Origin of the sequence: Escherichia sp. MOD1-EC6819, from assembly GCF_002965765.1 — a bacterium.
GTDB classification, from domain to species: domain Bacteria; phylum Pseudomonadota; class Gammaproteobacteria; order Enterobacterales; family Enterobacteriaceae; genus Escherichia; species Escherichia ruysiae.
Map to the genome: position 1 here is coordinate 57,672 of NZ_PTRG01000007.1, position 56,585 is coordinate 114,256.

Below are 56,585 nucleotides of genomic sequence, written 5' to 3' on the forward strand. Positions count from 1 at the left end.
GACTTAGCTGGCCTGCCGGGCAAACTGGCGGACTGTCAGGAGCGCGACCCGGCGCTTTCCGAACTGTACCTTGTGGAAGGGGACTCTGCGGGCGGCTCTGCGAAGCAGGGACGTAACCGCAAGAACCAGGCGATTCTGCCGCTGAAGGGTAAAATCCTCAACGTTGAGAAAGCCCGTTTCGATAAGATGCTTGCTTCCCAGGAAGTGGCGACGCTTATCACCGCACTTGGTTGTGGTATTGGTCGTGACGAATACAATCCGGACAAACTGCGTTATCACAGCATCATTATCATGACCGATGCGGACGTCGACGGCTCGCACATTCGTACATTGCTGTTGACCTTCTTCTATCGTCAGATGCCGGAAATCATCGAACGCGGTCATGTCTACATTGCTCAGCCGCCGCTGTACAAAGTGAAAAAAGGCAAGCAGGAGCAGTACATTAAAGACGATGAAGCGATGGATCAGTACCAAATTTCTATCGCTCTGGATGGTGCATCTTTGCATACCAACGCCAGTGCACCAGCTTTAGCTGGTGAAGCGTTAGAAAAACTGGTGTCGGAGTACAATGCGGCGCAGAAAATGATCGTTCGCATGGAACGTCGCTATCCGAAAGCAATGCTGAAAGAGCTTATCTATCAGCCGACGCTGACGGAAGCCGACCTCTCTGATGAGCAGACTGTTACCCGCTGGGTGAACGCGCTGGTCAGCGAACTGAACGACAAAGAACAGCACGGCAGCCAGTGGAAGTTTGATGTCCACACCAATGCCGAGAAAAACCTGTTCGAGCCGATTGTTCGCGTGCGTACCCACGGCGTGGATACTGACTATCCGCTGGATCACGAGTTTATCACCGGCGGCGAATATCGTCGTATCTGCACGCTGGGCGAGAAACTGCGCGGTCTGCTGGAAGATGATGCGTTTATCGAACGTGGCGAGCGTCGTCAGCCGGTAGCCAGCTTCGAGCAGGCGCTGGACTGGCTGGTGAAAGAGTCCCGTCGCGGCCTCTCCATCCAGCGTTATAAAGGTCTGGGCGAGATGAACCCGGAACAGTTGTGGGAAACTACAATGGATCCGGAAAGCCGCCGTATGCTGCGCGTTACCGTTAAAGATGCGATTGCCGCCGACCAATTGTTCACCACGCTGATGGGCGACGCCGTAGAACCGCGCCGTGCGTTTATCGAAGAAAACGCCCTGAAAGCGGCGAATATCGATATTTAAAATGCGAGCGTGCCTGATGCGCTACGCTTATCAAGCCTACGAAACTTCTGCAATATATTGAATTTGCAATGTTTTGTGGGCCGGGTAAGGCGTTCATGCCGCATCCGGCAAGAAGCTATAAGTAATAAAAGGGCGGAGATGATCTCCGCTCTTTTTATTTCTGCAATCCGCAATTATCATCCCGCAGAACTATACTTTTTGAGTCAACACGTAACGCTTTACAGGTGAATATCATGGGGCTTTTTGATGAAGTTGTCGGTGCCTTTCTGAAAGGCGATGCGGGAAAATATCAGGCGATTTTAAGTTGGGTTGAGGAGCAGGGGGGCATCCAGGTGCTGCTGGAAAAACTGCAAAGTGGCGGTTTAGGTGCCATTCTCTCAACCTGGTTGAGTAATCAACAGGGCAATCAGCCGGTGAGCGGCGAGCAACTGGAGTCGGCGCTCGGCACAAACGCGGTGTCCGATCTCGGGCAAAAACTCGGCGTAGATACCCGTGCTGCTTCCAGCTTACTGGCGGAACAATTGCCGAAGATTATTGATGCTCTTTCACCGCAGGGTGAAGTGTCACCACAAGCCAATAACGATCTGCTTTCCGCAGGCATGGAGTTGCTGAAAGGGAAACTCTTCCGCTAAGCAAAAGGGGAGCACGCAACACGCGTTGCATCCCCCTTTTCCCTCGGGTGTTGTACTGATTTTTGAGCGGAATCGCGTTAGCATGAGTCAGGAACCAATCTACCTGGGGAACTCATGGCTATCAAACTCATTGCTATCGATATGGATGGCACCCTTCTGCTGCCCGATCACACCATTTCACCCGCCGTTAAAAATGCGATTGCCGCAGCTCGCGCCCGTGGCGTGAATGTCGTACTGACGACGGGGCGCCCTTATGCAGGCGTTCACAACTACCTGAAAGAACTGCATATGGAACAGCCGGGCGACTACTGCATTACTTACAATGGCGCGCTGGTGCAGAAAGCCGCTGATGGTAGCACCGTGGCGCAAACAGCCCTGAGCTATGATGACTACCGTTTCCTGGAAAAACTCTCTCGTGAAGTCGGTTCCCATTTCCACGCGCTGGATCGCACCACGCTGTACACCGCCAACCGTGACATCAGCTATTACACGGTGCACGAATCATTTGTTGCCACCATTCCGCTGGTGTTCTGCGAGGCGGAGAAAATGAACCCTGACACCCAGTTCCTGAAAGTGATGATGATTGATGAACCCGCCATCCTCGACCAGGCCATCGCGCGCATTCCGCAGGAAGTAAAAGAGAAATACACCGTGCTGAAAAGTGCGCCGTACTTCCTCGAAATCCTCGATAAACGCGTCAATAAAGGCACTGGCGTGAAATCGCTGGCGGAAGTGCTTGGCATTAAACCGGAAGAAATTATGGCGATTGGCGATCAGGAAAACGACATCGCAATGATTGAATATGCAGGCGTCGGTGTGGCGATGGATAACGCTATACCTTCGGTGAAAGAAGTGGCGAACTTTGTCACCAAATCCAACCTTGAAGATGGCGTGGCGTTTGCAATCGAAAAGTATGTGCTGAATTAATCTGTGGGCGGGCAAACAGCATAAACGCGTTTGCCCGCTTACTGATTATTGGTTTACTGCATATACAACCAGAAATTGCAGCGGTGCAGTAATGATGTCCAGCGTAACAGTCACTGGCAGTAATGCTGCGGAAACACCATCCGGAATGCCTCTGGGTGAATAGTATTCATAAAATCGCACTTTAAATGGATGGTAGAACGCCATCACCTTTGAGTAATCCATGTTTTTATTTTTCTCATGGATTGTGCCTTTTAGGTTTTCCAGTGACCTGGTACAGTGTTGAACACCACAGGCAAAATCATAATGCGTTGCCAGTGCCTTTTCTTCTTCGTTATTCCAGTAGTAGTAAAGCGATATTGTGCCGGTAAATTTCTTTTTCCCCGCATTTAAAACAAATCTTGCGTCATCAGCAACCTGAATATTGTGCCGGTTAAGTGCTGGATCATTGAGCATCTTAACGATGTCATCGGCACCATCAGTGATAAGGTAATCCAGCGATTCCCCTACAAAAACATAGCCTTTTGTTCCATTACTATCCTTTGCCTGCGATAGCCCCGTGATGGTGTCTGACTGCGATTGATACTTTCCTGAAGTACCCTTTGCGGTATGGGAAACCAGGGCATACGAGATACAGCCCGAAAGCATCAGCGCCAGTGGGAATAAACCGGCAGCCTTAAAAAATCCCTTAAAATTCAAATTCATGATTAATCCTTTAAACAAGATCGCTAAGCCGTTGAAAGCATACTCTTCTTTCCCTCCTGTTTAGCGCCTGATCTCCCTTTTCAGATTTCTGCCCGATATAAGACCTTTTCTTATGAGGTGTTTTTTTGTGGACTAATATCTGTTGCAAGGCTATGGCTTCGCCCCGGCACTGGTTTATATCTCCGCCGTCGCGTTGATTGGCGCGCTCTCTTACATCCTGCTGGTGGGCGATGTGAAGCGCGTTGGATAATCTTTCAACTGTGGAATATGCGCCACACCACTGCGCATAATCCACTTTCTTAAGGCAGGTGCAGTCAAGCATCGGCTTTTTACTATCTTGCCGAAGAGTTTTAAACGCAGTTTGCGGGTGGCGCGCCAGTAAGCGGCATTGAGCTTCTCTGGCTGCTTCAGTAACACCGAACGCAGAATCTCTGCGCTATCCAGCGCATAGCTAATCCCTTCCAGAGAACTGGCGCTGATAAATCCCGCCGCTTCACCAATCAGAAAGGCGTTGTCCTTACCGCAGACAAAATCCTGCCAGCGTGAGGGAAACAGCACCGTGCATTTTTCACTTTTCACCGCCTTACCAAACTGGAACTGAAAGGCGCTCATTTTCTCTTTCAGCGTCGTGAAACGCGTCTGACCGTCTTTCATCGGATAGGCACCGCCAAAGATAAAATAACCGTCTTTGCTGATACTCCATGAATAACAGTCGGTTATCGCATTATCAAAGATGCAGGAGTAGAACGGCACCGGATGCTTCTCTGCGAACCACTGCTGGATAGCGACATATTTACGAATCTGATGATCCGGATAAAGATGTCGCCGCACCATCGAGTTTGCGCCATCGGCACCCACCAGATAACGGGCGGTAATATGCTGCTCCCAGCCGTCTGCACGAAAAATGACATGCCATTTATCATCCTCACGCCAGATTTTTCGACACAGGCTGTCGTGGTAAACCTCAACGCTGGCGGGGATCAGCGACTTCATCCACAAGTCGAAGGCATGGCGATTAATATTGATATAGCTCCGCTGGTAGTTACGCGTGAGCGATGCGGCGACGTCGACGGTTTTGACGCTGAAAATCTGCGGATTGGCGATTACATCGACAGGAAGCGTCAGTCCATCGCGAATAAAAGAACGCTGCGCGTCCGGTGCCAGCAGACCACCACAAGGCTTGCTGAAACCTTCAGTACCGCACTGGTGCTTTTTATCCAGCGCGATCACCTGCATTTTGCCTGCTAACTGCCGCGCCAACGCCGACCCCGCCGGGCCGAGGCCAATAATCGCCACGTCGAAATGTTCCATCTTTTTACTCACATTCATCACGATGGCAAAAGACTATTGTCTGAAAGTGAAGTCCTTGTGAAGTATGATGGCGGGAAACGTTTTGTATCAGGATCACGCCATGAAACAACTCACCAACGCTTCACGAAATCACCTGCTCACCAATACCAATACCTGGACACCCGACAGCCAGTGGCTGGTGTTTGATGTGCGTCCTTCTGGCGCGTCGTTTACCGGCGAGACCATTGAGCGCGTGAATATCCATACCGGCGAGGTCGAGGTTATCTACCGGGCGTCACAGGGCGCACACGTCGGCGTGGTGACCGTTCATCCGAAGTCAGAGAAATATGTCTTCATCCACGGACCTGAAAATCCTGATGAAACATGGCATTACGATTTCCATCACCGCCGTGGCGTGATTGTTGAAAGTGGAAAGGTGAGTAATCTCGATGCAATGGATATTACCGTTCCGTACACCCCAGGGGCGCTACGCGGCGGCAGCCATGTGCATGTTTTTAGCCCGAACGGTGAAATGGTGAGTTTTACCTATAACGACCATGTAATGCATGAACTCGATTCGGCGCTGGATTTGCGAAACGTCGGGGTTGCCGTACCGTTTGGCCCGGTCAACGTACAAAAGCAGCATCCGCGTGAATACAGCGGTAGCCACTGGTGCGTGCTGGTGAGTAAAACTACGCCCGCGCCGCAGCCTGGCAGTGATGAAATCAATCGCGCTTATGAAGAGGGATGGGTAGGAAATCACGCGCTGGCGTTTATTGGCGACACGCTTTCGCCAAAGGGCGAGAAAGTACCGGAGCTGTTTATCGTTGAGTTACCGCAAGATGAAGCTGGCTGGAAAGCAGCTGGTGGTGCGCCGTTAAGCGGAACGGAAACAACCCTGCCCGCGCCGCCGCGTGGCGTCGTGCAGCGACGTTTAACCTTTACACACCATCGGACTTATCCGGGGTTAGTCAACGTCCCGCGCCACTGGGTGCGCTGTAATCCACAGGGTACGCAAATCGCGTTTTTAATGCGTGATGATAACGGCATTGTGCAACTGTGGCTTATCTCGCCACAGGGAGGCGAGCCGCGCCAGTTAACCCATAACAAAACGGATATCCAGTCTGCATTTAACTGGCATCCATCAGGAGAGTGGCTGGGAGTTGTGCTGGATAACCGCATTGCCTGCGTACATGCGCAAAGCGGTGAAGTTGAGTATTTAACTGATAATCACGCCAACCCACCTTCGGCAGACGCCGTGGTCTTCTCGCCGGACGGTAAATGGCTGGCGTGGATGGAAGCAGGTCAGCTGTGGATCACCGAAACGGGTCGCTAGTCAGTTCGCTGGCATTCTGGCTGGTGGAATAACGGCATTGATGGCTTGCGCGTCGGCTTCGCTTTTTTCCACGCGCGAGCGCACCGAACTGTCTTTGCGGAACGCATCCCACGGCAGCAAAAGTGTGTCCATGACTGCGGTAAATGGCATATCGAGAATCGCCAGCGATTTGGTTCCCCAGTTTGTTGTGTCATCGCCAATCATGGTGACACTGGCGCGGGTGCCGGGATACGTTCCCTCCTTACCTCCGGTATGGGACATTACGCTGGAGCATCCTCCGAGTAATGTCATTCCGCTGCATATCATGGACGCTAACAACACATTTCTTATCATAATAAATTCATCTGTTAATCGTGGGTGTTGGCATGATGTGTTATAGCGATCCCTTGCCGAAAATAACATCATCATCATGTCGCACTGTGGCGGCTATCGCACTTTAACGTTTCGTGCTGTCCTCCAGTCTATGCAATAGACCACAAACTGCAAAAAAAAGTCCGTTGGAAAGGCTTGAAAAGTGCATATCCAGACCCATTTTTATACCGTAGCTGATGAGAACGCGCCTGATGGGTGTTCTGGCTACCCGACCTGTCCATTGTGGAAGGTCTTATATTCTCGCTGATTTCAGGAGCTATTGATTATGCGTAACTTTGATTTATCCCCGCTTTATCGTTCTGCTATTGGATTTGACCGTTTGTTTAACCACTTAGAAAACAACCAGAGCCAGAGTAATGGTGGCTACCCTCCGTATAACGTTGAGCTGGTAGACGAAAACCATTACCGCATTGCTATCGCTGTCGCGGGGTTTGCTGAGAGTGAACTGGAAATTACCGCCCAGGACAATCTGTTGGTGGTGAAAGGTGCCCATGCTGACGAACAAAAAGAGCGCACCTATCTGTACCAGGGCATCGCAGAACGCAACTTCGAACGCAAATTCCAGTTAGCTGAGAACATTCATGTTCGTGGCGCTAACCTGGTGAATGGTTTGCTGTATATCGATCTTGAACGCGTGATTCCGGAAGCGAAAAAACCGCGCCGTATCGAAATCAACTAATTCCCTAAGGCCGCCAGGCGCGGCCTGACATTTCCATGCTCGCCGTCAGGGAGCATATGCGAATCTTCGGATTTGCAGGTACTTACTCGCTTCTTAGAAGGAGAAATGACTATGCGTAACTTCGATTTATCCCCACTGATGCGTCAATGGATCGGTTTTGACAAACTGGCTAACGCATTGCAAAACGCCGGTGAAAGCCAGAGCTTCCCGCCGTACAACATTGAGAAAAGCGACGATAACCACTACCGCATTACCCTGGCGTTGGCTGGTTTCCGTCAGGAAGATTTAGAGATTCAACTGGAAGGTACGCGCCTGAGCGTAAAAGGCACGCCTGAGCAGCCAAAAGAAGAGAAAAAATGGTTGCATCAAGGGCTTATGAATCAGCCATTTAGTCTGAGCTTTACGCTGGCTGAAAATATGGAAGTCTCTGGCGCAACCTTCGTTAATGGTTTGCTGCATATTGATTTAATTCGTAATGAGCCTGAACCCATCGCTGCGCAGCGTATCGCTATCAGCGAACGTCCCGCGTTAAATAGCTAATTAGCTATTCTTTTTGCCCCGCCAGCCTGGTGGGGCTTTTTTTATCAACCATCTTCAACTCTGTATTAATTTTCGTCAGGTTAAGATGTTCCGGCACTCTCTTTCCCGTGATAATGTGCGCCATAAGGCAAATCTGCTTCACCGATTCAGCCATAATCCCTGGTAATTAAAATGTTATTTCAAGAGAAATGGACGATGAGTGATATAGCATTAACAGTCAGTATTCTGGCTTTGGTGGCGGTCGTCGGTTTGTTTATCGGCAACGTCAAGTTTCGCGGCATAGGATTAGGCATTGGCGGCGTGCTGTTTGGTGGGATCATCGTCGGCCATTTCGTTTCTCAGGCTGGGATGACATTAAGTAGCGATATGCTGCATGTTATCCAGGAATTTGGCCTGATCCTGTTTGTTTATACCATCGGGATTCAGGTGGGGCCGGGCTTCTTTGCCTCATTGCGCGTCTCCGGGTTACGCCTCAACTTGTTTGCTGTTCTGATAGTCATTATCGGCGGTCTGGTTACCGCAATCTTGCATAAACTTTTCGATATTCCACTGCCTGTGGTGCTGGGGATTTTCTCTGGCGCGGTCACCAATACGCCAGCATTGGGGGCAGGTCAGCAAATCTTACGCGACCTCGGCACACCGATGGAGATGGTCGATCAGATGGGGATGAGTTACGCGATGGCGTATCCATTCGGCATTTGTGGGATTTTGTTCACCATGTGGATGCTGCGGGTTATTTTCCGCGTCAATGTTGAGACTGAGGCCCAGCAGCACGAGTCCACGCGAACCAACGGCGGTGCGCTAATCAGGACGATTAACATCCGTGTTGAAAACCCTAATTTGCATAATTTAGCCATTAAAGATGTGCCAATTCTTAATGGCGATAAAGTTATCTGCTCACGATTGAAACGAGAAGAAACCCTAAAAGTACCTTCGCCAGATACCATTATCCAACTTGGCGATTTGCTGCATCTGGTGGGACAGCCTGCGGATTTGCATAATGCACAGTTGGTGATTGGTCAGGAGGTGGATACTTCGCTATCAACGAAAGGCACCGATTTGCGCGTCGAACGCGTGGTGGTCACCAATGAAAATGTGCTCGGTAAACGTATTCGCGACCTGCACTTTAAAGAACGCTATGACGTTGTTATCTCGCGCCTGAACCGTGCCGGGGTTGAACTGGTCGCCAGTGGCGATATTAGCCTGCAATTTGGCGATATCCTCAACCTGGTGGGGCGGCCTTCTGCTATTGATGCCGTTGCCAATGTATTAGGTAATGCGCAGCAAAAACTGCAACAGGTTCAGATGTTACCGGTGTTTATTGGTATCGGTCTTGGCGTGTTGTTAGGCTCCATTCCCGTGTTTGTGCCTGGATTCCCGGCGGCATTGAAGCTGGGGCTGGCGGGGGGGCCGCTGATTATGGCGCTGATCCTTGGGCGTATTGGCAGTATCGGCAAGCTGTACTGGTTTATGCCACCAAGCGCCAACCTCGCGCTGCGGGAGCTGGGGATCGTACTGTTCCTCTCGGTAGTGGGTCTGAAATCCGGTGGGAATTTTGTCGATACCCTGGTCAATGGCGAAGGACTAAGCTGGATTGGTTATGGTGCCCTGATCACCGCTGTTCCGCTGATTACAGTCGGCATTCTGGCGCGGATGTTAGCCAAAATGAATTATCTCTCGATGTGCGGGATGTTGGCTGGTTCTATGACCGATCCTCCGGCGCTGGCGTTTGCCAATAATCTTCATCCTACCAGCGGTGCGGCGGCGCTCTCTTACGCCACGGTCTATCCGTTAGTCATGTTCCTGCGTATTATCACCCCCCAATTACTGGCGGTGCTCTTCTGGAGTATCGGTTAACTCTTTTCCGGGTGGAGTCGCCGTAAATGGCACTCCACCTGGTATTTCTGAACATCATCGAGTCATTTACACTCTCACCATTTTGGTTGTGACTGGTTTGTATTCTTCAGTACGGCTGACGGTGCATAACCAAATTTATGCTTAAAGGCTTTGCTAAAATGAAAGGAGTCGAAGAAGTTGAGTGTATCAGCGACTTCGCCAACCGAGTTCCCTTCTTGCTTTAAGAGTGAGAGCGCCAGATCCAGACGCGCATCAAGGTAATATTCTTTCGGTGTCTTACCGGTGTAACGTAAAAACAGGCGACGCAACCAGGTCTCGCTACAGGGGATGGTGGCGGCCATATCGGCAACACTCCAGCGTTGTTGCAGGCTGGCATGTAAAGTGGCAATTAATTTTTCAATTTGCCGCCGTTGCGGATCTTTTTTGCCGTCCGCGTACATAAGACAAATCCACTGATAAATAATTTTCGTCAGAAAAGCGACCGCCAGATTATTTTTTATTGTTTCTGGTGAAGTAATTAACTCAGCAACTTCGGTGAGTTCCTGATTATAAAATTCGCCATTATAAATAATGCTCTGCTGGCCGACGGGAATATCCATCATGCTGGTGGGGGTAAATTCCATCCAGTACTGTTCCCAGACTAAACCTTCACAGTGATAAGAGTGAATATCCATCGGCTTTAAAAATATAATACAGTTGCCATGCAGTGTTATTTGCTCACCATTCTTTAAAAGAATTTTTCCACATCCTTGCACGGTATACACCGCCACCCAGGAGTTGGCGATAAGCGGTTTCTTCTTGTCTCGCGGCCAGATTACGCGGTAATGCTCATCGGCATAGGTGTGCCAGAGTGAGATTAGAGAAATTCCGCTGGAGATCACATTTTCGTTAATCAATAAGGGAATATTGTATGGAGTATCGTTTTTTACATCCGAACTTTGCAATTTTCCATTCATTTTAATATCCCTCCGGCGAATTATGCTCACAACCTGAACTTAACAGAAAACAATCCGTTCAGGGATATGACGTTTGTATTTTAAGAATCTGACTGCCTGACCCGACGCATTTTACCTCTCCCTATATTCATGCGTCCGGGACATAAACATAAATAAGGGCTATGAGATGAATTCGTTACAAATCTTGAGTTTTGTCGGTTTTACGCTGCTGGTGGCGGTTATCACCTGGTGGAAAGTTCGTAAAACGGATACCGGATCGCAACAAGGCTATTTTCTTGCAGGGCGATCGCTAAAAGCACCGGTTATTGCCGCTTCGTTAATGTTAACCAACCTTTCCACGGAACAACTGGTCGGCCTTTCCGGGCAAGCCTACAAAAGCGGCATGTCGGTGATGGGTTGGGAAGTCACTTCTGCGGTGACGCTGCTCTTCCTCGCGCTGATCTTTTTGCCACGCTACCTGAAACGCGGCATTGCTACCATCCCCGATTTCCTTGAGGAGCGTTATGATAAAACTACGCGCATTATCATCGACTTCTGTTTCCTCATTGCCACCGGCGTCTGCTTTCTGCCGATTGTTCTCTACTCCGGCGCGTTGGCGCTCAACAGCCTGTTTCACGTGGGTGAATCGCTACAACTTTCCGATGGCGCGGCTATCTGGTTACTGGTGATTTTGCTCGGTCTGGCGGGGATTCTGTATGCGGTGATTGGTGGGCTGCGCGCAATGGCGGTGGCGGACTCCATCAACGGTATTGGGCTGGTTATCGGCGGTTTGATGGTGCCAGTATTCGGCCTGATCGCGATGGGTAAGGGCAGCTTTTTGCAAGGTATTGAACAACTCACCACCGTTCACGCCGAGAAATTAAACTCAGTAGGCGGCCCGACCGATCCTTTGCCGATAGGTGCCGCATTTACCGGTTTGATTCTGGTAAATACCTTTTACTGGTGTACTAATCAGGGCATCGTGCAACGCACGCTGGCGTCAAAAAGCCTGGCGGAAGGGCAAAAGGGGGCGCTGTTAACGGCGGTGCTGAAAATGCTCGACCCGCTGGTACTGGTGCTGCCAGGGTTGATTGCGTTTCATCTGTATCAGGATCTACCGAAAGCCGACATGGCCTACCCGACGCTGGTCAATAACGTTCTGCCAGTGCCACTGGTGGGTTTCTTCGGCGCGGTGTTATTTGGTGCGGTGATCAGTACCTTCAACGGCTTTCTGAATAGCGCCAGTACGTTATTCAGTATGGGTATTTACCGGCGCATCATTAACCAGAATGCCGAGCCGCAGCAGCTGGTCACCGTCGGGCGCAAATTTGGTTTCTTTATCGCCATCGTTTCGGTGCTGGTCGCGCCGTGGATCGCCAACGCGCCGCAGGGGCTGTATAGCTGGATGAAACAGCTCAACGGTATTTACAACGTGCCGCTGGTTACCATCATCATTATGGGCTTTTTCTTCCCGCGCATTCCGGCGCTGGCGGCAAAAGTGGCGATGGGGATTGGCATAATCAGCTACATCACCATCAACTATCTGGTGAAGTTCGACTTCCATTTCCTCTATGTGCTGGCCTGTACGTTCTGCATCAACGTGGTCGTGATGCTGGTGATCGGTTTTATCAAACCGCGCGCCACGCCGTTCACCTTCAAAGATGCGTTTGCGGTGGACATGAAACCGTGGAAAAACGTCAAGATCGCGTCAATTGGCATCCTGTTCGCGATGATTGGCGTCTATGCCGGGCTGGCTGAATTCGGCGGCTACGGTACGCGCTGGTTAGCGATGATCAGTTATTTCATTGCCGCCGTAGTGATTGTCTACCTGATTTTTGACAGCTGGCGGCATCGTCACGACCCAGCCGTAACCTTTACTCCCGACGCGAAGGATAGCCTATGAAACGCCCCAATTTTCTGTTCATCATGACCGATACCCAGGCCACCAATATGGTCGGTTGCTATAGCGGTAAGCCGCTGAATACGCAAAATATTGATAGTCTGGCGGCGGAAGGTATTCGCTTTAATTCCGCCTACACCTGTTCACCGGTTTGTACACCGGCGCGCGCCGGGCTGTTTACCGGTATCTACGCTAACCAGTCCGGGCCGTGGACCAACAACGTCGCGCCGGGTAAAAACATCTCCACTATGGGACGCTACTTTAAGGATGCGGGCTATCACACCTGTTACATTGGCAAATGGCATCTCGACGGTCATGACTATTTCGGCACTGGCGAGTGTCCGCCGGAGTGGGACGCTGATTACTGGTTCGATGGGGCGAACTACCTTAGCGAACTGACGGAAAAAGAGATCAGCCTGTGGCGCAATGGCCTAAACAGCGTTGAGGATTTACAGGCGAACCATATCGACGAAACCTTCACCTGGGCGCACCGCATCAGCAATCGGGCGGTAGATTTTCTGCAACAGCCCGCGCGCGCCGAGGAACCCTTCCTGATGGTGGTTTCGTATGATGAGCCGCATCACCCGTTCACCTGTCCGGTGGAGTATTTAGAGAAATACGCTGATTTTTACTACGAACTTGGCGAGAAATCACAGGATGACCTGGCGAACAAACCGGAACATCACCGCTTATGGGCGCAGGCGATGCCATCGCCAGTCGGTGATGACGGGCTTTATCACCATCCGCTCTATTTTGCCTGCAATGACTTTGTTGATGACCAAATCGGACGAGTCATCAATGCCTTAACGCCAGAACAACGTGAAAATACGTGGGTCATTTATACCTCCGATCACGGTGAAATGATGGGCGCACATAAGCTCATTAGCAAAGGCGCGGCGATGTATGACGACATTACTCGCATCCCGCTGATTATCCGCTCGCCACAAGGAGAGTCGCGACAGGTTGATATGCCAGTCAGCCATATTGATTTACTACCGACAATGATGGCGCTGGCGGATATTGAAAAACCTGACATATTGCCAGGGGAAAATATCCTCACAGCGAAAGAGCCACGCGGCGTGATGGTGGAATTTAACCGCTACGAGATTGAGCATGACAGCTTTGGCGGCTTTATTCCGGTGCGTTGCTGGGTGACGGATGACTTTAAACTGGTGCTCAACCTCTTCACCAGTGATGAACTTTACGATCGCCGTAATGACCCAAATGAAATGCATAACCTGATCGATGATATTCGTTTTGCCGACGTTCGCAGCAAAATGCATGACGCCTTATTGGGTTACATGGACAAAATTCGCGATCCGTTCCGCAGTTACCAATGGAGCCTCCGTCCGTGGCGCAAAGATGCGCAACCGCGCTGGATGGGGGCGTTCCGCCCTCGCCCACAGGATGGTTATTCTCCAGTGGTACGCGACTATGACACCGGTTTACCGACGCAAGGGGTGAAAGTCGAGGATAAAAAACAGAAGTTCTGACGATGATGCCCGCTGGCGGAAACCTGGCGGGCAATATTCAGGCTGCTTAAACCAGTGAACTGCCAGTCAGGAAAGAAAAAATCAGGAATATCAGTAGAAGGCTGCACACGATGCCGATACCAAAAAGCAAGGTATGGAAAGCCAGCGTCCCGCCGCCAAATACCAGAGCGCCGCGAATGCTCCAGCGATTTTCCTTACGCATACCGCCAACAAATGCGCAAAGTAGCGCAGCAATGGCCAGTGCGATACCGCCTTGATCGAGGATTTTATCGACATCAGGCGTTTCTTTTTTTTCCACGGTGGTAATTTTTTCGCCTTTTATTCCGGCGAGAAGACCTCTTTTAATTTCAGCCGTTTTGTCCGCCACGATGCTTTCAAGCGTTGGCGGTGGCGCGGAAAAAGGGCCGAATGAAAAGTGGATAATCCCCATCATTAAGGCGATGGCACCGAACAGCATGCCCAATGAACTGATTTTATTTTGCGCTATGATACCCATCTGACCTCCTTGTAGCGGATGGCAAAGCATATCAAGAAAACATCAACCGAAATTCCTAAAAAGAGACGGATAAAACATCGCTATTGTGAAATTGCAAAGGAGCAACAATGAAAATTTCCCGCCTCGGAGAAGCGCCTGATTACCGCTTTTCGTTGGCTAATGAACGTACATTTCTGGCGTGGATCCGTACTGCATTAGGGTTTCTGGCAGCAGGTGTGGGGCTGGATCAACTTGCGCCAGACTTCGCCACGCCCGTCATTCGCGAGCTGCTGGCGTTATTGCTATGCTTATTCTCTGGCGGACTGGCAATGTATGGTTACCTGCGCTGGTTACGCAATGAAAAAGCGATGCGTCTGAAAGAAGATTTACCTTACACCAACAGCTTATTAATCATTAGCTTAATATTGATGATCGTGGCGGTGATCGTTATGGGACTGGTGTTGTATGCCGGATAGCCGCAAAGCCAGACGGATTGCCGACCCAGGCCTTCAGCCGGAACGCACATCGCTGGCATGGTTTCGTACCACGCTGGGCTACGGTGCGTTGATGGCGCTGGCAATCAAACATAACTGGCACCAGTCAGGCATATTGTTCTGGATTTCTATTGGCATCCTCGCCCTTGTGGCACTAATCCTCTGGCGCTATACACGAAATCGTAATTTAATGGATGTGGCTAATAGCGATTTTTCCCAAATTTGCGTAATCCGTGACAAATTTATGATCTCCCTCGCGGTGTTATCTCTCGCAATACTGTTTGCTGTTACGCATATACACCAACTTATCGTATTAATTGAGAGAATCACATGACAGGAAGTCAGGTTATAGATGCTAAAGAGGACAGGCATAAACTGGTTGTAGAGTATAAAGATACATTACAACCAGTTGATTTTTATAAGAATTTAAAACAGAGGGGCATCCGCGCCGTGCAACTCATTCCCCATATAGAATTTAATGACCGAGGCGAGCTGACGGCAGCGTCGGTGACAACCGAGTTATGGGGACAATTTTTAATCGCCCTGTTCGAGTGTTGGGTGCGGACAGATATCAGTCGTATATCAATCGAGCTTTTTGATGTCACGCTGCAAAAATGGTGCGGGAACGAAAGCCAACAACCACAGAGGGGGTGTCAGGAGTGTGACTGGTATCTCCTTTGCCCTCATGCCGGGGATGGTCAGCCGGATAAGGTGCTTTGTGCTGGCTATCAGGCTTTTTATTCCCACTCCGCGCCACACATGCGGGTAATGCGCGACTTGATAAAGCAGCATCGTTCTCCTGTGGAGCTGATGACGATGCTGTGGTGACGTAAGTTAAACGGGCTGTCCCTGCTGCGACATCCGCGTCGCCAGCGGCAGCCAGCACAGCACAATTAACATTCCCATTAAGGTCATCAATAGCCCCAGGCTTCCCTGGCCGGTTTGCGGCAGCATCGCGGAGAGCGACGCCAGCACGCCGGAACCAATGTTTTGCAGACCGCCGACCAGTGCGCCAGCCGTGCCCGCCAGGAAGGGGAAAGGCTCCATCGCGCCGCTAGTTGCCAGCGGAAACAGCATCCCGGCACCGAAAAAGAACAATGCTGCGGGAACGAGCAGTGTCCAGACACTCATTACGCCAAACCAGCTGGGGATCCACATCATCAGTCCTGCCAGCAGGCAACAGATAACGGACTGCCACATTAACGAAGAGAACCGTTTATTCGGGCGTCCGGCAAACCATGCACCGAAAAATGCCGCCGGAATTGGCAGAATAAACAAAATACTGACCGTCATACTGCTCAGCCCTAATACTGCGCCCATCAGCACCCCAGAACAGGCTTCGAAAGCGGCAATCCCTGCCAGACCGCCAATCAGCATCAGTAAATAGCAGTTAAAACCACCATTTCCAAAGAGCGTTTTATAGCTGGTGAGCAGACGCGTACGCGGTGCATCGACAGGGCGCGTTTCTGGCATCCAGCGTGCCATACTGAAGGTCACACCAGCACAAAGCATCAGTAAAAACAGGTAACAGGCTCGCCAGTTCCACATGGTATCCAGTAGACCGCCAATGAGTGGTGCGAGCAAAGGGCTGACGAGAATACCCATATTTAACATGCTATTAGCGTGGCGTAGCTGTGTCCGTTCATACAAATCACGCGGCAATGTACGCGCCATCACACCACCGACACCGGTTCCCATCCCTTGCATTGCGCTGGCAGTAATCAATACCGTCAGGCTGGAGGTGGTGACCGCAACCAGCGTTGCTAACATAAAAATGGACATTCCGATGAGGATCACCGGGCGGCGACCTACCCTGTCGGAAATTGGGCCATAAAATAGTTGTGAGACACCGTAGGTCAGCAGATAAGCGCCCATTACGCTCTGCACCGCCCCTTCACGGACGTTGAGATCGCGCGCCATATCGGCAATAGCAGGAATATAAATAGTTTGCGCCATCTGACCGACGGCCACGAGTAATACCAACATCAATAATAAATTGACGTTTCTATGCCTTTTCATTATCACAGACGCTTATAAAAATATATTTAGAATAAGTTACTACGCATTCGAATAAATGCGGGAGAGAAATCTATCACATTGATAAATGTTAGCCAGATATATATGAGGAATAGTAATAAGAAAAACGGCAGAATATATAAACAAAAGCGGCAATAAATGTTGCCGGAATAGGGATAAAACCTTAACGCCACATCCGCCAGCATCGCATCCGACACCCATTTGCAAGCAGAATATAAAAGGGGAGCGGTTTCCCGCTCCCCTTTAGTGCGGCTTGAATCTGAATTACTTAAGATATTTCAGAACAGCATCAAGCAGTTGCAGTGCTGCAACAATGAGTTTGAGGATAAGAATGGCGATATCCACCAGGCTCATACGCGTCTCCTGTGGTTCAGGAGCACTACCAGCCGACGTACCTTTCCGCTGCCTGTTGCCAGCTGTTGTGCACGCGGTCTCTCAAGGAGAAACGTTGTGCTGTTGACATAACACAGTGTGCTCACGCGGGGTTAAGGCGCTGACGGCACCACCCGTTTCAGCCAGGACTTAGTGCGCCGGGTAACGATGCGGCCCCGCATAACACATTGCGTACAGTGATATTATAGAAGTGCACTGTATAAATAAACAGTAATTTTTGGACAAATTGCAAACTGTGATCGATACTCGACTATGCGTTAAAAAAGTCAAAATTCGTGCCGAAATTGCGTGTTCTATGCGGAACACGTATACTTTCAGTGTTGACATAATACAGTGTGCTTTGCGGTTACCAGCCGCGAGCGGCTGACGAAACCTCGCTCCGGCGGGGTTTTTTGTTACCTGCGATTCAGTACAAAACGTGATCAATCCCTCAATTTTCCTTTGATGAAAAATTTTCCATTGTCTCCCCTGTAAACCTGTGCTTGTATAAATATTGTTAAACACAAAACCAACAAGGTCCCCAATGACTATTTCCATGCTCAACGCAAAACTACTACCAACTGCGCCATCCGCCGCAGTGGTCGTCGTGCGTGTGGTGGTGGTCGTCGGCAATGCGCCGTAGGGACTGGAACAACACACGATTCCAAAACCCCGCCGGCGCAAACCGGGCGGGGTTTTTCGTTTAAGCGCCCCCGGAAAGTCGGCTCAGAAGAAAAGGACTGGAGTATGGCAAGTTCGGGCATAATATCGACACGCAAGCGTTTTACTGGCGCAGAATTTATCGTTCATTTTCTGGAACAGCAGGGCATTAAGATTGTGACGGGGATACCTGGCGGCTCGATTCTCCCTGTCTATGACGCCTTAAGCCAAAGCACGCAAATCCGCCATATTCTGGCTCGTCACGAACAAGGCGCGGGATTTATCGCCCAGGGGATGGCGCGTACCGACGGCAAACCCGCAGTTTGCATGGCCTGTAGTGGGCCGGGGGCGACTAATCTGGTGACTGCCATTGCCGATGCGCGGCTGGACTCTATCCCGCTGATTTGCATCACCGGTCAGGTTCCTGCCTCAATGATTGGCACCGACGCTTTCCAGGAAGTCGATACCTACGGCATCTCTATCCCCATCACCAAACATAACTATCTGGTCAGACATATCGAAGAACTCCCGCAGGTCATGAGCGATGCCTTCCGCATTGCGCAATCAGGCCGTCCTGGCCCGGTGTGGATAGACATTCCTAAGGATGTGCAAACAGCGGTTTTTGAGATTGAAGAACAACCTGTTATGGCAGAAAAAGCCGCCGCCCCCACCTTTAGCGAAGAAAGCGTTCGTGACGCTGCGGCAATGATTAACGCCGCCAAACGCCCGGTGCTTTATCTGGGGGGCGGTGTCATTAACGCGCCTGCACGGGTGCGTGAACTGGCAGAGAAAGCCCAGTTGCCCACCACCATGACCTTAATGGCGCTGGGCATGTTGCCGAAAGCGCATCCACTGTCGCTGGGTATGCTGGGGATGCACGGTGTGCGCAGCACCAACTATATCTTGCAGGAGGCGGATCTGCTGATTGTTCTCGGAGCACGTTTTGATGACCGGGCGATTGGCAAAACGGAGGAGTTCTGTCCGAACGCCAAAATCATCCATGTGGATATTGACCGCGCAGAGCTGGGTAAAGTGAAGCAACCGCATGTGGCGATACAGGCGGATGTCGATGACGTGCTGGCGCAACTGATCCCGCAGGTGGAAGCCCAGCCGCGAGCAGAGTGGCATCAACTGGTGGCTGATTTACAGCGCGAATACCCGTGTCCAATTCCAAAAGCGTGCGATCCGTTAACACATTACGGCCTGATTAATGCCGTTGCCGCCTGCGTGGATGACAACGCGATTATTACCACTGATGTTGGTCAGCATCAGATGTGGACGGCGCAGGCCTATCCGCTCAATCGCCCACGTCAGTGGCTGACCTCCGGTGGGCTGGGTACGATGGGCTTCGGCCTGCCTGCGGCGATTGGCGCGGCGCTGGCGAACCCCGATCGCAAAGTGTTGTGTTTTTCCGGTGACGGCAGTCTGATGATGAATATTCAGGAGATGGCCACCGCCAGCGAAAACCAGCTTGATGTCAAAATCATTCTGATGAACAACGAAGCTCTGGGGCTGGTGCATCAGCAACAAAGTCTGTTCTACAAGCAGGGTGTTTTTGCTGCCACTTATCCGGGCAAAATCAACTTTATGCAGATTGCCGCCGGATTCGGCCTCGAAACGTGTGATTTGAATAACGAAGCCGATCCGCAGGCCGCATTGCAGGAAATGATTAATCGCCCTGGTCCGGCACTGATCCATGTACGGATTGATGCGGAAGAAAAAGTTTACCCGATGGTGCCGCCAGGTGCGGCGAATACTGAAATGGTGGGGGAATAAACCATGCAAAATACAACTCATGACAACGTGATTCTGGAACTCACCGTTCGCAACCATCCTGGTGTAATGACCCACGTTTGTGGGCTTTTTGCCCGCCGCGCCTTTAACGTTGAGGGCATTCTCTGTCTGCCTGTTCAGGACAGCGACAAAAGCCATATCTGGCTACTGGTGAATGATGATCAGCGGCTGGAGCAGATGATAAGCCAGATAGACAAACTGGAAGATGTGGTAAAAGTGCAGCGTAATCAGTCCGACCCGACCATGTTTAACAAGATTGCTGTGTTCTTTCAGTAACCGCTCAAGGCTTGAACAGCGGCGCGCTTATCGTTAAGGTAAGCGCGTTTTTTTTACCCGCCAGGACAAGACCATGATAACCGTTGCCCTTATAGACGATCACCTTATCGTCCGCTCCGGCTTTGCGCAGTTGCTGGGGCTGGAACCTGATTTGCAGGTAGTTGCCGAGTTTGGTTCGGGGCGCGAGGCGCTGGCCGGGTTGCCAGGGCGCGGTGTGCAGGTGTGTATTTGCGACATCTCTATGCCGGATATTTCCGGTCTGGAGCTGCTAAGCCAACTACCGAAAGGCATGGCGACAATTATGCTCTCCGTTCACGACAGTCCGGCGCTGGTTGAACAGGCGCTCAATGCGGGGGCACGCGGCTTTCTCTCCAAACGCTGTAGCCCGGACGAACTGATTGCTGCGGTGCATACCGTTGCCACGGGCGGCTGTTATCTGACGCCAGATATCGCCATTAAACTGGCATCCGGTCGTCAGGATCCGCTGACCAAACGCGAACGTCAGGTAGCGGAAAAGCTGGCGCAAGGGATGGCGGTGAAAGAGATTGCCGCCGAACTGGGCTTGTCGCCGAAAACTGTGCACGTACATCGCGCTAATCTGATGGACAAACTGGGCGTCAGTAACGATGTTGAACTGGCTCGCCGCATGTTTGATGGCTGGTGATGAAGACATTTTTCTCCCGCTTAAATACTGTAATTTCCTGCTTTTTTATCTTCTCTGCCGCATGGTTTTGCCTGTGGAGTATTAGCCTGCATCTGGTTGAACGACCGGATCTGGCGGTATTGCTGTTTCCGTTTGGTCTGCGACTGGGGCTGATGTTGCAATGCCCGCGCGGATACTGGCCCGTGTTGCTGGGCGCGGAATGGCTGCTGATTTACTGGCTGACGCAGGCTGTCGGGTTAACGCATTTTCCGTTATTGATGATCGGTAGTTTATTGACGTTACTGCCCGTGGCGTTGATTTCCCGCTTTCGCCATCAGCGCGACTGGCGCACATTGTTGTTACAGGGGGCTGCGTTAACGGCGGCAGCGTTGTTACAGTCGCTGCCCTGGCTTTGGCACGGGTATGGTAACGAATCGTGGAACGCGCTGTTATTAACCTTAACAGGTGGTCTGACGCTGGCTCCTGTTTGCCTTGTGTTCTGGCACTACCTGGCTAATAACACCTGGCTGCCGCTAGGGCCGTCGCTGGTTTCTCAGCCGATAAACTGGCGCGGGCGGCATCTGATTTGGTACTTGCTGCTGTTTGTTATCAGCCTCTGGCTGCAATTGGGACTGCCGAACGAACTGTCGCGTTTTACGCCATTCTGCCTGGCGCTGCCGATTATCGCTCTGGCCTGGCACTATGGTTGGCAAGGGGCGCTGATTGCGACGTTGATGAATGCCATTGCACTGATTGCCAGCCAGACATGGCGCGATCATCCGGTAGATTTATTGCTCTCGCTTTTGGTGCAAAGTCTGACAGGGCTGTTACTGGGCGCAGGCATCCAGCGGTTGCGTGAACTTAACCAGTCGCTGCAAAAGGAGCTGGCACGCAATCAGCATCTTGCCGAACGTTTGCTGGAAACCGAAGAGAGCGTGCGCCGCGATGTGGCGCGTGAACTGCACGACGATATCGGTCAGACCATCACCGCCATTCGTACTCAGGCGGGCATTGTTCAGCGGCTGGCGGCAGATAACGCCAGCGTGAAGCAGAGCGGGCAGTTAATCGAACAACTGTCGCTGGGCGTTTACGACGCGGTGCGCCGCTTATTAGGACGGTTACGTCCGCGCCAGTTGGATGATCTCACCCTGGAGCAGGCTATCCGTTCATTGATGCGAGAAATGGAGCTGGAAGGTCGCGGCATTGTCAGTCATCTTGAATGGCGGATAGATGAATCAGCATTAAGTGAAAACCAGCGTGTGACGCTGTTTCGTGTCTGCCAGGAAGGGCTGAACAACATTGTGAAACATGCCGATGCCAGTGCGGTCACGCTGCAAGGCTGGCAGCAGGATGAGCGATTAATGCTGGTGATTGACGACGATGGTAGCGGTTTGCCGCCAGATTCAGGGCAGCACGGTTTTGGTCTCACCGGAATGCGTGAGCGCGTAACGGCGTTGGGCGGCACCTTGACCATATCCTGTCTGCACGGCACGCGCGTCAGTGTCTCTCTACCCCAACGTTATGTGTAAGGCTTGATGATGTTGCAGTTCCTGAAAGCACCTGCCGACGCGCCGCTGATAAGCGATAAACGTGAAATTGATGCCCGCTATCGTTACTGGCGTCGGCATATTTTGCTGACAATCTGGTTGGGCTATGCGCTGTTTTATTTCACGCGTAAGAGTTTTAACGCCGCTATGCCAGAAATCCTTGCCACTGGCGTGCTAAGTCGTAGCGATATCGGCCTGTTAGCAACCCTGTTTTACATCACCTACGGTTTGTCGAAGTTTGTTTCCGGCATTGTCAGCGACCGCTCAAATGCGCGTTATTTTATGGGGATGGGGCTTATTGCGACTGGCATCATCAACATTCTGTTTGGATTTTCCACTTCGCTATGGGCGTTTGCCGTGCTCTGGGTGTTGAACGCTTTTTTCCAGGGCTGGGGTTCGCCGGTTTGTGCGCGGCTGTTAACCGCCTGGTATTCACGTACCGAGCGCGGCGGTTGGTGGGCGTTATGGAACACGGCGCATAACGTTGGCGGCGCGTTGATCCCTATTGTGATGGCGGCAGTTGCGCTGCATTACAGCTGGCGTATCGGGATGATGGTTGCCGGTTGTATGGCGATAGTCGTGGGGATTTTTCTTTGCTGGCGACTGCGCGATCGCCCGCAGGCATTAGGTTTACCGGCGGTCGGCGAATGGCGACACGACGCGCTGGAGGTCGCCCAGCAGCAGGAGGGCGCAGGGCTGACGCGTAAAGAGATCCTCACCAAATATGTGTTGCTGAATCCGTATATCTGGTTGCTTTCGTTCTGCTACGTGCTGGTCTACGTGGTTCGCGCAGCGATCAACGACTGGGGCAACTTGTACATGTCCGAGACGCTGGGCGTCGATCTGGTCACGGCGAATACGGCGGTGACGATGTTTGAACTGGGCGGATTTATCGGTGCGCTGGTTGCCGGTTGGGGTTCGGACAAACTGTTTAACGGCAACCGTGGGCCGATGAATTTGATTTTCGCCGCCGGGATTTTGCTATCAGTCGGTTCGCTGTGGCTAATGCCGTTTGCCAGCTACGTGATGCAGGCGACTTGCTTCTTCACCATTGGTTTTTTTGTTTTTGGCCCACAGATGTTAATCGGTATGGCGGCAGCAGAGTGTTCCCACAAAGAAGCGGCAGGGGCGGCGACGGGGTTTGTCGGCTTGTTTGCTTACCTGGGGGCGTCGCTTGCTGGTTGGCCGCTGGCGAAAGTGCTCGATACCTGGCACTGGAGCGGTTTTTTTGTGGTTATCTCCATTGCCGCCGGGATCTCGGCCTTGCTATTACTGCCCTTTTTGAATGCTCAGGCACCGCGCGAAGCGTGATACATCTCACCTTTTTACCTCATATCCGGCAAAACTAAGAAATTTTCCAGGTTTTGCCTGGACACTATCTCAGGCCTGATTGGCTGCTGATTTTTACAATGCCATCATTCATTAATTCTTTCCCCAATTAATTCAAGTTGCAGGAATACATGCAGCTAAAGCACCTGTGGCTTGAAGAATGATGGGAAATCAGGAGTAACCCATGCTGGCTTTCCTCAACCAGGTTCGCAAGCCGACTCTGGATCTTCCGCTCGAAGTGCGGCGCAAAATGTGGTTCAAACCGTTCATGCAATCCTACCTGGTGGTCTTTATTGGCTACCTGACGATGTATCTGATTCGCAAGAACTTTAACATTGCGCAGAACGACATGATCTCCACTTACGGGTTGAGCATGACGCAGTTGGGGATGATCGGCCTGGGCTTCTCCATCACTTATGGCGTGGGTAAAACGCTGGTCTCCTACTACGCCGACGGCAAAAACACCAAACAGTTCCTGCCTTTCATGCTGATCCTCTCTGCCATTTGTATGCTGGGCTTCAGCGCCAGTATGGGCAGCGGATCGGTTAGCCTGTTCCTGATGATTGCGTTTTACGCCTTAAGCGGCTTTTTCCAGAGTACTGGCGGCTCATGCAGTTATTCCACCATCACCAAATGGACGCCGCGTCGTAAGCGCGGGACGTTTCTCGGTTTCTGGAACATTTCCCACAACCTCGGCGGTGCGGGCGCGGCGGGTGTGGCGCTGTTCGGCGCAAATTACCTGTTCGACGGTCATGTGATCGGCATGTTTATTTTCCCGTCGATTATCGCGCTGATTGTCGGTTTTATCGGCCTGCGTTACGGCAGTGACTCCCCTGAAGCGTATGGCCTCGGTAAAGCCGAAGAACTGTTTGGTGAAGAGATCAGCGAAGAGGACAAAGAGACGGAATCCACGGATATGACCAAGTGGCAGATCTTTGTTGAGTATGTGCTGAAAAACAAAGTGATCTGGCTGCTGTGCTTCGCCAACATCTTCCTGTATGTGGTGCGTATTGGTATCGACCAGTGGTCAACCGTATACGCGTTCCAGGAACTGAAACTCTCTAAAGCGGTGGCGATTCAGGGCTTTACGCTGTTTGAAGCAGGCGCACTGGTCGGTACTCTGCTGTGGGGCTGGCTCTCTGACCTGGCGAACGGTCGCCGTGGCCTGGTAGCCTGCATCGCGCTGGCGCTGATTATCGCGACACTCGGTGTGTATCAGCACGCCAGCAATCAATATATCTACCTGGCTTCTCTCTTTGCATTAGGTTTCCTGGTATTTGGTCCGCAACTGTTGATTGGCGTGGCGGCTGTTGGCTTTGTACCGAAAAAAGCGATCGGCGCTGCCGACGGGATTAAAGGCACCTTCGCCTACCTGATTGGTGACAGCTTTGCCAAGTTAGGTCTGGGGATGATTGCCGATGGTACTCCGGTATTCGGCCTCACCGGCTGGGCTGGAACCTTCGCCGCGCTGGATATCGCCGCAATTGGCTGTATCTGTCTGATGGCGATAGTCGCGGTGATGGAAGAACGCAAAATCCGCCGCGAGAAAAAAATTCAGCAGTTGACAGTGGCATAAACGTAACTGGTGACTTTTGCCCGGCATGACGCCGGGCATTTTTTTATTCCGCAATTTCCAGCGTAGTGAAGGCAAACTTCTCGCCATCAAACAACCCCTGGCTGGTCAGTTTCAACGCGGGGATCACTGGCAGGGAAAGAAACGCCATCTGAATAAACGGTTCATCCGGTAACGAACCACATTTGCGGGCGGCAACTTTCAGGGCGTCAATTTGCTCCGCCAGCGACTGCGCCGTGTCGGTGCTCATCAGGCCGGCAATGGGCAACGGTAGATGGCTCTGCACCTGACCGTCACGCACCACACACAGCCCGCCGCCATCCTGAATCACCTGATTTACCGCCAGCGCCATCTCTTCCGTACTACGACCGATCACCACAATGTTATGGCTGTCATGGCTAACCGTCGCAGCCAGTGCACCTTCATTCAGACCAAAGCCCCCAAGCAAACCACAGGCCGGAGCCAGTCGTTGCCCGTAACGCTCAAGCACGGCAATAAAGCACACATCATCGCGATCAAAACCATTTTCGCTATAGACGCTGGAGCGGGAGTGCGTAATCAGCTCATTATGGATAACGTCAATGACCCGATAGCGTTTTCCGGGCGTAAATTGTAGGGCAAAGTCGCTGGCGGAAACCGGCTGGCGAGCAATAGTATTGCCATACGGTGGGGCGGATTGCGCCAGTCTCGCCGACTCTTGTGCTTGCAAGGTTTGCGCGTCAATCGGTTCGCCTTTCACCAGTACCTGCTGCACCGTGACCTTACGCGCATCACTTAACAGGACGATATCGGCCTGCTTGCCGGGCGCCAGTAAACCGAGATGATTAAGACCAAAATGGCGCGCTGTTGACCAACTGGCGACGCGATATGCCACATGCAGCGGCACATTGTGCTGTTCGATCAGGCGGCGAATTAAGGCATCGATATGCCCTTCATGGGCGATTTCCCACGGGTTACGGTCATCGGTACAGAGCATACATTGCGGGCTATTAAATTCGTTGATTAACGGAGCCAGCGCGTTGAGGTTGCGGGCAGCGGATCCTTCGCGGATCATCAACGACATGCCGAGTTGTAATTTCCGACGGCCTTCTTCCAGCAAATAGCTCTCATGGCAGTTTTCAATACCGGCAGCAATATAGGCGTTAAGTTCTTTACCGCCTAAACCGGGGCAGTGACCGTCCAGCGTCAGATGGCGAAACGCGTCCAGTTTATCGAGCAGCGCATCCTGCCCGCTAATTACGCCAGGGTAGTCCATCATTTCCGCGAGGCCGGTAACCTGCGGGTGATCTCGCCAGGCGAGCATCTGTTCGAGAGTAAAACTGGCGCCGTTTACATCGCAGCCTTCCAGTGCGGGTACGCAAGAGCTGACTTGCAAATACTGATTCTGCTTTGCCTGTTCTGCGCAGCGAGCAAACCAGGCGAATCCGGATTCGCCCATGACATTGACGATTTCATGGGGATCGCAAATAACAGTTGTCAGGCCGCGTGGCAGGGTGGCGGTTTCAAAGGTGACTGGCGTCATCATGCTGGATTCAATATGCAGGTGAGCATCAATAAATCCTGGTACTGCCGTTGCGCCGTTAGCATCAATTCGGTGCAAAGCCGGAGCGTTGACGTATTCTGCGCCAACACCAGCAATGTAACGCCCTTTAATCACAATCGGGCCGGAAATTTCTCCGCCATTGATCAGATCCAAAATAGAGACATTATCAATAATATAATCGGCAACGGCTTCGCCACGGGATACGGCTAACAATTCCTGGTATTCGCTCCGACTAATGTAATGAAATTTATGGCTAATAGAATTATTCATGTTTTTCTCATTTTGATTTTATCAAATTGATTATTATTTATCATAAAGAAACGTCGCGAGATTATTAAAGAATATCCATTAATGTGCAATTGAAATGTGATAATTATCACTGAACCAGTGTTGTCATTTGTTTTACAAAAGCAAGGATTTAAATTTCCTTCAATGGACAAAAAAATGAATAATGACAATACCGATTACGTGAGTAATGAATCAGGGACGCTTTCGCGATTATTTAAACTTCCTCAACATGGAACCACCGTCCGCACAGAATTGATTGCGGGGATGACTACTTTTTTAACCATGGTGTACATCGTTTTTGTTAACCCGCAAATCCTTGGCGCGGCACAAATGGACCCGAAAGTGGTATTTGTCACCACCTGTTTAATTGCCGGTATTGGCAGTATTGCGATGGGGATATTTGCTAACTTACCCGTGGCGCTGGCACCGGCAATGGGGCTGAACGCCTTCTTCGCGTTCGTGGTCGTGGGGGCGATGGGGATCTCCTGGCAGACCGGGATGGGAGCCATATTCTGGGGCGCAATCGGACTGTTTTTGCTCACGCTCTTTCGTATCCGTTACTGGATGATTTCCAACATTCCATTAAGTTTACGTATTGGTATCACCAGTGGTATCGGGTTATTTATTGCCTTGATGGGATTAAAAAATACCGGTGTTATTGTCGCCAATAAAGATACGCTGGTTATGATTGGCGATTTAAGTTCTCACGGCGTGTTGTTAGGTATTTTAGGTTTTTTTATTATAACCGTGTTGTCATCACGTAATTTTCATGCGGCGGTGTTGGTTTCTATTGTTGTTACTTCCTGCTGTGGATTATTTTTCGGTGATGTTCATTTTAGCGGTATCTATTCCATTCCACCCGATATTAGCGGTGTCATTGGTGAAGTCGATTTGAGCGGCGCGTTGTCGCTTGAACTTGCCGGTATCATTTTCTCCTTTATGCTGATCAACCTATTTGATTCATCAGGAACATTAATTGGGGTAACTGATAAAGCTGGCTTAATAGATAGTAACGGTAAATTCCCCAATATGAATAAGGCGCTGTATGTCGATAGCGTCAGTTCGGTGGCGGGTGCGTTTATCGGCACCTCGTCTGTTACTGCCTATATTGAAAGTACTTCTGGTGTGGCGGTCGGTGGCCGCACGGGGCTGACTGCGGTTGTGGTCGGCGTTATGTTCCTGTTGGTTATGTTCTTCTCACCGCTGGTGGCAATGGTTCCACCCTATGCGACTGCCGGGGCGCTCATCTTCGTGGGCGTGTTAATGACCTCAAGTCTGGCGCGCGTTAACTGGGATGATTTTACCGAATCGGTGCCCGCATTTATTACTACGGTGATGATGCCCTTTACTTTCTCGATCACTGAAGGTATCGCGCTGGGCTTTATGTCGTACTGCATTATGAAAGTTTGTACCGGACGATGGCGCGATCTGAACCTGTGTGTGGTGGTTGTAGCGGCGCTGTTTGCGCTGAAAATCATCCTGGTGGATTAGTATCTGATAAGTGTTTCCAGATATCATGAGGGCCGGTTACGCAGGAGAACTCATGATCTGGATTATGCTTGCCACACTGGCGGTGGTGTTTGTGGTTGGTTTTCGGGTGCTGACATCCGGGGCCAGAAAGGCGATTCGCCGTCTCAGCGATCGGCTGAATATTGATGTCGTACCCGTCGAATCGATGGTCGATCAGATGGGAAAGTCAGCGGGTGACGAATTTTTACGTTATCTGCATCGCCCGGATGAGTCGCACCTGCAAAATGCTGCGCAGGTGTTGCTCATCTGGCAAATTGTCATTGTCGATGGTAGCGAACAGAACCTGTTGCAATGGCATCGAATTTTACAAAAAGCCCGCCTCGCAGCTCCCATTACCGACGCACAGGTCAGGCTGGCGCTGGGTTTTCTGCGCGAAACTGAACCTGAAATGCAGGAGATTAACGCTTTCCAGATGCGCTATAACGCGTTCTTTCAGCCTGCCGAGGGCGTTCACTGGCTGCATTAAAACCGCTTCGTCTTATCAGCCTACAGACCGCGCCTGACCTGTAGGGGGGATAAGGCGTTCATGCCGCATTCGGTAATCTTTGCCCTGTTCCGTTTCGATCTTAACTCCAGCTCAAGCAACACCGTAAAAGTTGCAGAAACGTTAAATACGTCACACATTTCAATGCTAAACTGACCGGCTTTCCCCTGAAACATGCCACGGGTAACACCATGAGTGAACATATCGAAGAAAACTGTGGCGCGGATGCCATCACCCGACCGAACTGGTCAGCCGTTTTCTCGGTGGCGTTTTGCGTTGCCTGCCTGATTATCGTTGAGTTTTTACCTGTCAGTTTGCTGACGCCGATGGCGCAGGATTTAGGGATTTCGGAAGGGCTTGCCGGGCAATCGGTGACTGTGACCGCCTTTGTGGCGATGTTTGCCAGTTTGTTTATTACCCAGACAATTCAGGCCACCGACCGCCGCTACGTTGTCATTCTGTTCGCCGTCTTGCTGACGCTCTCTTGCTTGCTGGTTTCCTTTGCCAGCTCGTTCAGAATGTTATTAATCGGTCGAGCCTGTCTCGGGCTGGCGCTGGGCGGATTCTGGGCGATGTCAGCGTCGCTGACTATGCGTCTGGTGCCACCTCGTACGGTGCCGAAGGCGCTGTCGGTGATCTTCGGCGCGGTTTCTATTGCGCTGGTGATTGCCGCGCCGTTAGGCAGCTTTTTAGGTGAGCTTATTGGCTGGCGCAATGTCTTTAATGCGGCAGCGGTGATGGGCGTGCTGTGTATTATCTGGATTATCAAATCATTGCCTTCGCTACCTGGCGAACCGTCACATCAGAAGCAAAATACCTTCCGCCTGTTGCAGCGTCCGGGGGTGATGGCCGGGATGATTGCTATCTTTATGTCCTTTGCGGGGCAGTTCGCTTTCTTCACGTATATTCGTCCTGTGTATATGAATCTGGCGGGATTCGGCGTGGATGGCTTAACACTGGTACTGCTGAGTTTTGGTATCGCCAGTTTTGTCGGTACGTCGCTTTCGTCGATCATTCTTAAACGTTCAGTAAAACTGGCCTTAGCGGGAGCACCGTTAGTGCTTGCTCTTAGTGCGCTGGTACTGACGTTGTGGGGAAGCGATAAAATTGTTGCTACCGGTGTGGCGATTATCTGGGGGCTGACCTTTGCTTTAATTCCCGTGGGCTGGTCAACGTGGATCACCCGCTCATTAGCCGACCAGGCAGAAAAGGCGGGATCTATTCAGGTGGCTGTTATTCAGCTTGCCAATACCTGCGGCGCGGCAATTGGTGGTTATGCACTGGATAACATTGGTCTGACTTCGCCGTTAATATTGTCCGGCACGTTGATGTTGCTTACCGCGCTGTTGGTTACTGCAAAAGTGCAAATGAAGAAATCCTGATATCAGGTTAAAGAAGTGTTGGTCAGTGGCTGTTGCCGCTCTTACATATCCGGGCATTCTACCCTGCCCAACGCTTCCCAGTAGTTACTCTGATTATTACGCTCCATCGCCACGATGGCTTCGCGTATGTGTTGTTTATTGCTTTCATCAGACAACATTAACTTTTCCCACGCTTCATCTGATAACGATGCCTGCGGGGTACAAATTTTTCGCAAATCCTGTAATACCGTATTTTTCTCTTTCGCCGATTGTAACGAGCTAAAAGGCGATTCGGCATACACCATACCCGGCATCGCGAAAACAGCGAAAATAAGAAGTAGCGTCGTTGGTTTCATGAGTTCTACCTTTTTACAAATGGCATCGAATGAAGCATAAGTGTAGTTTGTTTTCATCGCTCTAATCATGCTGTACGAAACGCGTTTTAGTATTCAGTAAGAAGTGCCAGACCTTATATTCCTCTTTTATTCCTTTTTCTTCTTATCGATAGCATTTCGTTTTTTAACCGCAGCGACCTTACCGCTATAGTCAGGTCATCATTAATAAAAGGATAAAAAATGAAACTGACAACACATCATCTACGAACAGGAGCAGCGTTATTACTGGCAGGAATACTACTGGTAGGCTGCGACCAGCAAAGCAGCGATACCAAACACATTAAAGTTGGCGTCATAAACGGTGCCGAACAAGATGTGGCGGAAGTCGCAAAAAAAGTGGCTAAAGAGAAGTATGGCCTTGAGGTTGAACTGATTGGATTTAGCGGTTCATTGCTGCCGAACGATGCAACAGATCATGGTGAACTGGATGCCAATGTATTCCAGCATCGTCCTTTCCTTGAACAGGATAATCAGGCGCACGGTTATAAACTGGTGGCGGTGGGAAATACCTTTGTATTCCCCATGGCGGGATATTCGAAAAAAATTAAAACGGTCGATCAGCTAAAAGATGGGGCGACAGTGGCGATTCCGAATGATCCGACCAACCTTGGGCGGGCGTTGTTACTTTTGCAAAAAGAGAAACTGATTACGTTGAAAGAAGGGAAAGGTTTACTGCCAACGGCATTGGATATTACCGATAACCCGCGTCATTTGCAGATAATGGAACTGGAGGGGGCACAGTTGCCGCGTGTACTGGACGACCCGAAAGTGGATGTGGCGATTATCAGCACGACTTATATTCAGCAAACCGGGCTTTCCCCGGTGCATGACAGCGTATTTATTGAAGATAAAAATTCGCCGTATGTGAACATTCTGGTGGCGCGGGAAGATAACAAGGATGCAGAAAACGTGAAGGAATTTTTGCAATCTTATCAATCACCAGAAGTTGCTAAAGCGGCAGAAACTATCTTTAACGGTGGCGCGGTGCCGGGCTGGTAATTATCAACCGCGCCGCGCCAGACGATCACATTTTTCTGGCGCGGCGGCGGGAATCCATTGAAATCAAAATCACCGATGACAGAATCAGCAGCGTTCCCAGCCAGTCAGGTAATGTGAAAGTGATCCCCAGCAACAGCAAAGAGAGCAGCGCGCTACTTAATGGTTCTGCACAGCTCAAAATGCTGGCTTTTGGCCCGCCAATTAACTGTGCGCCTTTCAGATACAGACTAAAGGTTAGCGAAGTTCCAATTACCACCAGATAGAAAAATGCCAGAATCAGGCTGCCATTAACCACGAAATTTGTTCCTTGTCCGGCATAAAAGGGCAACAGGATCAGACCTCCAATGAGCATACTCCAGCCGACCACTGGCAACGTGCCGTAACGGGAAATGAGCGTTGAGGGGTATGTCGTATAGAATGCGGCAGCAAATGCCGAGGCGATACCCCAGAATAACGCAGCAGGAGAGATCGATAATGACGTCGGATTACCGTGCGTCACCAATAAAAACGTACCAATCAGCGATGTCAGAATGGCGCAAAAAACCAGGATGCCGGGGCGTGATTTACGTACCAGTGAGAACCATGCCACGATAATCGTTGGTGATAAAAATTGCAGCACCGTTGCTGTAGCGGCATTGGATTTTTCAATTGTCAGTAAGAAAGTAAGCTGGACGGTCAGTGCGCCAACAACGGAAAAAATCAGCAGGCTGATGGCATCTTTATGATTTTTAATGATTGAGAAGACTTTATCGCCGTGGACAAAGGAGAGCGTTAGCAGAATAAAACCGGCAAATATCAGTCGCGTCATAGTCAGAAACTGCGATGACATCTGGCTTTGCTCCATGATGTATTGTGCGCAGACACCTGAACTTCCCCACAATACGGCGGCAATTAGAACGTTCAGCATCCCCTTTCTGGTGGAACCCATTTTTCCCCTCTACATACGGTTTTGTCATTTATGTATGCAGGCATGATAGCAAAAATGGCAAGGATGGCTCTGTTCATATAAGGCATATTTATGTTGCCTTTCAGCAATAGTTACGTATCTTGAGCAATAACAGGCAGACCATTGATACGTCTGACATTATTATCGCCAGCCAGAAGCAGTCTGAAAATAAAATCGACCGTGAGGCTTTTATATTATCCTCGTCGGAATCATAAATATTTTTCTCATAAGTATCCTTCATAGTTTGCGTCGGTCGTTATTCAAAAGCATTGAAATCTCTTATCACGTCGCAACGAAATATTTTGGCATTAGCGTCGCTGACAAATAGCGTGGGTAATTTGATGAGGTCGAGCATTATTCTTTATCTTTATGAAACGCGTGAAATGCTTATTAAACCGTCATGTTATGGCGTTATCATTTTTTTCTGACAGCATGTTACTGTTCGCTTTTTAAACGCGAAGAATGTTATGCAAATCCATAAAGTGATCAAACCCGAGTTTGTGAAGAAGTTTTCCTGTGTCGGACCTGACTGCCTGATTTCCTGTTGTCAGGGATGGCAAATAGATATCGACAAGAAAACTCATCATGATTACCTCAACGCACACCATCCGGAAATTTCCAGGCTGGCGAAAGAGAATTTGATGCTGGTGCGAAAAGGTAAACAAAGATATTCGAGAATTAAGCTGGACGCGCAGGGGCAGTGTCCGTTTCTCGACGAAAATAAACTCTGCCTGGTTCATCGCGAGCTGGGAGGCAACGCGCTTTCAGTTACCTGTTCTACTTATCCACGTTGTAAAAAGCACTACGCGGATACAACTCGTTATTCGATGACGCTTTCATGTCCGGAAGTAGCCCGGCTGGTATTGTTCGATGCCGACAGCATGTTAGTGCATGAACAAGATGAGCTGCTGGCGAAGGCGAAAAACAATATCATCGCCCGGCAGCAGCCGGTTAATCAGATCCAACAGATTGTGCATCTCTTTGCCTGGCACCTTCTACAGTCGCCATCGTTGAACGTTGAAGAGAACCTGATGGCGCTGGCACAGTTTATGGTTTACTTGCAACGCATTGAGTTCGATCTGCATCGCCATTTTGCGCAGGCCGAACAGTATCATCAGGAACTATTAAGCGAGCTGGCGGCAGGTATAAGTTTGATTCATCGCTCAACGTCAACGGAGTCGGTTGGATTGAAGGTGCGCGCGCTGTCGGCATTGGGTTCACTTATCGCGAATGAAGGTGCCAGGGATAACATTATCGCTGGGGTGCATCGGAAGATGGCAGTGTATTTAAACATTACAGCCAGCACGGATAAGCAGGATCTGGTCGATAAGTTTGCAGTTCTGGATAAGCAATGGCAGCAGCTTTGCCAGGATTCTATCCTCAGCGCCCCGCATGTATTGCGCAATTTACTGACCTACAAAATTTACCACTGTCATTTTCCGGATGCTGATTTCTCAACGATCATGCGCCAGGTTTACCGTTTAATCCTCGATTATTTCTATATTAAGCATTTGTTGAGTGTGACATCGCTGGAAGTAACACCAGATGAGGCAACGGTGTTGAAGATTGTGGCGAGCCTTGCCGAGAAAACTTTGCATTCGCCAATTATCAATGAGCGGATGGATAAAGCGATTGACATGATCAATGCCGGGGACGATCTCTCCTGTCTGCTGTTGATTTGTTAAATTCGCCTGCCGGAGACTGGGTTAAGTCTTTGTCTGACATGTCGCCGCCATTGCAATAAATGTTAAGAACGAACTCGGTTAAGCCGAATGAATCATGAACAGAAGAAAATGTCTGGTTTTAATCGTATTACAAGGGATTGGTGAACATCAGAAGAGGCATTTTGGCGGAAGATCACAGGAGTCGAACCTGCCCGGGACCGCTGGCGGCCCCAACTGGATTTGAAGTCCAGCCGCCTCACCGGAGACGACGATCTTCCGCGCCTCGATTGCTACATGGAGGCGGGGCGCATTATAGCTAGTTCCTCGCCTTATCACATCCCCCATCACACTTTTTTCCGTATCGTTTCGTCTTGCCATGATCCCTTTCACAGAAACCTTCAGCAAATCCATAAGTTACATTTTGGCGCTACCGCGATCACAGAAAACAAGAAACGTAAGTTGATAACAAAAAATAGCAATATCCGCACTCTTAAGGATGGTTTACTTTCGGGCTGTCTGACTGGCGCCTTCTTCACTTGTCATGCATGCGGTAACTAAAATTTCAGAACGAAAGGAACGGATTATGAAAATCAGCGATGGAAACTGGCTTATTCAACCTGGTCTTAATTTGATTCACCCCATCCAGGTTTTTGATGTTGAGCACCGGGGAAAGGAGATGGTGGTTTATGCCGCGCCGCGTGATGTGCGGGAGCGTACCTGGCAGTTGGATACGCCGCTGTTTACGCTGCGCTTTTTTTCACCTCAGGAAGGTGTGGTTGGCGTGCGGATTGAGCATTTTCAAGGGGCGCTGGATAGCGGTCCGCATTACCCGATTAATGTGTTGCATGACGTTCCGGTGGAGATGCAAAACACGAGTGAATATGCCGAGCTGAAGAGCGGTAATTTGAGTGTTCGCGTTACCAAAGGGGAATTCTGGTCGCTCGATTTTCTGCGCAATGGTGTGCGCATTACCGGTAGCCAGTTGAAAAATAACGGCTATATACAGGATACCAACACCAACCGTAGCTACATGTTTGAGCGGTTGGATCTCGGTGTCGGTGAAACGGTATACGGTCTGGGGGAACGCTTCACTGCGCTGGTGCGTAACGGTCAGACGGTGGAAACCTGGAACCGTGATGGCGGAACCAGCACCGAACAGGCGTACAAAAACATCCCGTTCTATATCACCAACCGTGGCTACGGTGTGCTGGTTAATCATCCGCAGTGCGTCTCGTTTGAAGTGGGATCGGAGAAAGTCTCCAAAGTACAGTTCAGCGTTGAGGGTGAATATCTCGAATACTTTGTTATCGATGGCCCGACGCCGAAAGCGGTGCTCGATCGTTATACCCGTTTTACCGGGCGTCCGGCGTTGCCGCCAGCATGGTCCTTTGGTTTGTGGTTAACGACTTCATTTACCACTAATTATGATGAAGCAACGGTAAACAGCTTTATCGACGGCATGGCGGAACGGAATCTGCCTCTACATGTTTTCCACTTCGACTGTTTCTGGATGAAAGCTTTCCAGTGGTGCGATTTTGAGTGGGATCCGGTAACTTTCCCTGACCCGGAAGGGATGATCCGCCGCCTGAAAGCGAAAGGGCTGAAAATCTGCGTCTGGATTAACCCCTATATAGGGCAAAAATCCCCGGTATTTAAAGAGTTGCAAGAGAAAGGATATTTACTCAAACACCCGGACGGCTCGTTATGGCAATGGGATAAATGGCAGCCAGGCCTGGCGATTTATGACTTTACCAACCCAGATGCCTGCAAATGGTACGCCGATAAACTGAAAGGCCTGGTAGCGATGGGCGTCGATTGCTTTAAGACCGACTTTGGCGAACGTATTCCAACAGACGTTCAGTGGTTTGACGGTTCCGATCCGCAGAAAATGCATAACCATTATGCATACATCTACAACGAACTGGTGTGGAACGTGCTCAAGGAAACCGTCGGCGAGGAAGAAGCCGTCTTGTTTGCCCGCTCGGCCTCCGTCGGTGCGCAGAAATTCCCGGTACACTGGGGCGGCGACTGTTACGCTAACTACGAATCAATGGCGGAAAGCCTGCGCGGTGGTTTATCTATCGGCCTTTCTGGGTTTGGTTTCTGGAGCCACGATATCGGTGGCTTTGAGAATACCGCTCCGGCACACGTTTACAAACGCTGGTGCGCATTTGGTTTGCTCTCCAGCCATAGCCGTTTACATGGCAGCAAATCTTATCGTGTGCCGTGGGCTTATGATGATGAATCCTGCGATGTCGTGCGCCATTTCACTCAGCTTAAATGCCGTATGATGCCGTATCTGTACCGCGAAGCCGCTCGTGCTAACGCGCTGGGTACGCCGATGATGCGCGCAATGGTGATGGAGTTCCCGGACGATCCGGCCTGTGATTATCTTGACCGTCAATACATGTTGGGCGACAGCGTGATGGTTGCGCCAGTGTTCTCTGAAGTGGGCGATGTACAGTTTTATCTGCCAGAAGGTCGCTGGACGCATCTGTGGCATAACGATGAAACAGAAGGCAGCCGTTGGCATAAACAGCAGCATGATTTTCTTAGTTTGCCGGTTTACGTGCGTGACAACACCTTACTGGCGCTGGGGAACAATGACCAACGCCCCGACTACGCGTGGCATGAAGGCACGGCTTTCCAGCTTTTTAATCTGCAAGACGGGCATGAAGCTGTCTGTGAAGTGCCCGCCGCCGATGGTTCGGTGATCTTCACCCTGAAAGCGGCGCGTACTGGCAATACGATTACCGTGACAGGCGCGGGCGAGGCGAAGAACTGGACACTGTGCTTGCGTAATATTGCGAAAGTAAATGGTTTGCAAGGCGGTTCGCAGGCTGAAAGTGACTTGGGCGTGGTGGTGACGCCTCAAGGGAATGCGCTGACAATTACGTTGTAATTTATTGAAGGAATGCCGGGTACGGCTATGTCGTGCCCGGCGAGATTGATTTTTACTGCACTGGCTCCGTTGACGTGACTTCGCCACTGGAAACTACGCCAGCATTCATGGTTTGGGTTACCTGCTGCTTTTCAGCGTTCACAGCATGGAGTTGTCCATTAACCGTGGGTTTTAGCGGTACATCGGTCTGGATATCGCCGCTGGCGGTGAGCTGAATATTGCCATCGCCCGTAATAGGTAACTCTGGCCATCCCCACTGTTGCAAAATGTTCATCGGCACACCGCGTCCGTTCAGGCTGATATGGGTCTGGCGCTGCGGCGTTTGTGAGACACTGGCAGTGGCTTCAAGAATGCCTTTCTCGGTAAACGCGCTAAGTTCGCTGATATTCACCGTGCTGCTATTGGCGGTTAGCGCCAGCGACGGACGACGAACGTCGACACGATTGAACGTTGCGGCGGCGGCATTCAGGTTCGCCGTGCCACTCCACACCCCCCACTTATGCTCGGCAACCAGCGTCAGATTCGCGCCATAACCATCCAGCGCGGTGAGCTGCCACGGAAAGTCAGGGTCGATATCAATGATCAGGTTGCGGCTGGCGCTAAATCTCTTCAGTTGCAGAGTGTTTAACCAGGCGGGAGTTTGCTGCATCCACAACTGTTGCCAGTTTTTCGGCAAGGTAAATTCCAGCCCGACAATCGCTGCGTCGTCGAGGAGCAGCGTTTTTCCATCGCGTTGCCAGTTCCCTGACGTTCGTACCATTCCGCCTTCCCAACGGCTGGTAAACTGGCGAAGCGCGACGCCCTGTGGGGAAAACTCCGCGTTCATAATGGGGTCAAATAAATGCAGCGAACCATAAATAAACTCGCTGGCGTTCATTGACAGCTTGCCTTCCTGCGTCTGCCAGTCATCTTTAATGAAGGTCATGTTGCGCAAGCTGAGATCGAGGTCGGTCACCGCCCAGTCCGGACCTTGCAGGCGAGCGTCGATCACTTCAAGGCGGCCAATCTGCAACGACGGGACAGAGCGCAAAGGTGCAAAGAAATCGGTCAGAGATTTTTCGCTTTGCAGACGGATATCGGCCAGGCGCAGATTTTCTACCTGCCAGCTACCATCGGCATTACGCTGCGCATTACCGGTTAATGAGCCACGGGCGATATCGGCGCCCAGATTCGTAAGCGTGACGCGATCGTTATCAATAGTGCCTTCAATCAGTACATTGGTAGCAGCAACATCGTTGAGCGACAGAGAGCCGGCACTGAACTGAATTTGAGCCTTCGTGCCCAGGACTTTACCGGCTTCCGGCGACCACGGAACGACGCCGCCATTTACTCGCTGTGCGCTGAGATTCCACTCGCTATTGGGACTGTTAAACGCCATATCACGCAGTTGCAGACGATCCGCTTTGAACGGTAACGGCGCGGTCTGGTCGGTGAGATTCAACGTCCCGTTTTCCAGCAGGATAGTATCGACATGGCGTGGTTCGCTCAGTTGCCGACTACTTAGCGCAATATCGACACTTTTCGCCACCAGAGTGGCGGGTTGACCATCGCGACCGAATGTGACGTTCTCCAGCACGATATGAGATGGTGCGGAAAACCGGTGATCCATCGCTCCGAAGGTCAAATGATAGTCGCTATTCCTGGAAATCCATGCGCTGATATGCTCTGCTCCCCAGCGGGTTTGCAGAAGGAAATAGAGGCCAGCGATCGCCACGAATAGCGCGATGAAAATGTAGAGAAGCAGCTTCCCAATAAATTTCATGGTCTTCCATCCCGTGAAATGCACATAAGGGAGTTATGCACGATTTACGCGCATTCCTCAAGGCGGGAATGGAGAAAGCGAGTGGCTACGACGGTAAAGAATTTTACCGCCGTGAGTGGATTACTGTTTTTCTGGCGGGAAAATCAGGTTCAGCACAATGGCAGTGATACCGCCAGCGGCGATCCCGGAGGAGAGCAGGTTTTTCAGCCAGTCAGGGGCAAACTGCAAAATCAGCGGCTGCTGAGAAACGCCCAGACCGACCGCCAGCGACAGCGCGATAATCAGAATGGCCCGACGATTCAGCGGTTCACGAGAAACGATACGCACACCTGATGCGGCGATAGTACCAAACATCACCAGCGTAGCGCCGCCAAGTACCGGTTCCGGAATATGCTGCACAAAACCGCTCACAGCCGGGAACAGGCCGAGCACAATCAGCATCAGTGCGACGACAAAACCGACATAACGGCTGGCAACACCGGTCAACTGGATCACACCGTTGTTCTGCCCGAAGCAGGAGTTCGGGAAGGTGTTAAACACCGCCGATACAAACGAGTTCAGGCCGTTTGCCAGTACGCCGCCTTTCAGGCGTTTCATGTACAGCGGACCGGAAACCGGTTGTTCGGAAACGTCGGAGGTGGCGGTGATATCGCCAATAGTTTCCAGCGAGGTGATCATAAAGACCAGCATCAGCGGCAACAGCAAACTCCATTCAATACCAAGCCCGTAATAGAGCGGTGTTGGCACCATAATCAGTTCTTGCGTCATCGGCTCGTTGCTTTCTGGCAACATGCCCATAAACCACGCCAGCGCATATCCGGCTGCCATCGCAATCACCAGCGAGGCCACGCGTAAGTAAGGGTTACGTTGACGGTTAAGCAGAATGATTAAAGCTAAGACCACGCCCGCCAGCAGCAAATTTTTCGGCGCGCCAAAGGTGTTATCGTTCATGGCCGCATAACCGCCGCCAATGGACGTTAACCCAACCTGTATTAGCGACAGGCCGATAATCATTACTACGACGCCAGAAACCAGAGGCGTAATAATGCGGCGCGCCAGATGTAAAACGCGGGAGATTACCATTTCGGTGCAACTTGCCAGCATCAGTGTGCCGAAGAGCGCCGCCATCATGGTAGGAACATCGGCGCCACCGGTCTTCAGTGCCGTTCCGCCCATAATTAGCGGAGCAACGAAGTTAAAGCTGGTGCCCTGAATAGACAATAACCCGGAACCAACCGGCCCCCAGGCTTTAATCTGAATAATCGACGCCACACCGGAAGCAAACAGCGACATACTAATAATGTGTTGCGTGTCCTGTGCTGGTAAACCCAGCGCCTGGCAAATTAACAGTGCTGGCGTGATTACCGCGACAAACATCGCCAGCAGATGCTGACAGGCGGCAAACAGAGTTTGAGCAAGCGGCGGACGATCTTCAAGACGATAAATCAGTTCGCTGTTTTGAGCCTGCGCAACCGGTTGCGCATTTTCTGACTCTAGGGTGGAAACAGACATCGAAAACAATCCCGTGGTGGCAAAGCGGGCATTTTAGCTGACCGAAAGGCAAAAGCAAACGTTTGCCATGCATTCTTCTAAATATTTAAATGCGATAAATGCACTTTTTTATATAACTTTTGGTTGTTTTCTGCTTAAAATCCATGCCATTTTTTTATTTTCAGCTGAGAATTCGAACCGGGATAGCATGACTCGATACTCGTCATATTTCGCCCTAATGCACATGCGCGATGAAGTATGACGAGTGTGAAAGAGTGGTGCGGACACAAAGGAGTAACTATGTTTCATCTCGATACTTTAGCAACGCTTGTTGCAGCAACCCTGACGTTGCTGCTCGGGCGCAAGTTGGTCCATTCCGTCTCCTTTCTGAAGAAATACACCATACCTGAACCGGTTGCCGGAGGGTTGCTGGTGGCACTGGCGCTGCTGGTGCTGAAAAAAAGTATGGGCTGGGAAGTTAATTTTGATATGTCCCTGCGCGATCCGTTGATGCTGGCATTCTTCGCAACCATTGGTCTGAATGCCAATATTGCCAGCCTGCGTGCCGGTGGGCGTGTGGTGGGGATTTTCCTCATCGTGGTTGTTGGCTTACTGGTGATGCAAAATGCCATCGGCATTGGGATGGCTAGCCTGTTAGGGCTTGATCCGCTGATGGGGCTGCTGGCCGGTTCTATTACGCTTTCCGGCGGCCACGGTACAGGTGCTGCGTGGAGTAAATTGTTCATTGAACGTTATGGCTTCACCAACGCGACGGAAGTGGCGATGGCTTGTGCAACGTTTGGTCTGGTGTTGGGCGGCTTGATTGGGGGGCCGGTGGCGCGGTATCTGGTGAAGCACTCCACCACGCCAAACGGTATTCCGGATGACCAGGAAGTCCCCACCGCATTTGAAAAGCCGGACGTTGGGCGCATGATCACCTCGCTGGTGCTGATTGAAACCATCGCTCTTATCGCGATTTGTCTGACGGTGGGGAAAATTGTTGCGCAACTTTTGGCTGGCACAGCTTTTGAATTGCCGACCTTCGTTTGCGTGCTGTTTGTGGGTGTGATTCTGAGTAACGGTCTGTCAATGATGGGCTTTTACCGCGTCTTTGAGCGTGCGGTATCGGTGTTGGGTAACGTAAGTCTGTCGTTGTTCCTGGCGATGGCGTTGATGGGGCTGAAACTTTGGGAGCTGGCTTCGCTGGCGCTGCCGATGCTGGCGATTCTGGTCGCACAGACCATCTTCATGGCGTTGTACGCCATCTTTGTCACCTGGCGCATGATGGGCAAAAACTACGATGCGGCGGTGCTGGCTGCGGGTCACTGTGGTTTTGGCCTTGGTGCAACGCCCACGGCAATTGCCAACATGCAGGCGATCACTGAACGCTTTGGCCCGTCGCACATGGCCTTCCTGGTGGTGCCGATGGTCGGTGCGTTCTTTATCGATATCGTTAACGCGCTGGTGATTAAGCTGTATTTGATGTTGCCGATTTTTGCGGGGTAACCGATGAAGCGGCGGTATGCGTGCCGCCGCAACAAAGACAAATGCCTGATGTGCTTCGCTTATCTGGCCTGCGTAATGATTCTCAATTTATTGATTTTGTGAGTTTTTTGTAGGCCGGATAAGGCGTTCACGCCGCATCCGGCAGGAAGGTAGATCAATCTGAAACGGCGGTCTTCTCACCGCCGCCTTTTACGCATTCGAGTAACGTTCTGTTTCTGGCATCCAGCGTTCTATCAGGGCTTTTGCCTGTTGTGGGTAACGTTCGTGAATATGCCGTGCCAGGCGCTGAACTTCCGGGATCATGGCCTGATCGCGCAGTAAATCTGCCACTTTAAATTCGGCATTACCCGTCTGACGCGTACCTAACAGTTCGCCAGGACCGCGAATCTCTAAATCTTTCTGTGCAATCACAAATCCGTCGCTGCTGTCACGCAGCACTTGCAGGCGAATTTGCGCCGTTTTGGAGAGTGGCGTTTTGTAGAGCAGCACGCAGTGAGAAGCCACCGCGCCACGTCCCACGCGCCCGCGAAGCTGGTGTAACTGCGCCAGACCCAGACGCTCCGGGTTTTCGATAATCATCAGACTGGCGTTAGGCACATCAACACCGACTTCAATAACGGTAGTGGCAACCAGCAGGTGTAGCTCACCTTGTTTAAACGACGCCATCACCGCCTGCTTCTCGGCAGGTTTCATCCGCCCGTGTACCAGGCCAACGTTCAACTCTGGTAGCGCCAGTTTCAACTCTTCCCACGTGGCTTCGGCTGCCTGCGCTTCCAGTAATTCCGATTCTTCAATCAATGTACAAACCCAGTACGCCTGACGACCTTCAGTCATGCAGGCGTGACGCACGCGGTCAATGATGTCGTTACGACGCGTATCCGGGATTGCCACTGTCGTCACCGGGGTACGCCCTGGCGGCAGTTCATCAATGACCGAGGTATCGAGATCGGCATAGGCGGTCATTGCCAGCGTGCGGGGGATCGGCGTGGCGGTCATGATTAACTGATGCGGATGGAACCCTTGCTGCTGGCCTTTCTCCCATAACGCCAGGCGTTGATGCACACCAAAACGATGCTGTTCGTCGATAATCACCAGCGCCAGACCGTTAAATTGCACCTGTTCCTGGAAGATGGCGTGCGTACCAACAATCATCTGCACCTGACCGCTGGCGATGGCTTCTTGCTGAGCCAGTCGTGCTTTACCTTTCTGTTTACCGGCGAGCCAGCCCACTTCGATACCGAGCGGCTCAAACCAGTTGCGAAAGTTATTGGCGTGCTGTTCGGCGAGCAACTCGGTTGGTGCCATCAGCGCCACCTGTTTCCCGTGAGCAATTGCACGCAGCGCGGCAAGGGCAGCAACCAGCGTTTTACCGGAACCTACATCGCCTTGCACCAGACGCATCATCGGAACATCGAGCGCCATATCGCGCTCGATTTCCGCCACCACACGTGCCTGAGCACCCGTTGGTTTGAACGGTAAGGTGGCAAGGAGTTTATTTTTCAGCGAGTCATTGGCGCTAAGCGGTTGGGCATGAAAACGTTGTGCTCCAGCGCGTAACGCCAACATACTGAGGTTGTGCGCCAGCAGTTCTTCCAGAATCAGACGACGTTGTGCCGGATGCTGCCCGCTTTCCAGATCGCTAAGTTGCAGCGTCGGTGGCGGGCGATGCAGAGTTCTCAAGGCTTCCGGCAGCGTCATCATCCCCTGTGACAGTTCCGGCGGCAACAGTTCTTCAATAGCGCAGGTATCCAGCAGATCCAGCGCCTGGTCGGTTAATTTACGTAGCGTTGCCTGTTTAACGCCTTCAGTCGTTGGGTAAACCGGCGTGAGCGTTTCCTGTAGCTCCGGAGTACTGAGATCACCCTGTACGCGATATTCCGGATGGATCATCTCCGCGCCATATTTGCCGCGCTTTGCTTCGCCGTAGGCCAGCACACGTCGTCCCGTCGCCAGGCTATTTTTCATCGCCGCGCTGAAGTTGAAAAAGCGCATGGTGAGAATGCCGGAACCGTCGCTAATCTGGCAGGTCATCATCCGTCGACCGCCGAAGGAGATATTACAGTTCAGCACTTCGCCTTCAACCGTGGCATAAACGCCGGGTAGCAGCTCGCCAATGGGATAAAGATGGGTGCGATCTTCGTAGCGCAGGGGAAGGTGTAAGAGTAAATCCTGCACGGTATGCAGGTTGATTTTCGCCAGCTTGTTACTTTGTGCCGCGCCAACGCCCGTTAGGGAACTGAGCGGGACAGCATCTAACAGGCGACCTTTCATCGCACTTACCCTGCAGCCTGCATGGTGGCCCACCAGTCGGCATCAGCTTCGATCTCGCCTTGCTGATTGACGTGGGGGTAAGGCAGGCCTTTGCGTTTTGCGACTTTCGCCAGCACCGGATAGCCGCCTTCAAACAGCAGGCGTTGTTGTTCTGATTCCGGTAACATGCTGTTTTCACGAAGGTACATGCCTGCGTTTTGCCGCTGACGCTGGGCTTCGTAAAGAATGAGTGCCGATGCGACGGAGACGTTCAGCGACTGCACCATGCCGATCATCGGGATAATGATGTCCTGATCCGCCAGTGCTAACGCTTCCTGCGTGATGCCTGTTTTCTCCTGACCCATCAAAATACAGGTCGGGCGGGTGTAATCAATTTCGCGAAAATCGACGGCGTTATCAGAAAGATGGGTTGCCAGAATCTGCATTCCCTGGCCTTTCAGATGGGCGACGGCATCGCCAATGGTGCGGTGCGTTTTCACCTGTACCCAACTGTTGCTGCCAGCCGCAGCCGAAGCCATAGTGCGCATCCGGCTGCCAGGCCAGACGGCATGAACTTCATGTACGCCAACGGCATCTGCGGTACGAATAATCGCAGAAACGTTATGGGGTTTGTGAACCTGTTCCATGCAGACGGTCAGGTCAGGCTGCCGCCTGGCGAGCATTTCACAGATGCGTGCATAACGTGTTGGGTTCATAAAACATTAATTTCTGTTTCGGGTGACTTTAATCACGTCTGGCATCACACGGATTTTGCGCATGATATTTGCCAGATGTACGCGATCCCGGGCGGTCAGGCGAATAAAGGCACTATAGACGCGACCATCTTTCTCTTCCGTATTCAAACTTTGAATATTGGAATTGGTTGTGTTGATCGCCGCAGTCAGGTTTGCCAGCGCACCCTGATGGTTGAACATTTCCACCTTGATTTCAGTAATGAACTCCTGCGCCGTTTCTTTATCCCATTCTACAGCCATAAACTTCTCTGGCTCTTTCTGGTAGCCACGGATGTTACGGCAGGACTCATGGTGGATCACCAGACCTTTACCGGGGCTAATGTGGGCGATGATCGGGTCGCCGGGAATAGGGCGGCAGCATTTCGCAAAAGTGATCAACACGCCATCAGCGCCTTTAATCGGCAGATGCCCGTGGCTTTGGGTTGCTGGTGGAATGGAACCGTCTCCCTGCTGGAGATTCTTCGCTACCACTACGCTCATTGCATTGCCAAGACCGATTTCTGCCAGCAAATCGTCAAGTGTCGCCAGTTTCATGCGATCCAGTTCGCGCTGAATATTTTCCTGCGGGATTTCATTCAGCTTACGGCTGCCACCCAACGCGTGGTTGAGCAGGCGACGCCCCAGGCTAACGGAATCATCACGCTTGAGGTTTTTCAGCAACTGGCGGATTTTGGCGCGTGCTTTCGAGCTGACGACAAAGTTCAGCCAGGCGGCATTCGGGCGAGCGCCCGGCGCGGTAATGATTTCAACGGTTTGTCCGCTGGAGAGTGGCTGCGACAGCGGGTAAGGCTGGCGATCAACTCGCGCACCCACGCAGGCATGACCGATATCGGTATGCACCGCGTACGCGAAATCGACAGGCGTGGCACCGGCAGGCAGTTCGACAATGCGCCCTTCCGGTGTGAAAACGTAAATCTCATCCGGGAAGAGATCGGATTTAACGCTCTCGATAAATTCAAATGAGCTACCGGCGCTCTGTTGAAGCTCCAGCAGGCTCTGCATCCAACGCTGGGCGCGGATTTGCGCAGTGGTGCTGGTCTCGCCGTGCTCTTTATAAGCCCAGTGTGCGGCAACACCCATCTCCGCCATTTGATCCATATCTTCGGTACGGATCTGGACTTCAACCGGCACGCCGTGGGGGCCAATCATCGAGGTGTGCAAAGACTGATAGCCGTTCGCTTTTGGAATGGCGATATAGTCTTTCACGCGACCTGGACGCGGCTTATACAGGCTGTGCATCTGGCCGAGCACGCGATAACAGGTATCGGAATCATTGACGATCACGCGGAAGGCGTAGATATCCATGATTGAGTGAAAACGCTGCTCTTTGAGCACCATTTTGCAGTAAATCGAATAAAGATGTTTCTCGCGACCACTGACGCGGCACGGTATTCCCGCTTCCTGCAAGCGCCCTTCGATTTCTGAGAGGATTTTTTGGATCATCTCTTTACGGTTACCGCGCGCGGCTTTCACCACTTCTTTAATCACGCGGTAACGGTTGGGATACAGCGCCTCAAAACCCAACTCTTCGAGTTCGGTTTTAATGTGGTGGATACCTAAACGGTGTGCCAGCGGGCTGTATATTTCGAGAGTTTCACGGGCGATTCGGCGACGTTTGTCCGGGCGAAGTGAGCCCAGCGTGCGCATGTTGTGGGTACGGTCTGCGAGTTTGATGAGGATGACGCGGATATCCTGCACCATCGCCATAATCATCTTGCGAAAGTTTTCGGCTTGCGCCTCTTTCTTATCGCGGAACTTGAGTTTATCAAGTTTCGACACCCCCTCTACCAGCTCGGCGACGCTTTTGCCAAAAAGCTGTTCCATGTCCTGGTAGGTGGCGGGAGTATCTTCAATCACGTCATGAAGTAGCGCAGCCATTAGCGTTTCATAGTCGAGTTTCATCTCGGCCAGAATGCAGGCAACCGCTACCGGGTGCGTGATATAGGGTTCACCGCTTGAACGTGTTTGCCCCTCGTGAGCATCACGTGCAACGAGATACGCCTGCCGCAGACGCTTAATTTGGTCTTCTGGCAGGTAGTTTTGAATCAGTTGATTCAGGCTTTCAAACAGATACAAGGGCGACCCGCTTTGTGATTAACGACGACCTTCAGCAATAGCGGTAACGGCTTGAATTTCAGCGGCTTCCTGCTCTTGCTGTTCCTGGCGTTCGCGAACGTCGAGGATCTGGTTGTTGATCAGACCTTCTTCGATTTCGCGCAGCGCGATTACTGTGGTTTTATCGTTTTCTTCCGGTACTAGCGGATCCTTTCCGCCTACCTGCATCTGACGAGCGCGACGCGCGGCGACCAGTACCAGGTCAAAACGGTTACCAATTTTCTCTACAGCGTCCTGAACAGTTACGCGTGCCATACTTAAAAAGCTCCACAGGTGAAGAAATGACTGGGCATGATACTGAAAGAAGGTTCAGTCTGCCAACAATTTGCTGATTAAAGCGTCATGACGTTGCTTTTGGCGACTCATGCGCAAGCGTTCGGCGCGAATAATGGTCTTCAGATCACCCAGTGCGGTGTCAAAATCATCATTCACAATCAAATAATCATATTCGGCGTAATGGCTCATTTCTGCAACTGCTTGCGCCATACGCTTTGCAATGACCTCTTCGCTGTCCTGACCGCGACCGCGTAGACGGCGATCCAGCTCGATTTTGGACGGCGGTAAAATAAAGATACTACGCGCATGTGGCATCTTCTGGCGAATTTGTTGCGCGCCCTGCCAGTCGATATCCAGAAAAACATCTACGCCACTTGCCAGTACTTGCTCAATGGCTTCGCGCGAAGTGCCATAGTAATTACCGAACACTTCCGCGTGCTCAAGGAATGCATCTCTGCTAATCATCTCTTTAAATTCATCATGATTAACAAAGAAGTAATGCTCACCGTGTACTTCACCTGGACGCGGTGCGCGCGTGGTGTGTGAAACAGAAACCTGGGTGTCATACAACGGTTGGGTTTTTAATAAAGCCTGAATCAGGCTGGATTTACCCGCGCCACTGGGGGCAGAAACAATATAAAGCGTGCCTTGAGCCATGAGTATCTTTCGTATGTGATTAGCGAAATAAAGCCTACATACGAGCTTATTATACACGGCGCGGTCACGTGACGTAGCCCTCGCTCATACTTTTTGCGCAAAGTTGTTGCGTTTTGCGTAGCTGTTTCCGCAATTCCCTGTCATTTACTGCAATCAGAACGATTCTCTGGAAGCGTCCTCGCACACTTCGTTTTTGCCACTCGGATTTACATTCACCACGTTGTATACCTGCCCGCCTGACTACAGCGGAGGTGATGATGAAAGTATGGATAGCGGTATTAATGGGGATTTTGTGCTGGCAATCATCGGCGCAGGCGGTCTGCCCAGCCTGGTCGCCCGCCAGAGCGCATGAAGAAATTTCCCGCCTGCAACAACAAATAAAACAGTGGGACGATGATTACTGGAGAGTAGGAAAAAGTGATGTGGAAGACAGTGTTTACGATCAGATAAGTGCCCGTCTTACGCAGTGGCAACGTTGTTTTGGTGAAGAGACGCATCGTGACGCCATGATGCCGCTTTTAAACGGCATGGTTATCCATCCGGTTGCGCATACGGGCGTACGTAAAATGGCGGATAAAAATGCGTTAAGACTGTGGATGCGTGAACGCAGCGATCTTTGGGTGCAACCAAAAGTTGATGGTGTTGCGGTAACTCTGGTCTACCGTGAGGGAAAACTGATTAAAGCGATCAGTCGTGGTAATGGCCTGAAGGGCGAAGACTGGACGCAGAAAGTTCGCTCGATTCCTTCTGTACCACAATCCGTCAGCGGAACTTTAGCCAACAGTACGCTGCAGGGCGAAATATTTCTCCAGCGTGAGGGGCATATCCAAAAACAAATGGGGGGAATGAATGCGCGCTCGAAAGTCGCGGGCATGATGATGCGGCAGAACAATACTGACGCGCTAAATTCACTTGGCGTGTTTATCTGGGCGTGGCCGGATGGACCGCAGTTAATGACCGAGCGATTGCAACAGCTTGCAACCGCAGGGTTTAGTCTGACGCAGATGTACACTCGCGCAGTCAAAAATGCTGATGAGGTTGAGCGGATACGTAATGAGTGGTGGAAAACAGCGTTACCCTTTGTTACCGATGGTGTCGTTGTACGAGCGGCGAAAGAACCCGAATCCATCCATTGGCTACCGGGTCAGGCGAATTGGTTGGTGGCGTGGAAATATCAACCCGTGGCACAGGTTGCCGAAGTGAATGCGATTCAGTTTGCGGTGGGTAAGAGCGGCAAAATATCGGTGGTGGCGTCACTCGCGCCTGTCATGCTGGATGATAAAAAAGTTCAGCGGGTGAATATTGGTTCCGTCAGGCGCTGGCAGGAATGGGATATTGCGCCTGGCGATCAAATCCTCGTTAGTCTTGCCGGTCAGGGTATTCCACGCATTGACGATGTGGTCTGGCGCGGAACGGAACGTACTAAACCAATGCCGCCAGAAAACCGCTTTAATTCGTTGACCTGCTACTTTGCTTCTGATGTTTGTCAGGAGCAATTCATTTCACGGCTAGTCTGGCTGGGGTCAAAACAGGTTTTGGGGCTGGACGGCATTGGTGAAGCTGGCTGGCGTGCGCTGCATCAGACTCATCACCTTGAGCATATCTTTTCCTGGCTTCAGTTAACGCCAGAGCAATTGCAGAACACGCCGGGGATAGCGAAAAGCAAAAGCGAGCAGTTATGGCATCAGTTTAATCTGGCACGTAAGCAGCCTTTTACCCGCTGGGTGATGGCAATGGGAATACCCTTAACCCAGGCGGCGCTTAACGCCTGCGATTCCAGCACCTGGGAGCAAGTTTTGCAGAGAAGCGAACAGCATTGGCGGCAACTGCCAGAGACAGGACCTCGTCGTGCCAGCCAGGTTATTGAATGGAAAGATAATGGGCAAATCAAGATGCTGGGCAACTGGCTGGCTGCCCAGCAGGTCACAGGTTTTGTGCCTTAGTGACCTTCGTGGCTGTAGTAAAAGACGGGTAAACCCAGCTTAAGACGCAGCGCCAGCAAGCGAGCGAAAAAGCCAAACACCAGAGTGGAAATAATCACCACATCATGGTTATAGACGTAGTGTTGCAACGCGATATAGAGTACGGCGGAGGCAAATGAAACCCCAGCATACAGCTCTTTCTGAAAGACCAGCGGGATGCGTTTACAGAACATGTCTCGCAAAACGCCGCCAAACACGCCGGTCGTCACCGCTGCGACAACGGCAATGATCGGACCGTGCCCCATATCCAGCGCGACTTGTGCACCAATAATAGAAAAAACTACCAGCCCGAGCGCATCAAGCACCAGAAAGACTTTGCGCAGATAAGGCATCACCGGGGCAACAATAGTCGTCAGTACGGCGGCTGTGGCAACAATAATCACATATTCCGGATGCTTGACCCAGCCGAGCGGATAGTGGCCTAAAAGAATATCCCGCACTGAGCCACCACCGATTGCGGTGGCGGTCGCAATGATAATTACGCCAAATGTATCCATTCGGCGTCGCCCAGCCGCCAGCGCCCCCGTCATGGCTTCGGCGGTAATACCAACCAAATACAAAATGTGTAACAGCATGGTTCTCTCCCTAAAAATCTGTCTGGCAGGGTAGCGATTTGTGTGCATCGTCACGATTGAGATTTTTTAAGGTGAGTTTGGATTGATAATTTATAGTTATGTGAAATTGGTGCTTTCTGCAAATCTAATGCATTTTTCTGATGTTGTGCTAAGAAAAATGCATTAGAAAAAGTATGGGATTTTTGACGTTTTTTAGGTAGATGTACGTAGAGCCGCTGAAATTAACAATGGCCTACAACGCTGTGTCGCTTACTCAATATTCTGGATCTGTTCGCGCATCTGCTCAATCAACACCTTCAACTCAATCGCGGAGTTTGTCACTTCGGCATTGATAGACTTCGAGGCCAGGGTGTTCGACTCGCGGTTGAACTCTTGCATCATAAAGTCCAGACGACGACCAACGGCTTCTTTTTTCTTGAGAATGTTGTAGGTCTCTTTGACATGCGCTTCGAGGCGATCCAGCTCTTCAGCAACATCAATTCGTTGCGCCAGCAGCACCAGCTCTTGCTCCAGACGATTGTTCTCCAGCTGAACCTGAGCATCTTCCAGCTTCGCGACCAGACGTTCACGCTGCCATTGCAGGATTTCCGGCATATGGGCGCGCACTTTAGCCACTTCGGCGGTGACACCTTCCAGACGCTGCTCGATCAACGCTTTCAGCGCCTGACCTTCGGTTTCGCGCGCGACGATAAAGTCGTCCAGCGTACCATCAAGAGCAGCAAGAATTTCAGCGGCAATAGCGTCGAGATCCTGTTCCTGGGCTGCCATTACGCCCGGCCAGCGCAGGATATCAACGGGGTTGATTTCCCCTTCGTCGCTCTGCATCTTTACCCAATTCGCAGCAGTTACCAGCTGTTTAGCCAGTTTTTCGTTGAGAATCAGTTCACCTTGCGCGCTGACATCTGGCTCATAGCGCAGGGTACATTCCACTTTACCGCGCGTCAGGCGAGAACGAATACGCTCACGAACGACAGGTTCCAGGCTACGGAACTGCTCCGGCAGACGAAAGTAAGTTTCCAGATAACGCTGGTTTACCGAGCGCATTTCCCAGGTTGCGCTCCCCCATTCACCCTTGATTTCACGCCGGGCGTAGGCGGTCATACTGCGGATCATAGACGTTCCTGTTTATAAAAGGAGAGGTGGAAGGATTATAGCCATCGATGCCTTGTCAGGATAGGAATAACCGCCGGAAGTCCGTATAATGCGCAGCCACATTTGTTTCAAGCCGGAGATTTCAATATGCGTCCAGCAGGCCGTAGCAATAATCAGGTGCGTCCCGTTACCCTGACTCGTAACTATACAAAACATGCAGAAGGCTCGGTGCTGGTCGAATTTGGCGATACCAAAGTGTTGTGTACCGCCTCTATTGAAGAAGGTGTGCCGCGCTTCCTGAAAGGACAGGGACAAGGCTGGATCACCGCAGAATACGGTATGCTGCCGCGCTCTACCCACACTCGTAACGCTCGTGAAGCGGCGAAAGGTAAGCAGGGCGGACGCACGATGGAAATCCAGCGTCTGATTGCCCGTGCATTGCGTGCGGCGGTTGATTTGAAAGCGTTGGGTGAGTTCACCATTACGCTGGATTGCGACGTACTTCAGGCCGATGGCGGCACGCGCACTGCTTCAATCACTGGTGCCTGCGTGGCGCTGGCAGATGCACTGAATAAGCTGGTTGAGAATGGCAAACTGAAAACCAATCCGATGAAAGGCATGGTGGCAGCGGTTTCGGTGGGTATCGTTAACGGCGAAGCGATTTGCGATCTGGAATACGTCGAAGACTCTGCTGCAGAAACGGATATGAACGTGGTGATGACCGAAGATGGGCGCATCATTGAGGTTCAGGGTACGGCGGAAGGCGAGCCGTTCACTCACGAAGAACTCCTCACCTTGTTGGCGTTGGCCCGAGGGGGAATCGAATCCATTGTAGCGACGCAGAAAGCGGCGCTGGCAAACTGATTTTTAAGGCGACTGATGAGTCGCCTTTTTTTTGTCTGTAGAAAAGTAAGATGAGGAGCGAAGGCATGAAACCATATCAGCGCCAGTTTATTGAATTTGCGCTTAGCAAACAGGTATTAAAGTTTGGCGAGTTTACGCTGAAATCCGGGCGCAAAAGCCCCTATTTCTTCAACGCCGGGCTGTTTAATACCGGGCGCGATCTGGCACTGTTAGGCCGTTTTTACGCTGAAGCGTTGGTGGATTCTGGCATTGAGTTCGATCTGCTGTTTGGCCCGGCTTACAAAGGGATTCCGATTGCCACCACTACCGCTGTGGCGCTGGCGGAGCATCATGACCTTGACCTGCCATACTGCTTTAACCGCAAAGAAGCAAAAGACCACGGTGAGGGCGGCAATCTGGTCGGTAGCGCGTTACAAGGGCGCGTAATGCTGGTGGATGATGTGATCACCGCCGGAACGGCGATTCGCGAATCGATGGAAATTATTCAGGCCAATGGCGCTACGCTTGCTGGCGTGTTGATTTCGCTCGATCGTCAGGAACGTGGTCGCGGTGAAATTTCCGCGATTCAGGAAGTTGAGCGTGATTACAACTGCAAAGTGATTTCTATCATCACTCTGAAAGACCTGATTGCTTACCTCGAAGAGAAGCCGGAAATGGCGGAGCATCTGGCGGCGGTTAAGGCTTATCGCGAAGAGTACGGGGTTTGATAAGAAACGCCGGATGGTAAGTCATCCGGCGTTATATTACTGCAACTGCGCGGCAATCAGCGGCCAGCGGGCGTCAAAGTCATCCGTCGGGCGATATTTAAACTCGCTACGAACAAAACGAGACAGCATACCTTCGCAAAACGCCAGAAGTTGGCTTGCCAGCAACGTTTCATCGGTGGTGTAACCTTCACCCTCACGCATTCTCTTTTCACGCAATACCTGACGCAGCTGCGCTTCGATACGCTCGAACAGTTGGTTGATGCGCCCTTGCAGGCGATCCTGTTCGAACATTAGCGCATGACCAGTGAGGATGCGGGTCAGGCCTGGATTACGTTCGCCGAAACCGAGAAGCAGCAACACAATCAGGCGCAGGCGCGCAGTAGTGTCCTTTTCATCTTTCAGAATCAGGTTAATACGAGTAATCAGGCTATCTTCGATAAACTCAATCAGGCTATCGAACATGCGGGTTTTACTGGGGAAGTGGCGATACAGAGCCGCTTCGGAAACGCCGACAGAGGCGGCCAGTTTCGCCGTCGTGATACGCTGGCTTCCATCGCTGGATTCCAACATCAACGCCAGAGACTGAAGTATTTCTTCGCGACGGTTCCTTTTCGCAGTTTGTTTTTCTGCCATGTTACAAAATACCCCTGAAAATAAGCACTTACCAGGCGGCACCCACGCTATGACCGCAAACGAAATGTTTGCGGCGATGTTATGACGTTATTTGGATGCGTATGCGTTACTGACGACCAGAGTGACCAAAGCCGCCTTCACCCCGATCAGTGGCGTCAAAATCTTCCACCAGATTAAATTCGGCCTGTACCACCGGAACAAAAATCATCTGCGCGATACGTTCGCCAGGTTGAATGGTGAAACTGTCCTGACCACGGTTCCACACGGAGATCATCAGCTGACCCTGATAGTCGGAATCGATCAATCCTACCAGGTTACCAAGCACAATACCGTGCTTATGTCCCAACCCGGAGCGCGGCAGCATCATCGCCGCCAGTGAAGGGTCGGCAATATGAATCGCCAGTCCGGTCGGCACTAGTGTAGTGTCGCCCGGTGCCAGTTCTACGGCGTCGTCGAGACAGGCGCGCAGGTCAAGTCCGGCAGAACCAGAAGTGGCATAAGTCGGGAGTGGAAATTCCTTCCCAACGCGCGGGTCCAGAATCTTAACGTCGATTTTCTTCATCATAACGGGTCACAATCTCGTCGAGTAATAATTGGCCAAGGAGCTCTTTTCGCTCAAGCGGTAAGATTTTATCGCCATCCTGCCAGAAAAGGTGTAATGCGTTTTTGTCGCTATTAAATCCCTGATTTTTTCTGGAAACATCGTTAGCGCAGATCAGATCAAGGTTTTTGCGGATACGTTTTTGCCGGGCGTATTCTTCCACATTATTTGTTTCGGCGGCAAATCCAACAACATAAGGCCTATGGTCTTTTAATGCGGCAACACCGGCGACGATATCCGGGTTTTTAACCATTTTTATTGTTAATTCATCACCCGGTGTGGCCTGCTTTTTGATTTTTTCGCTGGCAACGGTGGCTGTACGGTAATCCGCGACGGCGGCACAACCGATAAAGATATTTTGCTGTTGCACGGATGCCTTCACGGCGGCTTCCATCTCCAGTGCGGTTACCACATCAACACGTTTAACAAACGGTGGCGTCGGTAGTGAAACCGGGCCAGAAATCAGCGTGACGTTCGCGCCACGGCGTGCAGCGGCTGCGGCAATGGCGAACCCCATCTTGCCGGAGCTGTGATTAGAGATATAACGCACCGGATCGAGCGGTTCACGTGTCGGGCCTGCGGTAATCATAATGTTCAGATGTTTCAGGTCGTTGACGGGCGAAAAATGGGCGACCGCCATATCAACAATGGTTAACGGATCGAGCATTCGCCCAGGGCCGACATCACCACAGGCCTGGCTGCCGCTATCGGGCCCCCAGATCAGCAAACCGCGCGAGGCAAGCACCTCTAAATTATGCTGGGTGGCAGCAGCACGATACATCTGTTGGTTCATCGCTGGCAGCACGGCAACAGGCGCAGGAGTCGCAAGGCAAATCGTCGATACCAAATCATTCGCCATACCGGCAGCAACGCGGGCAATCAAATCCGCCGTGGTTGGGGCAAGAATCACTAAATCAGCCCATTTACCCAGCTCAATGTGGCCCATTGCCGCTTCGGCTGCCGGATCCAGCAGACTGTCGGAAACGGGATACCCAGAAACCGCCTGCAAACTAAGTGGAGTGATAAAGGCTTTTGCCGCTTCGGTCATTACCACACGGACGTCGGCCCCGCGATCGCGCAAACGACGCACCAGTTCAGGGGTTTTATAGGCAGCAATACCGCCGCTGACGCCGAGAACGATTTTTTTACCGGCCAGACTCATGATGATTTTTCCTGTTGGGTGACACCAGAAGTTGGCGATTTTATCACAATACTTTTGTTGTCGTGCTTTCACCTGAGAATCACTTTGCGAGGCGCTTTCCAGGATTGAAAACTGGCCGTCGATTTAACGGAACGGCTATGACAGGATGCGAGCATCACAAAGGAGGTGAAGGTGAAAAACAATGCACAGCTGTTGATGCCACGCGAAAAAATGTTGAAGTTTGGCATTGGTGCGTTAACGGATGTCGAGCTGCTGGCGTTATTTCTGCGTACAGGAACGCGCGGTAAAGATGTGTTAACCCTGGCAAAAGAGATGCTGGAGAATTTCGGCTCTCTTTACGGCTTGTTAACCTCTGAATATGAACAATTTAGTGGGGTTCATGGAATTGGCGTGGCGAAATTTGCCCAGTTAAAGGGGATTGCCGAACTGGCGCGGCGTTACTACAACGTGCGGATGCGTGAAGAAAGCCCGTTACTCAGCCCGGAGATGACGAGGGAATTTTTACAAAGCCAGCTCACGGGCGAAGAGCGGGAGATCTCTATGGTGATCTTTCTCGACTCACAACACCGGGTTATAACGCATAGCCGTCTTTTTTCCGGCACGCTAAACCATGTTGAAGTCCATCCTCGGGAAATTATCCGCGAAGCGATAAAAATAAACGCCTCGGCGCTGATCCTTGCGCATAATCACCCTTCGGGTTGTGCTGAACCCAGTAAAGCGGATAAACTCATCACCGAACGGATAATAAAAAGTTGTCAGTTCATGGAATTACGCGTGCTCGACCATATCGTGATTGGGCGTGGAGAATATGTTTCTTTTGCCGAACGCGGCTGGATTTAACCCGCTATGCGCGATCCTTCGGGATCTTTGTCTGTTCGGGACTTGAGCACATCGCCGAGTCAGCGTATACTACGCCACCTTTGAGAATCTCGGGTTTGGCATTTGGGCCTGGCAATCGAGA

Annotated in this window: 53 protein-coding genes, 1 tRNA gene, 1 pseudogene and 1 other annotated feature (1 of these 56 only partly in view); of the genes and pseudogenes, 31 read left to right on the plus strand and 24 right to left on the minus strand. The window is 51.3% G+C overall.

Annotation, left to right across the window (positions count from 1 at the left end):
- The 3 genes from gyrB to yidA all read left to right on the plus strand — a co-directional run.
- Window positions 1-1,221 carry the 3' portion of a DNA topoisomerase (ATP-hydrolyzing) subunit B gene (gyrB, locus tag A7Z06_RS11505; RefSeq protein ID WP_000072053.1) on the plus strand. It extends 1,194 nt beyond the left edge of the window, so only the last 1,221 of its 2,415 coding nucleotides appear in the window; its start codon lies beyond the left edge, outside the window; it ends in the stop codon at window positions 1,219-1,221.
- A 233-nt stretch (window positions 1,222-1,454) separates the two neighbouring features.
- The gene (locus A7Z06_RS11510) at window positions 1,455-1,853 is read left to right on the plus strand and encodes a YidB family protein (RefSeq protein ID WP_000522198.1); all 399 of its coding nucleotides are present in this window, start codon (window positions 1,455-1,457) and stop codon (window positions 1,851-1,853) included.
- Between the two features lie 114 nt (window positions 1,854-1,967).
- Window positions 1,968-2,780 (plus strand): sugar-phosphatase, encoded by an 813-nt coding sequence (gene yidA, locus A7Z06_RS11515; RefSeq protein WP_000985555.1) that lies wholly within the window; start codon window positions 1,968-1,970, stop codon window positions 2,778-2,780.
- Between the two features lie 45 nt (window positions 2,781-2,825).
- On the opposite strand, the gene A7Z06_RS11520 is transcribed toward yidA, so the two are convergent.
- The gene (locus A7Z06_RS11520; RefSeq protein WP_024212585.1) at window positions 2,826-3,482 is read right to left on the minus strand and encodes a YidX family protein; all 657 of its coding nucleotides are present in this window, start codon (window positions 3,480-3,482) and stop codon (window positions 2,826-2,828) included.
- A gap of 136 nt (window positions 3,483-3,618) precedes the next feature.
- On the opposite strand from A7Z06_RS11520, the pseudogene A7Z06_RS22055 reads away from it, so the two are divergent.
- Window positions 3,619-3,732 (plus strand): annotated as a pseudogene (locus A7Z06_RS22055) (hypothetical protein); the annotation flags it as partial.
- On the opposite strand, the gene cbrA reads toward A7Z06_RS22055, so the two are convergent.
- Window positions 3,693-4,793: a colicin M resistance lipid reductase CbrA gene (gene cbrA, locus A7Z06_RS11525; protein ID WP_024165179.1), complete on the minus strand. Its 1,101-nt coding sequence runs from the start codon at window positions 4,791-4,793 to the stop codon at window positions 3,693-3,695. The pseudogene A7Z06_RS22055 and the gene cbrA overlap by 40 nt on opposite strands.
- A 100-nt stretch (window positions 4,794-4,893) precedes the next feature.
- Between cbrA and A7Z06_RS11530 the strand changes: the two genes are divergently transcribed.
- The gene (locus A7Z06_RS11530) at window positions 4,894-6,108 is read left to right on the plus strand and encodes a DUF3748 domain-containing protein (protein WP_010346786.1); all 1,215 of its coding nucleotides are present in this window, start codon (window positions 4,894-4,896) and stop codon (window positions 6,106-6,108) included.
- Here the strand turns inward: A7Z06_RS11530 and A7Z06_RS11535 are convergent, their stop codons facing one another.
- The gene (locus tag A7Z06_RS11535; RefSeq protein ID WP_064732606.1) at window positions 6,109-6,441 is read right to left on the minus strand and encodes a YceK/YidQ family lipoprotein; all 333 of its coding nucleotides are present in this window, start codon (window positions 6,439-6,441) and stop codon (window positions 6,109-6,111) included.
- A 238-nt stretch (window positions 6,442-6,679) separates the two neighbouring features.
- Window positions 6,680-6,752 (plus strand) — a sequence feature (ROSE (Repression Of Heat Shock gene Expression) occurs in the 5'-region of heat shock genes and acts as an RNA thermometer to modulate expression.).
- Between A7Z06_RS11535 and ibpA the strand changes: the two genes are divergently transcribed.
- Together ibpA and ibpB are read left to right on the plus strand one after the other, a co-directional pair.
- Complete coding sequence (ibpA, locus tag A7Z06_RS11540) at window positions 6,746-7,159, plus strand: small heat shock chaperone IbpA (RefSeq protein WP_001243437.1); 414 nt, start codon at window positions 6,746-6,748, stop codon at window positions 7,157-7,159. Its footprint overlaps the feature before it by 7 nt.
- A 111-nt stretch (window positions 7,160-7,270) precedes the next feature.
- Window positions 7,271-7,699 carry a small heat shock chaperone IbpB gene (ibpB, locus tag A7Z06_RS11545; RefSeq protein ID WP_001243431.1) on the plus strand — a complete coding sequence of 143 codons (429 nt, stop codon included), beginning with the start codon at window positions 7,271-7,273 and terminating at the stop codon, window positions 7,697-7,699.
- A 4-nt stretch (window positions 7,700-7,703) separates the two neighbouring features.
- Here ibpB and A7Z06_RS21815 read toward each other — a convergent pair whose 3' ends face one another.
- Window positions 7,704-7,853 (minus strand): hypothetical protein, encoded by a 150-nt coding sequence (locus tag A7Z06_RS21815; protein WP_024165178.1) that lies wholly within the window; start codon window positions 7,851-7,853, stop codon window positions 7,704-7,706.
- A 41-nt stretch (window positions 7,854-7,894) separates the two neighbouring features.
- Here A7Z06_RS21815 and A7Z06_RS11550 point away from each other — a divergent pair, with 41 nt between their 5' ends.
- A complete protein-coding gene (locus tag A7Z06_RS11550) occupies window positions 7,895-9,556 on the plus strand; it encodes a putative transporter (RefSeq protein ID WP_024165177.1) in 1,662 nt (553 codons plus the stop codon).
- A 74-nt stretch (window positions 9,557-9,630) separates the two neighbouring features.
- On the opposite strand, the gene A7Z06_RS11555 is transcribed toward A7Z06_RS11550, so the two are convergent.
- Window positions 9,631-10,512, minus strand: a complete 882-nt coding sequence (locus A7Z06_RS11555; protein ID WP_024212588.1) for a helix-turn-helix transcriptional regulator — start codon at window positions 10,510-10,512, stop codon at window positions 9,631-9,633.
- Window positions 10,513-10,678: 166 nt separating this feature from the next.
- On the opposite strand from A7Z06_RS11555, the gene A7Z06_RS11560 reads away from it, so the two are divergent.
- Together A7Z06_RS11560 and A7Z06_RS11565 are read left to right on the plus strand one after the other, a co-directional pair.
- Complete coding sequence (locus A7Z06_RS11560; protein WP_001087188.1) at window positions 10,679-12,394, plus strand: solute:sodium symporter family transporter; 1,716 nt, start codon at window positions 10,679-10,681, stop codon at window positions 12,392-12,394.
- Window positions 12,391-13,884, plus strand: a complete 1,494-nt coding sequence (locus A7Z06_RS11565) for a sulfatase-like hydrolase/transferase (RefSeq protein WP_000828493.1) — start codon at window positions 12,391-12,393, stop codon at window positions 13,882-13,884. The genes A7Z06_RS11560 and A7Z06_RS11565 overlap by 4 nt, the downstream gene beginning before the upstream one ends.
- 46 nt (window positions 13,885-13,930) lie before the next feature.
- Here the strand turns inward: A7Z06_RS11565 and yidI are convergent, their stop codons facing one another.
- Window positions 13,931-14,380, minus strand: a complete 450-nt coding sequence (gene yidI, locus A7Z06_RS11570) for a protein YidI (RefSeq protein WP_000511298.1) — start codon at window positions 14,378-14,380, stop codon at window positions 13,931-13,933.
- Between the two features lie 107 nt (window positions 14,381-14,487).
- Here yidI and A7Z06_RS11575 point away from each other — a divergent pair, with 107 nt between their 5' ends.
- From A7Z06_RS11575 to A7Z06_RS11585, 3 genes are read left to right on the plus strand one after another with little or no spacing between them, the layout of a single operon-like run.
- A complete protein-coding gene (locus A7Z06_RS11575; protein WP_000703955.1) occupies window positions 14,488-14,835 on the plus strand; it encodes a YidH family protein in 348 nt (115 codons plus the stop codon).
- Entirely contained in the window at window positions 14,825-15,187 is a 363-nt protein-coding gene (locus A7Z06_RS11580; RefSeq protein WP_001113447.1) for a DUF202 domain-containing protein, read from the plus strand. The genes A7Z06_RS11575 and A7Z06_RS11580 overlap by 11 nt, the downstream gene beginning before the upstream one ends.
- Window positions 15,184-15,681, plus strand: a complete 498-nt coding sequence (locus A7Z06_RS11585) for a radical SAM protein (RefSeq protein WP_105279429.1) — start codon at window positions 15,184-15,186, stop codon at window positions 15,679-15,681. The genes A7Z06_RS11580 and A7Z06_RS11585 overlap by 4 nt, the downstream gene beginning before the upstream one ends.
- 6 nt (window positions 15,682-15,687) lie before the next feature.
- On the opposite strand, the gene emrD is transcribed toward A7Z06_RS11585, so the two are convergent.
- Window positions 15,688-16,872, minus strand: a complete 1,185-nt coding sequence (gene emrD, locus A7Z06_RS11590) for a multidrug efflux MFS transporter EmrD (protein WP_024165057.1) — start codon at window positions 16,870-16,872, stop codon at window positions 15,688-15,690.
- A 282-nt stretch (window positions 16,873-17,154) separates the two neighbouring features.
- On the minus strand, window positions 17,155-17,244 hold the full coding sequence (tisB, locus tag A7Z06_RS11600; RefSeq protein WP_000060506.1) for a type I toxin-antitoxin system toxin TisB: 90 nt from the start codon (window positions 17,242-17,244) through the stop codon (window positions 17,155-17,157).
- Between the two features lie 562 nt (window positions 17,245-17,806).
- Between tisB and ivbL the strand changes: the two genes are divergently transcribed.
- From ivbL to uhpT, 7 genes are all read left to right on the plus strand, one after another.
- Window positions 17,807-17,905: an ilvB operon leader peptide IvbL gene (gene ivbL / locus A7Z06_RS11620; RefSeq protein WP_016159932.1), complete on the plus strand. Its 99-nt coding sequence runs from the start codon at window positions 17,807-17,809 to the stop codon at window positions 17,903-17,905.
- Window positions 17,906-18,009: 104 nt separating this feature from the next.
- A complete protein-coding gene (ilvB, locus tag A7Z06_RS11625; RefSeq protein ID WP_000168414.1) occupies window positions 18,010-19,698 on the plus strand; it encodes an acetolactate synthase large subunit in 1,689 nt (562 codons plus the stop codon).
- Between the two features lie 3 nt (window positions 19,699-19,701).
- Window positions 19,702-19,992, plus strand: coding sequence for an acetolactate synthase small subunit (gene ilvN, locus A7Z06_RS11630; RefSeq protein ID WP_001181709.1), 291 nt, complete (start codon window positions 19,702-19,704; stop codon window positions 19,990-19,992).
- Between the two features lie 73 nt (window positions 19,993-20,065).
- A complete protein-coding gene (uhpA, locus tag A7Z06_RS11635) occupies window positions 20,066-20,656 on the plus strand; it encodes a transcriptional regulator UhpA (protein ID WP_000633666.1) in 591 nt (196 codons plus the stop codon).
- Window positions 20,656-22,164: a signal transduction histidine-protein kinase/phosphatase UhpB gene (gene uhpB / locus A7Z06_RS11640; protein WP_010350494.1), complete on the plus strand. Its 1,509-nt coding sequence runs from the start codon at window positions 20,656-20,658 to the stop codon at window positions 22,162-22,164. Before uhpA ends, uhpB begins: the two co-directional genes overlap by 1 nt.
- Window positions 22,165-22,173: 9 nt before the next feature.
- Complete coding sequence (uhpC, locus tag A7Z06_RS11645; protein WP_010350496.1) at window positions 22,174-23,493, plus strand: MFS transporter family glucose-6-phosphate receptor UhpC; 1,320 nt, start codon at window positions 22,174-22,176, stop codon at window positions 23,491-23,493.
- Between the two features lie 202 nt (window positions 23,494-23,695).
- The gene (gene uhpT, locus A7Z06_RS11650) at window positions 23,696-25,087 is read left to right on the plus strand and encodes a hexose-6-phosphate:phosphate antiporter (RefSeq protein WP_000879190.1); all 1,392 of its coding nucleotides are present in this window, start codon (window positions 23,696-23,698) and stop codon (window positions 25,085-25,087) included.
- Window positions 25,088-25,130: 43 nt separating this feature from the next.
- Here the strand turns inward: uhpT and adeD are convergent, their stop codons facing one another.
- Window positions 25,131-26,897, minus strand: coding sequence for an adenine deaminase (gene adeD, locus A7Z06_RS11655; RefSeq protein ID WP_001065765.1), 1,767 nt, complete (start codon window positions 26,895-26,897; stop codon window positions 25,131-25,133).
- 174 nt (window positions 26,898-27,071) lie between these two features.
- On the opposite strand from adeD, the gene adeQ reads away from it, so the two are divergent.
- From adeQ to nepI, 3 genes are all read left to right on the plus strand, one after another.
- Window positions 27,072-28,406, plus strand: a complete 1,335-nt coding sequence (adeQ, locus tag A7Z06_RS11660; protein ID WP_016159934.1) for an adenine permease AdeQ — start codon at window positions 27,072-27,074, stop codon at window positions 28,404-28,406.
- A gap of 52 nt (window positions 28,407-28,458) precedes the next feature.
- The gene (locus A7Z06_RS11665; RefSeq protein ID WP_010344415.1) at window positions 28,459-28,911 is read left to right on the plus strand and encodes a DUF1198 domain-containing protein; all 453 of its coding nucleotides are present in this window, start codon (window positions 28,459-28,461) and stop codon (window positions 28,909-28,911) included.
- A gap of 209 nt (window positions 28,912-29,120) precedes the next feature.
- A complete protein-coding gene (nepI, locus tag A7Z06_RS11670) occupies window positions 29,121-30,311 on the plus strand; it encodes a purine ribonucleoside efflux pump NepI (RefSeq protein ID WP_001289201.1) in 1,191 nt (396 codons plus the stop codon).
- Window positions 30,312-30,352: 41 nt separating this feature from the next.
- On the opposite strand, the gene yicS is transcribed toward nepI, so the two are convergent.
- Entirely contained in the window at window positions 30,353-30,646 is a 294-nt protein-coding gene (gene yicS, locus A7Z06_RS11675) for a protein YicS (RefSeq protein WP_010344417.1), read from the minus strand.
- A gap of 219 nt (window positions 30,647-30,865) precedes the next feature.
- Between yicS and nlpA the strand changes: the two genes are divergently transcribed.
- A complete protein-coding gene (gene nlpA, locus A7Z06_RS11680) occupies window positions 30,866-31,684 on the plus strand; it encodes a lipoprotein NlpA (RefSeq protein WP_000779439.1) in 819 nt (272 codons plus the stop codon).
- Between the two features lie 25 nt (window positions 31,685-31,709).
- Here nlpA and A7Z06_RS11685 read toward each other — a convergent pair whose 3' ends face one another.
- Complete coding sequence (locus A7Z06_RS11685; RefSeq protein ID WP_000535939.1) at window positions 31,710-32,612, minus strand: carboxylate/amino acid/amine transporter; 903 nt, start codon at window positions 32,610-32,612, stop codon at window positions 31,710-31,712.
- A gap of 485 nt (window positions 32,613-33,097) precedes the next feature.
- On the opposite strand from A7Z06_RS11685, the gene fliB reads away from it, so the two are divergent.
- Complete coding sequence (gene fliB, locus A7Z06_RS11690; protein WP_001165570.1) at window positions 33,098-34,315, plus strand: flagellin lysine-N-methylase; 1,218 nt, start codon at window positions 33,098-33,100, stop codon at window positions 34,313-34,315.
- Window positions 34,316-34,477: 162 nt separating this feature from the next.
- Here the strand turns inward: fliB and A7Z06_RS11695 are convergent.
- Window positions 34,478-34,572: transfer RNA gene (locus A7Z06_RS11695), tRNA-Sec, on the minus strand.
- 305 nt (window positions 34,573-34,877) lie between these two features.
- Here A7Z06_RS11695 and yicI point away from each other — a divergent pair.
- Window positions 34,878-37,196, plus strand: a complete 2,319-nt coding sequence (yicI, locus tag A7Z06_RS11700; protein ID WP_000702867.1) for an alpha-xylosidase — start codon at window positions 34,878-34,880, stop codon at window positions 37,194-37,196.
- Window positions 37,197-37,248: 52 nt separating this feature from the next.
- On the opposite strand, the gene A7Z06_RS11705 is transcribed toward yicI, so the two are convergent.
- Window positions 37,249-38,958: an AsmA family protein gene (locus A7Z06_RS11705; protein WP_105279430.1), complete on the minus strand. Its 1,710-nt coding sequence runs from the start codon at window positions 38,956-38,958 to the stop codon at window positions 37,249-37,251.
- A gap of 120 nt (window positions 38,959-39,078) precedes the next feature.
- A complete protein-coding gene (gene xanP / locus A7Z06_RS11710) occupies window positions 39,079-40,470 on the minus strand; it encodes a xanthine/proton symporter XanP (RefSeq protein ID WP_010344505.1) in 1,392 nt (463 codons plus the stop codon).
- Window positions 40,471-40,749: 279 nt separating this feature from the next.
- Between xanP and gltS the strand changes: the two genes are divergently transcribed.
- Window positions 40,750-41,955, plus strand: a complete 1,206-nt coding sequence (gltS, locus tag A7Z06_RS11715) for a sodium/glutamate symporter (protein WP_000468835.1) — start codon at window positions 40,750-40,752, stop codon at window positions 41,953-41,955.
- A gap of 189 nt (window positions 41,956-42,144) precedes the next feature.
- Here the strand turns inward: gltS and recG are convergent, their stop codons facing one another.
- The 5 genes from recG to gmk are packed head-to-tail and all read right to left on the minus strand — an operon-like array spanning window position 42,145 to window position 48,008.
- Window positions 42,145-44,226 carry an ATP-dependent DNA helicase RecG gene (gene recG, locus A7Z06_RS11720; RefSeq protein ID WP_000678475.1) on the minus strand — a complete coding sequence of 694 codons (2,082 nt, stop codon included), beginning with the start codon at window positions 44,224-44,226 and terminating at the stop codon, window positions 42,145-42,147.
- 5 nt (window positions 44,227-44,231) lie between these two features.
- Entirely contained in the window at window positions 44,232-44,921 is a 690-nt protein-coding gene (gene trmH, locus A7Z06_RS11725) for a tRNA (guanosine(18)-2'-O)-methyltransferase TrmH (RefSeq protein ID WP_001070182.1), read from the minus strand.
- A gap of 6 nt (window positions 44,922-44,927) precedes the next feature.
- Window positions 44,928-47,036 carry a bifunctional GTP diphosphokinase/guanosine-3',5'-bis pyrophosphate 3'-pyrophosphohydrolase gene (gene spoT / locus A7Z06_RS11730; protein ID WP_000280471.1) on the minus strand — a complete coding sequence of 703 codons (2,109 nt, stop codon included), beginning with the start codon at window positions 47,034-47,036 and terminating at the stop codon, window positions 44,928-44,930.
- Window positions 47,037-47,054: 18 nt separating this feature from the next.
- Window positions 47,055-47,330: a DNA-directed RNA polymerase subunit omega gene (gene rpoZ / locus A7Z06_RS11735; protein WP_000135057.1), complete on the minus strand. Its 276-nt coding sequence runs from the start codon at window positions 47,328-47,330 to the stop codon at window positions 47,055-47,057.
- Between the two features lie 54 nt (window positions 47,331-47,384).
- The gene (gene gmk / locus A7Z06_RS11740; protein ID WP_010344504.1) at window positions 47,385-48,008 is read right to left on the minus strand and encodes a guanylate kinase; all 624 of its coding nucleotides are present in this window, start codon (window positions 48,006-48,008) and stop codon (window positions 47,385-47,387) included.
- A 257-nt stretch (window positions 48,009-48,265) separates the two neighbouring features.
- Between gmk and ligB the strand changes: the two genes are divergently transcribed.
- On the plus strand, window positions 48,266-49,951 hold the full coding sequence (ligB, locus tag A7Z06_RS11750; RefSeq protein ID WP_010344503.1) for an NAD-dependent DNA ligase LigB: 1,686 nt from the start codon (window positions 48,266-48,268) through the stop codon (window positions 49,949-49,951).
- Here ligB and A7Z06_RS11755 read toward each other — a convergent pair.
- Together A7Z06_RS11755 and A7Z06_RS11760 are read right to left on the minus strand one after the other, a co-directional pair.
- Window positions 49,948-50,565, minus strand: a complete 618-nt coding sequence (locus tag A7Z06_RS11755) for a trimeric intracellular cation channel family protein (RefSeq protein ID WP_105279431.1) — start codon at window positions 50,563-50,565, stop codon at window positions 49,948-49,950. The two genes, ligB and A7Z06_RS11755, sit on opposite strands and share 4 nt — an antisense overlap.
- A 249-nt stretch (window positions 50,566-50,814) precedes the next feature.
- Complete coding sequence (locus tag A7Z06_RS11760) at window positions 50,815-51,678, minus strand: YicC/YloC family endoribonuclease (protein ID WP_000621334.1); 864 nt, start codon at window positions 51,676-51,678, stop codon at window positions 50,815-50,817.
- Window positions 51,679-51,804: 126 nt separating this feature from the next.
- Between A7Z06_RS11760 and rph the strand changes: the two genes are divergently transcribed.
- Both rph and pyrE read left to right on the plus strand, forming a co-directional pair.
- Entirely contained in the window at window positions 51,805-52,521 is a 717-nt protein-coding gene (rph, locus tag A7Z06_RS11770; RefSeq protein ID WP_001247086.1) for a ribonuclease PH, read from the plus strand.
- A 65-nt stretch (window positions 52,522-52,586) separates the two neighbouring features.
- Window positions 52,587-53,228, plus strand: coding sequence for an orotate phosphoribosyltransferase (gene pyrE, locus A7Z06_RS11775; RefSeq protein ID WP_000806178.1), 642 nt, complete (start codon window positions 52,587-52,589; stop codon window positions 53,226-53,228).
- A 36-nt stretch (window positions 53,229-53,264) separates the two neighbouring features.
- On the opposite strand, the gene slmA is transcribed toward pyrE, so the two are convergent.
- The 3 genes from slmA to coaBC form a co-directional block, all read right to left on the minus strand.
- Window positions 53,265-53,861 carry a nucleoid occlusion factor SlmA gene (gene slmA / locus A7Z06_RS11780; protein ID WP_000818603.1) on the minus strand — a complete coding sequence of 199 codons (597 nt, stop codon included), beginning with the start codon at window positions 53,859-53,861 and terminating at the stop codon, window positions 53,265-53,267.
- Window positions 53,862-53,967: 106 nt separating this feature from the next.
- Window positions 53,968-54,426, minus strand: coding sequence for a dUTP diphosphatase (dut, locus tag A7Z06_RS11785; protein ID WP_000976070.1), 459 nt, complete (start codon window positions 54,424-54,426; stop codon window positions 53,968-53,970).
- Window positions 54,404-55,624: a bifunctional phosphopantothenoylcysteine decarboxylase/phosphopantothenate--cysteine ligase CoaBC gene (coaBC, locus tag A7Z06_RS11790; protein ID WP_000050166.1), complete on the minus strand. Its 1,221-nt coding sequence runs from the start codon at window positions 55,622-55,624 to the stop codon at window positions 54,404-54,406. The genes dut and coaBC overlap by 23 nt, the downstream gene beginning before the upstream one ends.
- A 171-nt stretch (window positions 55,625-55,795) precedes the next feature.
- Between coaBC and radC the strand changes: the two genes are divergently transcribed.
- Window positions 55,796-56,464: a RadC family protein gene (gene radC, locus A7Z06_RS11795; RefSeq protein WP_105279432.1), complete on the plus strand. Its 669-nt coding sequence runs from the start codon at window positions 55,796-55,798 to the stop codon at window positions 56,462-56,464.
- Window positions 56,465-56,585 lie beyond the last annotated feature (121 nt).

What these genes read in the sequence shown, in the direction of transcription:
- A7Z06_RS11510 (WP_000522198.1), top strand. Translation starts at nt 1,455, where the DNA reads ATGGGGCTTTTTGATGAAGTTGTCGGTGCCTTTCTGAAAGGCGATGCG.
- yidA (WP_000985555.1), top strand. Translation starts at nt 1,968, where the DNA reads ATGGCTATCAAACTCATTGCTATCGATATGGATGGCACCCTTCTGCTG.
- A7Z06_RS11520 (WP_024212585.1), bottom strand. Translation starts at nt 3,482, where the DNA reads ATGAATTTGAATTTTAAGGGATTTTTTAAGGCTGCCGGTTTATTCCCA.
- cbrA (WP_024165179.1), bottom strand. Translation starts at nt 4,793, where the DNA reads ATGGAACATTTCGACGTGGCGATTATTGGCCTCGGCCCGGCGGGGTCG.
- A7Z06_RS11530 (WP_010346786.1), top strand. Translation starts at nt 4,894, where the DNA reads ATGAAACAACTCACCAACGCTTCACGAAATCACCTGCTCACCAATACC.
- A7Z06_RS11535 (WP_064732606.1), bottom strand. Translation starts at nt 6,441, where the DNA reads ATGATAAGAAATGTGTTGTTAGCGTCCATGATATGCAGCGGAATGACA.
- ibpA (WP_001243437.1), top strand. Translation starts at nt 6,746, where the DNA reads ATGCGTAACTTTGATTTATCCCCGCTTTATCGTTCTGCTATTGGATTT.
- ibpB (WP_001243431.1), top strand. Translation starts at nt 7,271, where the DNA reads ATGCGTAACTTCGATTTATCCCCACTGATGCGTCAATGGATCGGTTTT.
- A7Z06_RS21815 (WP_024165178.1), bottom strand. Translation starts at nt 7,853, where the DNA reads ATGGCTGAATCGGTGAAGCAGATTTGCCTTATGGCGCACATTATCACG.
- A7Z06_RS11550 (WP_024165177.1), top strand. Translation starts at nt 7,895, where the DNA reads ATGAGTGATATAGCATTAACAGTCAGTATTCTGGCTTTGGTGGCGGTC.
- A7Z06_RS11555 (WP_024212588.1), bottom strand. Translation starts at nt 10,512, where the DNA reads ATGAATGGAAAATTGCAAAGTTCGGATGTAAAAAACGATACTCCATAC.
- A7Z06_RS11560 (WP_001087188.1), top strand. Translation starts at nt 10,679, where the DNA reads ATGAATTCGTTACAAATCTTGAGTTTTGTCGGTTTTACGCTGCTGGTG.
- A7Z06_RS11565 (WP_000828493.1), top strand. Translation starts at nt 12,391, where the DNA reads ATGAAACGCCCCAATTTTCTGTTCATCATGACCGATACCCAGGCCACC.
- yidI (WP_000511298.1), bottom strand. Translation starts at nt 14,380, where the DNA reads ATGGGTATCATAGCGCAAAATAAAATCAGTTCATTGGGCATGCTGTTC.
- A7Z06_RS11575 (WP_000703955.1), top strand. Translation starts at nt 14,488, where the DNA reads ATGAAAATTTCCCGCCTCGGAGAAGCGCCTGATTACCGCTTTTCGTTG.
- A7Z06_RS11580 (WP_001113447.1), top strand. Translation starts at nt 14,825, where the DNA reads ATGCCGGATAGCCGCAAAGCCAGACGGATTGCCGACCCAGGCCTTCAG.
- A7Z06_RS11585 (WP_105279429.1), top strand. Translation starts at nt 15,184, where the DNA reads ATGACAGGAAGTCAGGTTATAGATGCTAAAGAGGACAGGCATAAACTG.
- emrD (WP_024165057.1), bottom strand. Translation starts at nt 16,872, where the DNA reads ATGAAAAGGCATAGAAACGTCAATTTATTATTGATGTTGGTATTACTC.
- tisB (WP_000060506.1), bottom strand. Translation starts at nt 17,244, where the DNA reads ATGAGCCTGGTGGATATCGCCATTCTTATCCTCAAACTCATTGTTGCA.
- ivbL (WP_016159932.1), top strand. Translation starts at nt 17,807, where the DNA reads ATGACTATTTCCATGCTCAACGCAAAACTACTACCAACTGCGCCATCC.
- ilvB (WP_000168414.1), top strand. Translation starts at nt 18,010, where the DNA reads ATGGCAAGTTCGGGCATAATATCGACACGCAAGCGTTTTACTGGCGCA.
- ilvN (WP_001181709.1), top strand. Translation starts at nt 19,702, where the DNA reads ATGCAAAATACAACTCATGACAACGTGATTCTGGAACTCACCGTTCGC.
- uhpA (WP_000633666.1), top strand. Translation starts at nt 20,066, where the DNA reads ATGATAACCGTTGCCCTTATAGACGATCACCTTATCGTCCGCTCCGGC.
- uhpB (WP_010350494.1), top strand. Translation starts at nt 20,656, where the DNA reads ATGAAGACATTTTTCTCCCGCTTAAATACTGTAATTTCCTGCTTTTTT.
- uhpC (WP_010350496.1), top strand. Translation starts at nt 22,174, where the DNA reads ATGTTGCAGTTCCTGAAAGCACCTGCCGACGCGCCGCTGATAAGCGAT.
- uhpT (WP_000879190.1), top strand. Translation starts at nt 23,696, where the DNA reads ATGCTGGCTTTCCTCAACCAGGTTCGCAAGCCGACTCTGGATCTTCCG.
- adeD (WP_001065765.1), bottom strand. Translation starts at nt 26,897, where the DNA reads ATGAATAATTCTATTAGCCATAAATTTCATTACATTAGTCGGAGCGAA.
- adeQ (WP_016159934.1), top strand. Translation starts at nt 27,072, where the DNA reads ATGAATAATGACAATACCGATTACGTGAGTAATGAATCAGGGACGCTT.
- A7Z06_RS11665 (WP_010344415.1), top strand. Translation starts at nt 28,459, where the DNA reads ATGATCTGGATTATGCTTGCCACACTGGCGGTGGTGTTTGTGGTTGGT.
- nepI (WP_001289201.1), top strand. Translation starts at nt 29,121, where the DNA reads ATGAGTGAACATATCGAAGAAAACTGTGGCGCGGATGCCATCACCCGA.
- yicS (WP_010344417.1), bottom strand. Translation starts at nt 30,646, where the DNA reads ATGAAACCAACGACGCTACTTCTTATTTTCGCTGTTTTCGCGATGCCG.
- nlpA (WP_000779439.1), top strand. Translation starts at nt 30,866, where the DNA reads ATGAAACTGACAACACATCATCTACGAACAGGAGCAGCGTTATTACTG.
- A7Z06_RS11685 (WP_000535939.1), bottom strand. Translation starts at nt 32,612, where the DNA reads ATGGGTTCCACCAGAAAGGGGATGCTGAACGTTCTAATTGCCGCCGTA.
- fliB (WP_001165570.1), top strand. Translation starts at nt 33,098, where the DNA reads ATGCAAATCCATAAAGTGATCAAACCCGAGTTTGTGAAGAAGTTTTCC.
- yicI (WP_000702867.1), top strand. Translation starts at nt 34,878, where the DNA reads ATGAAAATCAGCGATGGAAACTGGCTTATTCAACCTGGTCTTAATTTG.
- A7Z06_RS11705 (WP_105279430.1), bottom strand. Translation starts at nt 38,958, where the DNA reads ATGAAATTTATTGGGAAGCTGCTTCTCTACATTTTCATCGCGCTATTC.
- xanP (WP_010344505.1), bottom strand. Translation starts at nt 40,470, where the DNA reads ATGTCTGTTTCCACCCTAGAGTCAGAAAATGCGCAACCGGTTGCGCAG.
- gltS (WP_000468835.1), top strand. Translation starts at nt 40,750, where the DNA reads ATGTTTCATCTCGATACTTTAGCAACGCTTGTTGCAGCAACCCTGACG.
- recG (WP_000678475.1), bottom strand. Translation starts at nt 44,226, where the DNA reads ATGAAAGGTCGCCTGTTAGATGCTGTCCCGCTCAGTTCCCTAACGGGC.
- trmH (WP_001070182.1), bottom strand. Translation starts at nt 44,921, where the DNA reads ATGAACCCAACACGTTATGCACGCATCTGTGAAATGCTCGCCAGGCGG.
- rpoZ (WP_000135057.1), bottom strand. Translation starts at nt 47,330, where the DNA reads ATGGCACGCGTAACTGTTCAGGACGCTGTAGAGAAAATTGGTAACCGT.
- gmk (WP_010344504.1), bottom strand. Translation starts at nt 48,008, where the DNA reads ATGGCTCAAGGCACGCTTTATATTGTTTCTGCCCCCAGTGGCGCGGGT.
- ligB (WP_010344503.1), top strand. Translation starts at nt 48,266, where the DNA reads ATGAAAGTATGGATAGCGGTATTAATGGGGATTTTGTGCTGGCAATCA.
- A7Z06_RS11755 (WP_105279431.1), bottom strand. Translation starts at nt 50,565, where the DNA reads ATGCTGTTACACATTTTGTATTTGGTTGGTATTACCGCCGAAGCCATG.
- A7Z06_RS11760 (WP_000621334.1), bottom strand. Translation starts at nt 51,678, where the DNA reads ATGATCCGCAGTATGACCGCCTACGCCCGGCGTGAAATCAAGGGTGAA.
- rph (WP_001247086.1), top strand. Translation starts at nt 51,805, where the DNA reads ATGCGTCCAGCAGGCCGTAGCAATAATCAGGTGCGTCCCGTTACCCTG.
- pyrE (WP_000806178.1), top strand. Translation starts at nt 52,587, where the DNA reads ATGAAACCATATCAGCGCCAGTTTATTGAATTTGCGCTTAGCAAACAG.
- slmA (WP_000818603.1), bottom strand. Translation starts at nt 53,861, where the DNA reads ATGGCAGAAAAACAAACTGCGAAAAGGAACCGTCGCGAAGAAATACTT.
- dut (WP_000976070.1), bottom strand. Translation starts at nt 54,426, where the DNA reads ATGATGAAGAAAATCGACGTTAAGATTCTGGACCCGCGCGTTGGGAAG.
- coaBC (WP_000050166.1), bottom strand. Translation starts at nt 55,624, where the DNA reads ATGAGTCTGGCCGGTAAAAAAATCGTTCTCGGCGTCAGCGGCGGTATT.